The following is a 45,552-nucleotide window of genomic DNA, read 5'->3' as shown; positions in this document are numbered from 1 at the left end:
ACCCGCTGAAACAGCTCCCACAACTCATCCGGCACCAGCCGCTCAACGATCCTCACCACAGCCAGCAGCCTACTCAGCCAAATGAGATGACGTCTAAGCCTCCTGGCGCACCGCCGTGCTTGCCGGGACCACCGAGCTCGCGGATGCGTACCTTCTGGCCGTCCCTGATGCTCGCGGGGATGCGGACCTGGTAGGTCTGCTGCTCCCGGACGATCCGGCCCTCTCCCTTGCAGGTCCCTCACCACACCTCAGGACCAGACCGATGCCACCCGCTCCGACCCCCCAGCCGCCACAGCGGCTCTCCCCTCTGTCGTGGCACGCATGACCCTTAGCGCTACTGGCGCGGCCTGCCCCAATACGGTCTGGCAGCGCTACGCCGGCGTCGACCAGTGGGCTTCCTGGTCCCCCCAGACCAAGGCCGTCCACTGTGAGGGCCGCCGCCTGAGTCCCGGCCTGAGCGGCACGGTGGATCAGTCGCCGGCATCCATGTCGCCTTCGTCGTTGAAGCCGTCGACCCTGACCGCCGCACCTGGACGTGGCGGGTACGCCTGGGACGCATCCAGATCAGACTGCACCACGAGGTCAGGCCACAGGGCCGCGGCACCAACACGAGCCTGACCATGGGCGGCCCGCAGCTCGTCCTGCTCGCCTACGCCCCCTCGCCCGACTCGCTCTGCACCGCCTGGTACAGCCCTGACTCGATGCCGGCCGCTCGGGGCTGTCCGGCTGGCACGTCGACCGGTACGTCCGGCAGGAGCCGTGCGCAGCGGCCCCGCAGACAGGAGGAGCAGGGTTCCACTGCCGGGCCTGCGGGGCCGGTGCATCACTCACGCACCCTGCGATGCGTCCGATACGCCCGATTCCTCCCAACCGTTCGCACAGGAAGGGCTGGTCACGTGAGAGGGGCCCTGCCGTATCCGGCCGAGCCCCTCTCACCTCTCGCGTGGCGTATCGGCTACCAGCGGTACCAGCGGCCCTTGCGGCCGCCACTGTCCGCCGTACGGACGACGAAGCCCAGCAGCCACACGACGAGCACGATCACCGCGATCCACCACAGCGCCTTCAGCGCGAAACCCGCACCGAAGAGGATCAGGGCCAGCAGAAGAACCAGAAGCAGGGGAACCATCGTTATCAACCTCCTGGCCACCAGATGCCCTTACCTCAGGCCGACAAGCCCATAAAACGGGAGTTATTTCCGCGCGGTGCGGGGCATATGCGCGGGCGCCGAGCGCCATGACTGGTTCCCCCAGTTCCACCCCTCACGCACCGCAGTTCCGCCTCGTCAACTGGGGTGCCGGGCCTGTGGTCAGAGTGTGTCGCCGGAATAGCGGATGCGGCAGGCGGTCACCGGGCCCGGTGTGCGCGGCTCGTCGGCGCTGGGGTCGTACAGGGCACGGCCGCCGGGCCACCGCGACAGCTCGGTGGCCAGGGCGACACCACCGTCGACTTCCTTCGCGGTCCAGCCGGCAAGCGCTGTTCGGGAAGGACCCGGAGTCGCCGCGTCCCCGCCGCCCCCGCACGCCGGCCCCGGCACCCACCGAGAACTGTGAGAACAATGCGCGTGCCGGACCCCGCGTCTGCGGCACGATCACAACTCGACGCCGGCGTCGTGCCACCACGCCCGGTGGACACCTCCGGCGCGGCTTCCAGCAACGCACGCCGCATCGACCGGTACTGCCTGTGCTTCCACTAGAGTCGCCGTATGACGGAGGCACCGGCCCAGGACCGCGGCGCGCGGTCCCGTGACGCGATACTCGACACCGCCACCGACCTGATGTCGCGCCACGGCTACGCTGCCACGTCCATCTCGATGATCTCCGCCGCGTGCGGTCTGCCGGTCAGCTCGATCTACTGGCACTTCGGCAGCAAGGAGGGGATCTACGTCGCCGTGCTGGAGCGCGCCAGGACCGCGCTACTGGCGGCTCTGCCCTCGGCCGAGGTGCCGGGCGCCGACGTCGCGCAGCGTCTGGACACCTTTCTCATGGAGGTCGGGGACGCCTTCCAGCGCCAACCGCGTGGTGTGAAGCTGCTGTTGGGGCTGGGCATGGTGCGGCAGGACGCCAGTGCCGCGGCCGTGGCCGAGGTGCGTCACTACCGCGACGCGCTGGTGACCTGGGCCCGGGATTCGGTGAGTTCCGTCTTCGCGCTGCGTGACCGCCCCGAGGCAGCGGACGAGTTGGCGCGCTTCACCCTGAGGATGGCGAGCGGAACCGCCGTGGCCCGTTGGTTCGAGCCGGATACCGTCCTGGAGACCGGACCACTGCGCGTGGCGTTGCTGGCGCTGGCGGCTTGCCACGGCGTTCCGATGCGGGGCGTCCCTGGCGAGGACGCCCCGTCGCCGGGCGTCACCTGATACCTCCGAGGATGCCCCAGCCTTCAGGCCGGGGAGGAATCGGACCCCTGCGGAGCAGGGCAAGGAAAGAGCAATCGCCGTCAGGGCGATTGGTCGTCGCCGTTCACGGTGGTGAGGGCGACCTCGAGCAGATGCAGGATCTCGGAGTTGAGGGAACGCCGGTCGGCGCGGGCCGCTTCAACGAGGCGTGCGTGCAGTTCCGTTGGCAGGCGGAGAGAGATCCGCTTCTCATCGTCCTTGCTAAAATCATGCCATGACGACGCCACGGAAGCAGCAGGAGGATGCCGGGCACGCTCGGTACACCTACCGACTGCGCGTGTCGTCGACCGCCCGCACCGGCCTGCTCGCCGAGTGGGACCGCTGCCGGTGGACCTGGAACGAATGCGTCGCCAAGTCCCGGCAGATACACGCCCACAACCGCGCACACCCGGACGACAAGCTGACGTGCGGCCCGGCCCAGCTCGACAAGATGCTGACCGAAGCCCGCGCCACATTGTCGTGGCTGCGCGACGGTGCTTCGGTGCCGCAGCAACAGGCCATCCGGGACTTCGCCAAGGCGAGGTCCAAGGCGCTGAAGGACATCGAGAAGCGGTTGCCAATCCGGCAGCGCGCGGGCATGCCCAGGGTGAAGAAGAAGCGTGAGACGCTGCCGACGCTGAACTACACCACGCGGGGATTGCGGCTGAAGGACGGACGTCTGCACCTCGCGGGCGGGATCGTGCTCACGGTGGTGTGGTCGCGGGACCTGCCCTGCGCACCGTCCTCGGCGCGCGTGTACCGCGACAGCGTCGGGCACTGGTACGCGTCGTTCGTCGTCGTCGCCACCGAAGCCCAGCCGCTCCCGGCCACGGGCCGTATCCTCGGCGTGGACTGGGGCGTCAAGGAGACCGCGACCACCACGTCCGACGCCCACGACCTCCCCCACTCCCAGCATGGGAAGAACGCCGCACACAAACTCGCCCGCTACCAGCGGATGACGGCCCGCCGTAAGCCCGCACGCGGACAGGCCGCGTCCAGGGGCTACCAGCAGGCGCAGCTGCAGGCCGCGAAGCTGCACAAGAAGGTCGCCCGGCAGCGGCAGGACACCGCCCGCACATGGGCCAAGTCCGTGGTCCGCGACCACGATGCGATCGCCGTCGAGGACTTCCGGCCGAAGTTCCTCGCCAAGTCCACGATGGCGCGCAAGGCGGCGGACGCCGCGATCGGCGCCACCAAGACCGCCCTGATCGAGACGGGTCGCAAGCACGGGCGGGACATCCGCCTCGTCAATCCCGCACATACCACCATGGACTGCGCGTCGTGCGGAGCGAGAACCAAGCACGCACTTCCTCTTTCGGAACGTACCTACACCTGCACCGCGTGCGGAGTCGTATCCCCCAGGGACAAGAACTCCGCCCGCGTGATACTCGCCCGGGCTGGTCTCAACCCGGCTGGTGCCGACGGCGTAAGACCTCCGGGAGCACCGCTCCCGGAGGCAGCCCGAGCCAGCAATCCCCTCCCTTCAGGGAGGGGAGGATGTCAAGGCCAGGGAATGACGACCCGGTACTTGCCGCCCGCAGACTGCTCGGGTGGCTCGTGGGCGCGTTCGACCCTCACCTGGCCCGCGCCGTGAGCGGTGAGCAGGGCGACCATCTCCTTTCGCACCGCCGTCCACAGCCGCTCCCGATCTGCTGCGGCGGCGGACAGGATCCGCACGCGGATGCAAGTGGGCGCCGTCTGGACGATTTGGAACAGGTCGATACCCGGGATGCTTTCCAGGAGGGTCTCGAAGGCCATCGGCACGACGTGCACGCTGCCCCCGTCCCGGCGTGGGAAAGACAGCACCTCGGCCGCGCGGCCGCGTACTCTGATCGCGGGGAGCGGGTCTCCGCACGGGCACGGGTCAGGACGCAGCAGAACGCTGTCGCCGAGGTCGTAGCGCAGGATCGGCTGTGCCCATCGGCACAAGCTGGTCAGGAGCACGGTGAAGGACTCCTGGCCCGGAGGGGTGGGGCGGAGGTCGGAGCCGACGGGCTCCAGGATCAGCCAGTCGCTGTGGACGTGGAGCCATCCCGACGGGCAGCCGTAGGCCAGGGCGAGGCTCTCGTTGCAGCCGTAGGTGTCGACCAGGTGCGACCCGAAGGCAGAGCGGATCCTGCGGTGGTCGTGGTCACTGACGCCCTCGGCCAGCAGTGACACCGCGGCCGGGGCGATACGCAGCCGACCGGCCAGCTGCTCGCCGGCGAGTAGCGCGATCACAGTGGCGTAGCCGGCCAGGAACACCGGGCGGTACTGGTTCAGCTGGTCCACCAGCTCGGGCAGCGGGCTGTGCACCGACAGCACCCGGCTGCCCCGGGCGGGCAGCCGACCGGCCGCGCGGGAGCGGACGATGACGGTGTACGCGGCCAGATGGCCGCCGGTGGCCACGATGTGCGCCGCCCGCATGCGGCGGGCGAGCAACCGGGCCGTCACCACGGGCGTGAGGGTACGCCGGGCGGCCCGCAGCGACAGGGCCCTGACCACCGCCGCCGCGCGGTCGTCGAGCAGGAACAGGCCCCGGTGGCCGGTCGTTCCGGAGGTGGTGGTGACCAGGTATCGGCCCAGGAAGCGCTCGCCGGCCTGCCGGGGATCCGCGACGAAGGCCCGTACGCGTTCGATGGTCACCTCGGGATCGGTGACCCAGTCGTCGAAACGCGCCATCAGGTTCTGCTTGCGCGTGACCGGCAGCAGGGCGGAATCCTCGACGCGTTCGGGTAGCGTCCGGTACAGCTCGCGGTAGTACGGGGAGTGGGTGCGGGCGAAGTCGATCATCGCGGCCAGCCGTTCGCGCTGCCGGTGTGCCAGGACGTCCGGGCCCTGCCGCAGCGTCCGGCGCCCGTCCCGGATCAGGGCGAGTGTCGATGTCATCGCACGGCTCCTCCGGGAACGGAAGCGGGCTGCCAGAACGCGCAGTGGTGGTCGGCAGCGAACCCGGTGGTGGGTCCTACCCGGTCCGGGGCCAGCACCTGGATACGGTCCCCGTCGGCCGTGTAGCGCGGCCAGGGCTCAGTCCCGGGCGCGTTGGGGTCGCCGGTGGCCGCGAAGCGGGCCCAGTAGGCGGTCATCGTGGCGGACAGCCGCCGCTGGGCGGGCGTCAGGGGCGCCACCGAGTCCATGGGGAACAGATAGGCGAGTTCGGAGGCGTGGAAGGCACCCTGCGGCGTGTGCGGTGCCGGGATGAACGGCGGTGCCTGGGCGTCGTGGAACTCGTAGGCGTAGACGGGCGCCCGGCTGCCGTACAGCCGGTTGTCGGCCCGTGCCGGGCAGGCGAACCGCTGATCGGTGCCGATGGCGGAGTAGGCCAGGTTGGCGGACGGATAGGCCCAGACCGGGTAGATGTCCAGGACCGCGGCCGCGCGGTTGCCGTGCTGGAGCCGGACGAGGTCGGCGTACGAGTCGGGGGTCAGAGGGCCGCCGCCGAGCAGATCCACGTACAGCGCGGTGAAGTAGCGGTATTCGTCATGAGTGTTCCCGCTCAGCGTCGGGACCGCGTTCACTCGTCCATCGGCCCACGCCGTGTGCGGAGGGCGGGGCAGGACACCGGGGCCGGTGTTGGGGGCCCACAGGGAGGCGGCCCCTGTCCCGGTGGCGCGGACGAGCTCAGTGGTGGGCAGGGCACGCAGGCAGCCTGCCGCGGTCGTCGGGTCGGTGCAGCCGACCGAGGCCGCGAAGCCGCTTCCCTTTCGCTCGGCCGCGTCGAGCGGGAGGGGTGTCAGACCGCCGTCCGCGGCGCAGGCTCCGCTCTGCTGGATCGCCCGGTGGAACAGGCCTTTCGCGGTCGGCGAGGCGACGTGGAGGCAGGTGTCCGCCGATCCGGCGGACTGGCCACCGAGCGTCACCCGGTGCCGGTCGCCACCGAAGGCACCGATGTTGCGCCGCACCCAGCGCAGGGCGGCCTGTTGGTCCATCAGGCCGTAGTCGCCCGAGGCGTGGTCCGGGCTCTCGGCCGACAGGGCGGGGTGGGCCAGGAACCCCAGTGCCCCGAGGCGGTAGTTGACGGTCACCACGACCACACCCCGCGCGGCCAGGGCGCTGCCGTCGTAGTCGCTGCCCGCGCCGTGGACGTTGCCTCCGCCGTGCAGCCACACCAGGACCGGAAGGGGGCGGTTGCCGGTGCGGGCGGGTGTCCGGACATTGAGGTACAGGCAGTCCTCCACGGTGCTGCCCGTGCGGTGGGACTCGCCGGGCAGGACGGGGCCGCCGTCGGGGAGCAGCGTCAGGGGTGACTGGGGGCAGGGGTGGGCCGGTGCGGTGGCGTTCCGTACGCCTGACCATCGCGGCGCGGGGCGCGGCGGACGCCAGCGCAGCTCACCGGTCGGCGGGGCGGCGAACGGGATCCCCTGGAAGACCCGCCCGCCGTCGTGGACGGCCGCGCCCCGCACCCAGCCGCGGTCGGTAGGCACGACCAGGGAGTCGGGGGCGGAAGCGGCGCGGGCAGTGGGCGCAGGAACGGTCAGTGACAGGAGCAGGGCCGCGACGGCGGCTGTGGCGCGGGCCAAAGTGGGGCGCAGGCTCGGGGCTCTCATCCTTCGCTCCAGATGTCGGGGTTGGGGCATCATGGCGTGTGCTCGTATGCGCCGATGTCACAGGTGGCGCCCTGCGGGCGAGTGACGCCGCGCTGATCGGTGGCCGGGCAGCCCTCGGCCGCGTCCAGGGCGGGACTGCCCGGCAGCAGCGCCACGGTGTCCGTGGGGCCGCCATGGTTCGCCAGCGGTCCGACCAGCGGGTCACGACTGGGCAGATCGCCCGCGGCCGAGAGCCGGCAGCTGCCGTCGCCGTCGATGTTGTGGCCCAGCGACGTGATGGTGGCGAAGGCCTTCTCGCAGTCGGCGGCCGCGCCGTCGACGGTGTTGCCCGCGACGACGGAGTTGCGCAGGGTCATGCGCCCCAGTGGCAGATCGACGATGTCGGGGATGGGCGCGGGCAGGCTGTCCAGGTAGGCCGGCGCAATGTTGATTCCGCCTCCGCCGTCGCTGGAACTGTTCCTCGTGATGGTCGAGTTGAGGATCTGCACGGCTCCCAGGCCGCGGATGTCGATGCCTCCGCCGTAGCCGCCGAGGCTGCCGGGGCGGTCGCCGGGGTTGGTCACGCGGTTGTCGGCGATCGTCGAGTTCGTCACGGTGCCGCTGTCGTCGAATCTGATGCCGCCGGCCTCTCCGGCGGCGTTCTGGCTGACCGTGCTGTCGACGAGATCCAGGTGGGAGTCCGGGATGTTGAAGACGCCGCCGCCGTAGCCGGCGGAGTTACCGGTCACGGCGACCCGACGCAGCGTCAGGTGTCCTGCGTTGGCGATGCCACCGCCACCGGTGTCGGTGAAAGGCAGTTCGCGCTGCTTGGCCCTTCCCCCGGTGATCGTCACATCGGACATGCGGGTGTCCGCCCGCAGGCGGAAGACCCGGTCCAGGTGGTTGGCGTCGATGACGGTGCTCCGAGCGCCGGCGCCCTGGATCGTGGTGGGTGCGTCGACGTTCAGGTCCCCCGTGGTCGGGTCGGGATGGTCGCCGATGATCAGCCGGGGGTCGGGCGGGATCGTGAGCCGGTAATGTCCGGGGGGCAGTGTGACCGTACTGCCCGGCCGGGCGTTGGCGGCCATGACGGCGGCACGCAGGCTGCACGCGCCCGACGCGGTGCGGCACCAGCCGTCCGACGGATCGGCGTCCACCGCGTCGGAGGTGGTGTCCACGACGAACTCCGCTGGGCCGGCGGCCGGGGCCGCGGTGGCGGTAGTGGTGGCGGTGAGTGGCGCCGTGATGGCGAGGACGGTGGCGGCGAGTGTCGCAGGGGTGACTCGGACTCTCATGCGGTGAACTCCTCCTGGCGAGGAATCTGGGCGTACGAGGAATCGGTGGCTGCGGGAACTGGGCATTGGTGGGGGTGCGCGGCTCGTGCGGATAACGGCGCGTGGTTGCGCTGGGAGCGGCGACGCCGACCGACGAGCGGAAGAAGAAGCGGCAGAGCGGGAGAACTAAGGTCCGCGCGTCTGTAGGGAGCGTTCCATTCAGAGCGGTCCGTGTCTACGCGCCGACAGAGAAACGGCCGAAGTGGAGCGCTGCCGTACATCGGGAGAAGACCAGGCCGAACGCCTCCAGGTAGCGGTGCAGCGCCGCCTCGATGGGCGCCGGCACGGCGATGGGGGCGTGGACCAGGGCGTCCCAGTCGCCGCAGCGCCAGTCGAGGGCACCGTCCGGCGCCGCGATGCGCTGGGCGAAGACGCGACAGCCGACCACGGTGACGCGCACGTCGCCGGTCTTGGGGATCCGCGCCTGGAACAGGTGGGCGGTCACCGCCAAGGACTCGTCGAAGGTGTCGCGGACGGCGCGCTGGGCCCAGGTCGCGGCGGTGTTCCCCTCTTCGCCGGCGGCAGGCCGCGGAACGGCTTGTAGATCACGGGCCCGTGCTCGGCGGCGAACTTTTGGGCGTCCTCGACGTCACCGGTGATCAGGATCGGCGGGAGGGGCAGGCCGGGCTGGGCGGCCGTCTGGAGCTGGGCGGGCTTGAAGTCGGCGGCGGTGACCGAGCCGGGGTGGTTGCCGTAGCGGATGCCGTGACCGTGGTTCGCTGCCAAGCGAAGTGATGATCGCCCGCTCACTGGCTACCGCGACGGCGTGGGCACGTCGACGGGTGACAGCGCGGTTGACAGATCGTTGTTCGGTGCGCAGCGTTCCGGCGGCCCCGGGGGGACCGTCAGGCGCAGCCGCGCCGCCAGTTCCAGCCCACGAAGGTGTGACGCAGATCCACCTCGAAGTGGCAGGAGACGGTGCCTACGGCCTTGATCTCGACGTACGAGTGGTGGGTGTTGGCGTACCAGGTCCCGGTCGCGTCGAAGATGCCCCGGTAGGTGAAGTCCGCGTGTGCCTCGCTGCGGTAGACGGAACAGCCAGTGGCGCAGTCGACGCTTTCGGTGGCCGACTTCCGCGACCAGCCCGCGTCCCACGGCTCCCGGTTCCACTGCTGGGTGGCGTCGGTGGCCGCGCTCACGACACCGCCGCCGGTGGTCCAGCGCGACGTCAAGTACAGGCCGGTCATACGGATGTTGCAGCAGTCGTACATTTCGTTCCAACTGGAGAGCCCGTGCCGGCCGCTCTCGGTGTCTTTGATCCCAGCCCCTGCGGCGGTTCCCTCGGCCCGGCCGAGCGGTATCAGCCGCGCCTCACCAGGTCGTGGCCTGCAGTCGGCGCCGATCGAGACCTCCTGCTGTACGGCCATGCCCGCGGGCGGCGCGGGCAGTGAGCCCGTCAGCCGCATATCGCCACAGGAGTGGTTGGCTCGCGCTCCGTCGCCGACGGCGGACGCCGGAACGACCGCGAAGGACAGCACAATGGCGACGAGCGCTGAGCCACAAGCGATCCGGATAGGCAACTGCATTCCCTTTCCTCAGTGTCGACTCGGCCCGATACCCGCGCGGTATCTTGGTTACCGCTCAGCGGATGCCCGTGATCTGCCGGGGCAGTCCAGCGCAGACGCCTCCGCCATCAGCCCCTCTCCCACCGGCCTGGGACGCGGCCTTCGGTGCCTGCGGCCTCTGCTGGCTCCTCCTGTCGTACTGGGAACGTGGTACCACAGCCCGTCCCTCCCCCAACGACACGGAGTTCCATCCCCACCGGCAACCACCAACCATCCACATCCGGTTGAACAGCTGCATCTGAGTCAATCCGCCCAATCCCCGGCGCACCGCAGTCCGTTGAGATGCATAAGGAGCGCCGTCGGCTCGCTTCGACCCGGCCTGACACCACACAGGGGCGGATTCGGAGGATCTCGATGAAGGCGCGGCTGCTCTGGGCTGCCGCTGCGGCGGCCGTCGCTGCCACCGCTGCGCGCGCAGCGGCCAGCTGGATCGAACGCCAGCCCGACCCCGTCCCCTGCCAACGGCTCCGCCGCGAGCCCGAGGGCGAGGAAGCGTTCCTCCCCCGCCCCGACGGGACGGTGCTGCGCACCATTGTCGCGGGTGAAGGCTCACCGGTGGTAGTGGCTCACGGACACCGTGCCTCGCTCCTGGAGTGGAATCTGGTGCAAGCCGCCCTGGTGGCCAGCGGTCACCGTGTCATCGTTTTCGACCAGCGCGGCCACGGAGGGTCGACGCCGGGTGCGGACGGTATCGGCTCCGGCCCTATGGCGCAGGACTACCTGGCGGTCCTGGAGCACTTCGACGCACGCGACGCAGTGTTCGTCGGGCATTCCGTGGGCGGGTTCCTCGCGCTTCGTGCCGTGCTCGACCATCCCGCCGTCGCCCGGCGGCTGCGCGGCCTGGTGCTGTTCGCGACCTGGGCGGGCCGCATCTACGACGGAGCACCGCACAACCGGCTGCAGGTCCCGCTGCTGGAGATGGGCATCCCCCAGCGACTGGCCCGCACCCGCACGGGCGGACTCCTCTTCGGAGCCGCCCAGTGCGGCAAACGCCCCTCTCCCGCGATGATCGAGGTCTTCCTCGAAGTCTTCCTGCAGCAGGCCCAGGCCTCCCTCGTGCCGATCGTGCGAGCGTTCGCCCGCGAGGACCGCTATCCACGCCTGGCCGAGATCGCGCTCCCCACCGTCGTCATGGTCGGCTCGGCCGATCGCAGCACACCGCCCAGCCACGCCCGACGCCTGACCGCCGGCATACCGGGCGCGCGCCTGATGACCGTGCCGGACGCCGCACACATGTTGAACTGGGAGAACCCCCACGCCCTGGTGCAGGCCGTCAGCTCCCTGCACGAGGCTCGTTGACCCCCTGACGCGAAGCGACCTCCACGCCACCATGCGCCACTGTGGCGGGTAGTGCGCGGTCGATTCTCGGCAGGAGGCGGGCCTCCTCGGGCAATTGGCCGGTAGCGCGGTGTGATCCGCCCTCCGATGCCGCTTAGGTAAAGGGGTCGCGTAGCCGTGTCGGGCGAGGGAGGACAGGTGTACGACTACATCATTGTGGGTGCCGGATCAGCGGGGTGCGTGTTGGCGAGCCGGCTCAGCGAGGACGAGACCACGCGCGTTCTGCTCATCGAGGCGGGACCCGTGGACGACGCCCCCGAGATCCACATTCCGGCAGCGTTCAGCAAGCTCTTCCAGACCAAGTACGACTGGAGTTACCTCACCGAGTGCGAACCGGGACTGGACGGCCGCCGTCGCTATCTGCCCCGCGGCCGGATGCTCGGCGGCTGCTCGTCCATGAACGCGATGATCTACATACGTGGCAATCGCCGTGACTACGACGCCTGGGCGGCCGGCGGCGCCGACGGGTGGAGCTGGCAGGATGTCCTGCCCTACTTCCTTCGCACCGAAGACTTCAGGGGCGCCCCGTCGCCCTGGCACTCCACCGGCGGGGCTCTGACGGTCAGCGAGGGCCGTTCCCGGCATCCGCTGGCGGAGGCCTACGTCACGGCAGCACAGGAGGCGGGCCACCACTACACGAGCGACTTCAACGGCCCCGAGCAGGACGGCGTCGGCTATTACCACCTCACCCAGCGCAACGGCCTGCGCTGCAGCACGGCCGACGCCTATCTGCGGCCGGCCCTGTCCCGGCCCAATCTCGAGGTGCTCACCGGTGTCCCGTGCACCCGCGTACTCCTGGACGGCGACCGTGCGACCGGTGTCGAGGTGGAGCGGGACGGCGAACTGCTGTGCCTGCGTGCCGAACGGGAGGTCGTGCTGTCGGCCGGCGCCTACAACTCGCCGCAGCTGCTCATGCTCTCCGGCATCGGCCCGGGCAGCGAACTCGCTTCCTGCGGCATCAGGCCCCGCGTCGACCTCCCCGTGGGGGAAAACCTGCAGGACCATCCGCATGTCGGTCTGTGCTATCTCACCGATACCGAGTCGTTGTTCACCGCCGAGACACCGGAGAACGTCCGCCTGCTGGAGACCGAGGGGCGCGGTCCCCTCACCTCGAACGTCGGCGAGGCCGGCGGGTTTCACCGCACCCGTGAGGGACTGGACGCCCCCGACATCCAGGTGCACGCCACCCCGGTGATGTTCCACGAGGAGGGCATCAGCCCCGTGGCCGACCACGCGTTCATGTTCGGCGCGGTCGTCCTCGCCCCCACGAGCCGGGGCAAGGTCTCCCTGCGGTCGGCCCTGCCCAGCGCCAAACCGCGCGTTCTGCACAACTACCTGACCACCGAGGAGGATCGCGCCACGATGATCCGGGCACTGCGGATGTTGCTCGACATCGCCGCTCAGCCCAGCCTGGCCAAGCACCGGCGTGCCGACTTCCGCGTACCGCGCTCCACGGACGACGCCGGCCTGCTCGACTTCGCCCGGCGCGAGTTGCAGACTCTTTACCACCCGGCGAGCAGTTGCTCCATCGGCCCCGTCGTGGATTCCCGGCTCAGGGTGCACGGCGTGGGCGGCCTGCGGGTGGTGGACGCCTCGGTGATGCCCACCGTGGTGCGGGGCAACACCAACGCCCCGACGATCATGATCGCGGAGAAGGGCGCAGACATGATCCGCGGTCTCTGATCTCCGAGAGCCACAGCACGGCCTGGTCGCACTGGCTGGCCGGACGTAGCCGCCTTTCCGGACCGCTGACCGCTCCTCCTCCCCCAAGTACGGCCGCAGCGACGGACGACCGTCTCTCAGCCGCCGAACGTCCCCTGTCGCGAGGGCGCCGACAACTTTCGCCGTGGCAATGGACGGGACGTATTGGCCTGGGGCGCCACGACCGAGCTGGACGTGCGCCACCTGACCATCCAGCAGTGGCGGTTCCTCAAGCAGGTGGGCCCTGGGCGGCTGTCTCCCCGACGGCCCGGTCGATCCCGCCTTCCGGGGCCGCTCCCCACTGCGCAACAGCGCGGCTGGCGAACTGGCTATCACCACGGGGATGAGGCTGCGCGAGTTCAGCTGCCTGCTCGACATCGAGGTCGGCCGGCCGCACCGGGCGCCTCCCCCGCTGAGGTGATGTTGCAGGCTATTGCCAAGTTCGGCCTGCCGCGGGTGGTGGCCGTCCAGCACGCGACGCTGCGAGAGATCGATCTCGTATCGCCGCACTAAACGGGCCGCGACGGTGTGGTCCTCGGTGAAGGCCCTATACCGGCGCCGGCATGAACTGTTCGTTGTCGACGATGTCGACCTGCGGCAGATAAAGCCGCGGCGCACCCTGCACGGGCGGCACCGGACCTTCCGCGTCGAGGCGATGCCCGCCGAGATCCGCCGGGTCACCGTCATCGAGGGCGACCTCGGCCTGGAGCCGATGGCCCTGTTCGTCGGCCGCGGCGGACGGATGCTGTCCAGGCAGCGCGGGGAACAGATCTTTGACGAGGCCCACCTGCGAAGCCTCCGGATCAGCGACGAGCACGAGGCCGACGTGGTGATGCCGGCCCGGCTGCGGCTCCACGACACGCGCCACACCTTCGCGATTCATATGCGGGTCTGTGAAACGTTCGGTGTAACTGCCGATCATGGAAGATGCACCGATGACCAGCAACAAAGTGAACTGCTCCGGGTCTGATGGAGGCTCTATGCGTGTACTCCAGCAGCCGGCTGGGGCTGGTGCTGAGCGTAGTGGTTGGTCTCGTGCTCGTGGGGCGGGGTGTCTCCGATCGCGGTGTGGAGGCGCTGGTTGTTGAACCAGTCGACCCATTCCGCAGTGGCGAGTTCGACGTCAGCGAGGCCATGCGAGGGCTTGCGGGGCTTGCTCAACTCCGAGAGAGCAGTCCACGCTCATCGTGAGGAAATCCCAGAAACCCGCAGGTCACATCGGCTCAACCGACGTGACCCAACAACCTAGCAACAAGTAATATTCGGTGCGTCCCACTCACCAAACTGAGCAATGCGCAGGTCAGTCTCGAAAGACTGCTCACTTTCAGAGGGGCCGCAACAAGTGCTCTTTTGAGGTATGCCTGTTGGCATCACCACGTGTAGAAGCCCTGTCCGGTCTTGCGGCCGAGGTGCCCGGCCGCGACCTTCTCACGCAGGATGGCGGGCGGCTCGAAGCGTGGTCCGACCTCCTTCGCCAGATGCTCGGCGATGGCGAGCCGGACGTCGAGACCCACTACGTCCGTGGTCCTCAGGGGGCCTATCGGGTGTTTGTAGCCGAGCGTCATGGCGGTGTCGATGTCCGCAGCCGAGGCGACACCGTCCTGGAGCATCCGCATCGCTTCGAGGGCGAGCGCGACACCGAGGCGTGAGGAGGCGAAGCCCGGGGAGTCGGTCACCGTGATGGCCGTCTTGCCCAGGGCCTTCACCCACTCGTTGGCGTCGGTGACGAGGTCCGCTGATGTCTTCGAGCCGACCACGATCTCCACCAACTCGCTGGCGGGAACGGGGTTGAAGAAGTGCAGGCCGATGAACCTCTCCGGCCGCGCCAGCGCGGTCGCGAGATTGTCTATGGAGAGAGAGCTGGTGTTGGTGGCCAGGAACGCCTCGGGGGCAAACTCCTCCACGCGGGTGAGCACTGACGTCTTCAGCTCGACGGACTCGGGGATCGCCTCGACGACGAGCGCACACGAGACGAGCGCCGACGGGTCTGTCGCCACGGTAAGGCGCTCCGCAACCTGCGGGAGCGGCTCGCGGAGCTTCCCGCGTTCGTCCGCCTTGGTGAGGCTGCCGCGAACACGCCCGTCGGCCGCTGCCGCGGCTGCCTCGTCGGCCTCGATCACGGTCACCGAGGTGCCGGCCAGGAGGAAGGCGTGCGCTATGCCTGCTCCCATCCGGCCACCACCGTAGACACCGACACTGCTGGGAAGGCTCATTGGTTCTCCGATCCGAGGGTGACGTTCTCGATGACGACGGCGAGGGCCTGGCCGACGCCGATGCAGATAGCGGCTACACCCCATCGCTGTCGGTCGGCGATGAGGCGGTGGGCGAGGGTGCCGAGGATGCGCCCCCCGGAGGCACCGAGAGGGTGGCCGATCGCGATCGCACCGCCCCAGGTGTTGACGATGCCAGGGTCGATCCTCCAGGCATCGACACAGGCCAGGGACTGGACTGCGAACGCCTCGTTGAGCTCCACGGCCTCGACGTCCGCCCAGTCGATGCCGGCACGGGCGAGCGCGGCGTTGGCAGCCTCCACCGGCGCGAACCCGAAGTCCTGCGGCGTCAGCGCGTGGACACCACGGCCGGCGATCCGGGCCAGCGGTGCGGTGCCGATGACCGAGGCGGCTTCCTCTGAGCCGACCACCAGGGCGGAGGCTCCGTCGTTGAGGGGGGATGCGTTGCCTGCTGTGATCGAGCCGTCGGGGCGGAACGACGGCTTCAGCCCGGCCAGCTTCTCCACCGTCGAGCCCGGCCTGATCCCCTCGTCACGGGCCAGGTCGACGCCGGGTACGGCGACCACCAGGTCGTCGTACCGTCCGGCCGCCCAGGCCGCGTCGGCGAGTTGGTGGGAACGGACGGCGAAGGCGTCCTGGCGTTCCCGGGAGATCTGGAACCGGTCGGCAAGCTGCTCGTTGCACTCGCCGAGCGAAGCTGTCCACTCGGCCGGCATCCTCTCGTTGACCAGCCGCCAGCCGAGCGTGGTGGAAACGGCCGTGACATGGCCCGCAGGGTAGGCACGGGAGGGCTTGGGCAGCACCCACGGTGCGCGGGTCATCGACTCGACGCCGCCGGCCAGCACGACGTGGGCGTCGCCGGTCTCGACGATCCGCGACGCGGTCATCGCGGCATCGAGCGAGGAGCCGCAGAGCCGGTTGACTGTCGATCCGGGCACTGACACCGGCAGACCGGCCAGGAGCACCGCCATGCGGGCGACGTTGCGGTTGTCCTCGCCCGCGCCGTTGGCGTTGCCGAGGACGACGTCGCCGATGAGGGCAGGGTCCAGCTCGGGTACCTTCGCCAGCACGCCGGCGAGCGCCGTGGCGGCGAGGTCGTCGGGACGCACGTCCGCCAGGGCGCCGCCGAAGCGGCCGAAGGGCGTCCGCGCGGCGGCGTACAGGAAGGCGGAGGTCATCGAGGGTCCCTTCGGGCGATGAGCATGGTCTTGATGCCGTGCTGGACGACAACGTCGTGCTGGTTGGTGACGCGCACCTCGAACTCCACGACGCCCCGGTCCGGCTTCGAGGACGACGGCCGCTGGGCGACGACGGCGTATGTGACGTCGATGGTGTCCCCGAAGTGGATGGCGCCGGCGAAGCTCCACTCCCGGATGCCGAGGAAGGCGATCACGGACTCGTCGAGTTCCCCCGTGCGTGCCCACATCAGCCCGTGGGCGAAGGTGAGCCCGAGCAGGCCGTGGGCTACGCGGGTGCCGAACTGCGTCCGCTTGGCGTACTCCTCGCTGGTGTGCAGGGGGAACCGGTCGCCGGTGAGGCCGGCGAAGTCCCCGACGTCGGCCTCCGTGACCGTGCGAGAGGGACTGCTCCAGGAGCGGCCCACCACCAGGTCGTCGAACCAGAGATTCACCTGGCTCCGCCCAGGCCGGTGGTGATGACGACCTTGCCCTTGACCTTGCCGTCCTTGACGTACTGCAGGGCGTCGGCGGCCTTTTCGAGCGGGAAGGTGGTGTCGACGGCGGCGTTCACCTTGCCCTGGACGAACAGGTCGAATATCTCGGCCATGGTGGAGCGCAAGAGTTCGGGGGTGCGGTCGCGGTAGTCGCTGCTCTGGAGGCCGACCATGCTGATGTTCTTGACCAGCAGGTGCCCGGGCTTGATCGGGTTTTGGCCACCGGAGGCGAAGCCGACGACGACGATCCGCCCTTCCCAGGCGGTGGCCCGGACGATCTGGGTGAGGAAGTCGCCGCCGAGCATTTCCAGCACGACGTCGACGCCCTTGCCGTCGGTGGCGGCGAGCAGGTCGTCGCGCAGCGTCTGGGGGGTCGAGGTGAGCACCACGTCGGCGCCCTGGGTGCGGGCCAGCTCGGCTTTCGCGTCGTCCTGGGCCAGGGCGATGACCCGGGCACCCCAGGCCTTGGCCAGTTGCACGCCGGCCGACCCGACTCCGCCCCCGGCCCCGGTGACGAGCACGGTCTCACCGGCTTTGAGCCGGCCGCGCCTGAGCAGCCCGAAGTGCGCCGTTGAGTAGACCAGCCCGGAGGCCGCAGCCTCCTCATAGGTCATCCGGTCCGGGAGTTCCATGACCAGTTCCTCCGGCACCCGGAGTTGCTCGGCATATCCGCCGTACTCGACCAGGGCCAGCACCCGCTGTCCGACGCCGATACGCTCGACACCCTCACCGACGGCGATCACGCGTCCGGCCGCCTCCTTGCCGGGGCTGAACGGTCGCTCGGGCAGGTTCTGGTATGTGCCCTCGACGACGAGGATGTCGGGGAAGTTGATGCTGACCGCGCCGACCTCGATGACGACTTCGCCGGGTCGAGGGGCCAGGTCGTCGATCTCCTCCACCACCAGGCTGGAAGGGGGGCCGAACTCCTTGACGAGCGCAGCGCGCATCGGTGACTCCTTCGACGGTTGAGGGGCCTTAGGCCCAGGGGGATGCGTCGCCGAGCTCGGCGAGCGATGGGTACGGCGTGGTGCCCGGTCCGCGGCGCAGCGCGGAGGAGATCGGGCTCGGGAGGGTGGGGAACGAGTCCGCGCCACCCGGCACCGACACGCGCTCGGGGGCATCGACATCGACGAGGCCGGCGGCGACGGCCTCGTCCCACGTGGCGACGATCACGGTGCACACATCCTCGCCGTCGAGCACCGAGCGCCAGTGGTCCGCGGTTTCGGCGGCGAACCGCTCGCCGAGCGCGTCGATCACGGCCTGTTCCTGCCCGGTGTCGTCGTGGAACTTTGCGTCGAGGCCCACCAGTTCGACCAGCCGATCCCAGAACTTCTGCTCGAGGGCCGCGCAGGCCACATGACGGCCATCGGCCGTGGGATAGATGTGGTAGCGCGGGCTGCCTCCGGTGAGCTGCTCGGCGCCGGGGCGGGGCCAGCCGGCGCCGGCCTGGTGTGTGGCGAAGTAGCCATAGCCGAGCACCTGGAGGTTGTGGGTCATCGGCACCTGGAGGTGCACGCCCTCACCCGTCTGGTCGCGCCGGCGAAGGGCGAGCAGGATGTTGACGACGGCCGGGTAGGTGCCGGCGGCGATGTCGGCCAGCACGGTCATCGGCAAGCCGGGTGAACCGGTGCTGTCGGTCACGACGCCGAGCAGGCCGGACTCGGCAAGGTAGTTGAGGTCGTGGCCGGCACGCCGGGCGTGAGGACCGGTGGGCCCGTAGCCCGTGATCGAGCAGTACACGACACCCGCGTTGACGGCGCGGATGTCGTCGTATCCGAGTCCGAGCCGGTCGGCCACGCCGGGCCGGAACTGCTCCATGACGACGTCCGCCTCCGCCGCGAGCCGGAGCACGCGCTCGCGCTGGGCCGGGTCCTTGAAGTCGACGCCGTACGCGCGCTTGCCTCGGTTGAGCACAGCGTAATTGGCGCTGGCCTCACCGAACTTCGGCTCGTAGGAGCGCATCTCGTCGCCCCGCACAGGACGCTCCAGCTTGACCACGTCGGCGCCGGCATCGGCCAGCATCAGTGTGGCCAGAGGGCCCGGCAGGAGCGTGGAGAGGTCGAGGACCTTGACCCCGGTCAGGGGCAGCGGGGGCTGGCTCACAGTATCTCCCGGAGCTTGAATTTCTGGATCTTGCCGCTCGGGGTCATCGGCAGCTCCGGAAGGCTGATGACACGCTCGGGCAGGTAGTGCTTGGACAATCCTTGGGCGAGCAGGTACTCGGCCAGGGTTTCGACGGTCGGCTGGGGTCGGCCGTCCTTGATGACCAGGACGACGCAGATCCGCTCGCCAAGCCGCTCGTCGGGGATGCCGACGACCGCGGCGTTGACGACGTCGGGGTGGTCGAAGACGAGGGACTCGACGTCGGTGACGGGGATGTTCTCGCCGCCGCGGATGATGATGTCCTTGCTACGGCCGCGCAGCGAGACCCAGCCGTGTTCGTCGAGACTGGCCCGGTCACCGGTCTTGAACCACAGGCCGGGGAGGTAGGAGTCGTCGGTGGCGTCGGGGCGGTCGAAGTAGCCGTAGACGATGCCTGGCCCGCGTATCAGCAGGTTGCCGACCTCGCCGGTCGGCACGTCCTCGCCGTCCGGTCCGACCACCCGGACCTGCGAGCCGGCGAAGACTGAGCCGTCGGTGCGCTGCATCGCGGCGGGCTCGTCAGGGGTGCACGAAATCAGGATGCTGCACTCGGTCATTCCCCAGGCCGGGCAGATGTAGGCGCCGAGGGCCTCCTGGGCCTGCGCGGGCAGGTTGCGGGGCACCGGGGAGCCGGCGATCACGAGGCACTTGAGCGGGCAGTCGGGATCGCCGGCGAGGTCGGTGCGCATCATGTCCTGGAGGAAGGTGGGTGCGCCGAAGAACGTTGTGACGCCCTCCTGACGGATCACCTGCGTGCCCCAGGTCGGATCCCATCGGTCGACGTGCACCGCGGTGCCGGCAAGCAGCACCGTGAAAACAATGCCCCAGATGAACCCGGTGTGGTGGCCGGCCGGCGAGGCGACCAGGTGCACCATCGGGTCGCCGTACACCTTCGGACCGACGTGCTCGGCCTGCTGTCGGGCGGCGTAGATGAGCGTGTTGTGGCTGTGCATCGCGCCCTTCGGCTCTCCGGTGGTGCCGGAGGTGAAGCCGAGGTAGCACAGCCGGCTCGGGTTGGGGTCGGGGAACGTCTGCGTCGGTACGCCGGCGTGGCTGGACCAGAGGGACTCGCCCTCACGGAGGCCGGAGCCGTCGTCGTCGAGCACGATGACGTGCTCGAGAGTGGGGATCTCGGCGCGCAGCCTGCGGGAGAGCTCGAGGTGCTCGGTGCTGCGCCATCGTCGTGGGACGACCATGACCTTGGCCTTGCTGCGGCGCAGGATCGCGGCCGCTTGACGCTCTCCGTAAGTCACCGGGATACCGGCGTAGATCCCGCCGATCTCGTTGATGCCGAAGACCATCTCGGCGTACTCGACCCAGTTGGGCAGCATCAGCACGACGGCATCGCCCTGGCCGACGCCGAGGGAGGCGAACACGCTCGCGGCATGGTGGGCGTTGGCATCGAACTCGGCATAGGTACGACTCACCCGGTCGCCGTACGTACGGTGCCCGACGAGGGCAGCCCGGTCGGGGTGGGTCAGCGCCGCATCCGTCAACAGTGAACGGATCGACCGCTCCTCCCACCAGCCGGCGGCTCGCCACGCCTGGGCGTCGGCGTCCGTGACCGGGGTGCGCTGGCCGTCGAGGAGCTCAGCCAGCGGGGTGTGCGTCTGAGCCATGGTCATCATGCGTCCTTCCGGAGGACCGTGGCGGGCGGGAGGCCCACCAGTGAGCGCGCCGTGGTGACGGCCGCGCTCTGGATGTCGGCGGCGGCGCGAAGCGAGACCGCGTCACGCAGGTACCGCTCGGCCGGGTACTCCGCGAGGTAGCCGTAACCGCCGTGCGACTGCAACGCGGCGGCGGCCACGTCGATCGCGCTGCCGCAGGCCTCATGTGCGGTCGCGAAGGAGCGGACGGGGTCGTCCTCGGTGGCGGCGAGCACGGCGGTGAGGATGACGGCCGCCTTGGATGCCTGAGCGAGCAGCGACTGCCGCACGGTCGGGATGGCGGTCAGTGCGCCGCCGAACTGGTGCCGTCCGGCGGCGTAGGTCGCTGCGGCGTCGGCGGCAGCGCTTGCGATGCCGGCGGCGACCGCGGCGGCACCGAGCCGGAGCCGTGCTTGTGCAGCCGGGATGTCGACGCCCGTCAGCTCCAGGACTGCGGAGCCGCTCGCGTCGACCTCGAGGGAGCGCGTGAGTGCCCCGCCGAGACCGGTCCGGCGCACTGGCCTGGGCTTGAGTGCCGACGGCTCGACCAGCAGCGCGGTGTCCTCGCCCGCGAGCACCAGCAGGTACGGCGTTTCTGCGGCGACGTCGACCCGGTCGACCGAGCCGTGCAGGGTGTCGCCGGACCAGGCCAGCCGCACGTGCGCCGAGCCTGCGTCGGCGACCGCGACGGCCGCGGTGCCGGCGTGCACACGCTTGACCAGGTCGGCGCACCGGTCGTCGCCGGAGAGCAGGTCGGCCGCGGTGTGCGCCTGCGCGGCGGCCCATCCGAGCGCGGGCCAGCTGCGGCCGAGTTGGATGAGTGCCACGGCGGTGGTGGCGCGGTCGGCGCCGCCGCCGCCGTGCGCCTCGGCGGTGCCGAGGGTCCAGACGCCGAGTTCGGCCAGCTCCGCGACCAGTCCCGCGACGGCCTCGGGATTGTCGGCGAGCACGATGTCGTGGTCGGCGGCGAAGTCGTCCAGCATGGCCATCAGGTCACGCTGGTCGCTGCCGAGTGCAGGGCCGCGCCAGCTCATGACCAGAACCTCTCGCTCTTGGGCTCGCGCCGCTCGCCGAACGCCTGGCTGACCTCGTGGGCCTCCTGCGTCTGCAGGTAGAACGCGAGCTGCTGGTCGTGGGCCATCCGGGCTTGGCCGGATACGCCGTTGTGCCGTGCGGAGAAGGCGCCCTTCAGCCCGGCGATGGCCAGGGGGCTGCGGGTGGTGATCTCGCGGGCGACCTCAAGGGCACGGGCCCGGACCTGGTCGGGGGCGACGACTTCGTTGACCAGGCCCATCTGCAGTGCCTGCGCGGCGGAGTACTTGCGGTTGAGGTACCACATCTCCTTGGCCCGCTTGCGGCCGATGGTGTCCTCGAGGTACCAGGAGCCGTAGCCGGCGTCGAAGCTGCCGACCATGGGACCGACCTGCCGGAACACCGCGGTCTCGGAGGCGATGGTCAGGTCGCAGACGGTGTGCAGCACGTTGCCGCCACCGACAGCGAACCCGTTGACTGCGGCGATGATCGGCTTGGGGATGGTGTCGATCGCCTGGTAGACGTCGATGATCGGCAGTACCTGCGACTGGTCGAGGGAGGTGACCGGGTCGTGCTCGCCGCCGATGCAGAAGAACTTCTCCCCGGCGCCGGTCAGCACGGCTGCCCGGAGTTCGCGGTCGATGCGGAACCTCTGGAGCGCGTCGAAGAGCTCGAGGCAGGTCTGGTGGCGGAACTTGTTGCCGGACTCGGGCCGGTCGATGGTGATGGTGAGGACCGGGCCCTCGGCGCTGACCAGGATGTCGTCGTAGGTCGGTGTGTTCATCGGGCGTCCTTCTCTCCGGTGCGGAGTCCTCGGCCGTTCTTGGCGCCGAGATAGCCGGCGGCGACCATCTGGCGCAGAAGCGGAGGTGGGGCATAGCGGGCGTCGAGGGTCGCGGTGTACGCGCTCTCGGTGGCGTGGAGGTGGACGTCGAGGCCGATCATGTCGAGCATCTCCAGTGGCCCGGACTTGTAGCCGAGACCGAGCTTCAGGGCGAGGTCGATGTCCTCGGCGGTGGCCAGCCCGTCGTCGTACTCCTGGATCACGTCGTTGAGGTAGGGCAGGAGCAGCGCGTTGACCAGGAACCCGGGCCGATCCTTGACGACGACCGGCTCCTTTCCGTCGAGACTGTCGACGAGGACGACCAGCCGGTCCACCAGGTCCTCGTCGCTCTGCAGTGCGCGGACCACCTCGACGGTGCGCATCAGCGGCGCGGGGTTGAAGAAGTGCAGGCCGGCGACCCGGGACGGGTTCGGCAGCGCGGCCGCCAGGTCGGTCACCGAGAGCGCGGAGGTGTTGGTCAGGATCGGGGTCCGCTCCCCCACGACCGCGGCCACCTCGGCCAGGACTGCCTTCTTGACGTCGGCGTTCTCGGTCACCGACTCGATCACCGCGTCGACGCCCACGAGGTCGGCCACGTCGGTGGTGCCACTGATCCGGGCCAGGACCGCGGTCTTGTCCTCCTGGGTCATCTTCCCGCGGGCGATGCCGCCGTCGAGGAACTCCGCGATGGAAGCGGTGCCCGCCTCGATCCGGTCCTGGTCGGTCTCGAGGACGACGATGTCACGGCCGGAGGCGGCGAGCACCTGGGCGATGCCGGCGCCCATGGTGCCGCAGCCGAGCACCGCAATCTTCTGGAAGTCGTTCATCGTCTGCCTTCCTCAGGACCCGAACAGCCGGGTGTCGTCGTACTCGTAGAAACCGCGTCCGGTCTTGCGGCCGAGGTCGCCTGCGGCGACCATCCGCTCGACCATCGGCGGCGGGAAGAAACGCGGGTCGCGCAACTGCTCGTAGAGCCGGGTCGCCACCTGCTGGTGGATGTCGAGGCCGACGATGTCGAGCAGCCGGAACGGTCCCATCGGGTGGCCCAGGGCGCCGAGCACGGCGGCGTCGATGGACTCCCGTGTGCCAAGTCCTGCCTCGAGGGCCTGGATGCAGGAGTTCTCCCACGGGATCAGAAACCGGTTGACGATGAAGCCGGGCCGGTCCTTGGTGACCACGCTGCTCTTGCCCAGGGAGGCGAGGAACTCGACGGTGGCCTTGTGCGCCCAGTCGGCGGTGTGCCTGCCGTCGGCGACCTCGACCAACTTCATCAGCGGCGCTGGGTTGCAGTAGTGGGTGCCAACGACCCGCTCGGGCAGCCGGGATCCGGACGCGATGCCGGTGACCGACAGCGTGGAGGTGTTGGTGTGGAAGAGCGTGGACTGCGAGACGATCTCGTCGAGCATGCCGAAGGTCTCCTTCTTCAGCTGGAGATCCTCGAAGACCGCCTCGACGACGACGTCGCACGGCGCGAGGTCGGTCAGGTCGGTGCTGCCCACCAGGGCGTCCTTGGCGGCCTGCCCAGCCGTCGCGTCGAGTTTGCCCAGCCGCACGCTCTTGTCGAAGAAGCCGTGCACGGTGTCGATGCCGCGCGTCAGGCTGGCCTCGTTGACGTCGTAAAGGATGGTCCGGTGCCCGGCTCGCGCCATCACGGTGGCGATACCCGAGCCCATGGTGCCGGCGCCGAGGACGGCGACGGTCTTGCTCGCGTTGCTCACGAGTTCTCCTGCTCGTTCAGTAGCTGGTTCATCGGACGCTCTGGCCACCGTCGATGACGATGACCTCGCCGGTCATGAAGTCCGAGGCGCTGCCGGCCAGGAGCAGCAGCCACGGCTTGAGCTCGTCCGGTTCGCCCATGCGGCGGGCCGGGATGGCGCGGACGACCTTGGTCAGGGTCTCGGCGTCCTCACGCAGCTCGGCGTTGAGCGGGGTGGCGAAGTACCCGGGGGCGATCGCGTTGACCTGGACGCCGGCCTTCGCCCACTCCATGGCCATCGAGCGGGTGAAGCCGATGACGCCGGCTTTGGAGGCGGAGTACGCGGCGTGGTTGGCGACGCCTTGCAGTGCGAAGTTCGAGGCGATGTTGATGACCTTGCCCGCGCCCTGCGCCACCAGGTGCCGGCCGGCTGCCCGGGTGGCGAGGTAAGTGCCGCGCAGGTTGGTCGCCAGCACCCGGTCCCACTCGTCGGCGGGCTGGTCGAGCAGCGGCGTGGTGGCGACGATGCCGGAGTTGTTGACGAGGATGTCGATCCGGCCGAAGGTCTCGACGGTGGCCTCGACCATGCTCTCGACCGACGCCTCGTCCGTGATATCGGTCGGACAGGCCAGCGCCTGCCCGCCGGCCGTCTTGACCTCGTCGACGAAGGAGTCGAGCTCGGTCGTGGTGCGGGCCGCCACGGTGACGGCGGCTCCGGCCTCGGCCAGCGCCTGGGCCATCGACCGGCCCAGCCCACGTCCGGCGCCGGTCACCATCGCGACCTTGCCACGCAGATCCGTCATGCCAGCTCTCCTATCGCGCGGGTGATCTCGCGACCGATGAGCAGCCGCTGGATCTCGTTGGTGCCGTCGTAGATCTGGGTGACCTTGGCATCGCGCAGGCACCGCTCGACGCCGAGGACCGCGAGGTCGCCGTACGGGCCGAGGATTCGGGTCGCTTCTACGGCCGCGGTGAAGCCCAGGTCGGTGCACGTCTGCTTCATCATCCCGACGAGGCCGGTCGGGATGTCGCTGGTGGCGTCGGCCTGGCGGGCGACCGCGTGCAGGAGCAGCCGCCCCTGCAGGATGCGGCCGCGCAGGTCGGCGAGCGCGAAGGTGTGCTCGTCGGGAAGCCGGGTGCCGTGCAGTCTGGTCAGCGTGGCAAGGGTGCGCGCGTACGCCGCCCGCGCCAGACCGACCCCCTGGGCGGCGGCGCTGATGCGCGTCTTGACCACGGAGTTCATGACCACACGCCAGCCCCCGCCCTCCTTGCCGAGGACGTGGTCGGCGGGGATGCGCACATCGTCGAAGAACAGCTCCGCAGTGCTCGAGCCGTGCATGCCCATCTTCTCGAAAGGCTGCCCATGGCCCACGCCGTCCCAGCCGCCGTCGACGACGAAGGCGGTGACCCCACGGCGTCCCAGGCTCTTGTCGACGGTCGCGAAACAGATGATCACCCCGGCCTTGTCGCCTGTGGTGATGAAGGTCTTCGACCCGTTGAGCAGGTAGCCGTCACCGGTCGGCTGGGCGGTGGTCTGCAGGCTTGCGACGTCGCTGCCGGCATTGGGCTCGGTGATGGCGATCGAGCCGTAGAGCGAGCCATCGAGCAGACGGGGGATGTACCGCTGTGCCAGTTCGTCGCTGCCGGCGATCAGGAGGGGGTATGCCGCGTGCGTCTGGGTCATGAAGACCAGCGACGTCGCCGCGCAGCCGGCCGTCACCTCCTCCATCGCCACCGCGTAGGCGACGTTGGTGTCGCCGGTGCCGCCGAGGTGCTCGGGAAAGACGAGGCCCATCAGGCCTGCCTGTGCCAAGGCCTGCACGCTCTCGTGGGCGAAGGCATGGGTTGCGTCGAGCTCGGCGGCCCGCGGGGCGACCTCCCGGGCCACCGCGTCTCGGGTGATCGTGCGGACCTCACGCTCCCGTTCCGTCAGTGCGGAGTCAGCCGCCGGCTCGTCGAGCAGGTCGTGCAGGGCCAGGTAGGCCTTGGGGTCGGTGTCGAGGTCGAGTGGTTCGACACTCATGCGGTCTCCTCCGGGGCGGTTGCGGGGTCAGCGAAGACGGCGGGCCGGCGTTCCAGGAAGGCGTTGATGCCTTCGTCGGACTCGGCGCCGCCGATGGCGAGCGCCGCCAGGCCGGTCTCGAGCTGAAGGCCGGTGTCGAGCAAGGCGCCGCGGCCCGCCTCGAGGGCGGTGAGGATCGAACGGACCGCGAGGGGCCCCTGGGCCGCGATCTTCTCGGCCATCGCAACGGCGGTCGCCAGGAGGTCCTCTGGCGCGACCGGTGGCACCGGGGTCAGCCCGAGCTGGTAGGCGCGGTCGGCGTTGAGCCGGGCTCCGGTGAGCATCAGGTGGGCCGCGGTCTGCGCGCCGACGGCGCGGGGCAGCCGCTGGGTGCCGCCGTATCCCGGGATCAGGCCGAGGCCCGACTCCGGCAGACCGAGCGAGGCACGGGTCGAGAGCACAGAGAAGGTCGAAGCGAGCACCAGCTCGAACCCACCGCCGAGGGCGACGCCATTGACCGCGGCGATGACCGGCACAGCGGCGCGCTCGATGTCGCGCATCACCCGCTGGCCCGAGCGCATGGTCTCGTGCGCCCGGTCGGTGGTCATTCCGGCCAGTTCCTTGAGATCGGCACCCGCGCTGAACGCCTTGTCACCGGTGCCCGTGACGACGACCGCGCGGACCGCCGGGTCCGCCTCCGCCTCGAGCACGGCCTGACGCAGTTCGGCCAGTACACCGGCGTTGAGCGCGTTGAACGCCTCGGGCCGGTTGATGGTCAGGGTGGTGACCGGGCCGACGCACTCGATGACGAGTGCCTCCGGGGCAGTCACGACGCCACCGCCTCGGTGCCGAGGCCGACCGCACCGGCGACGGCCAGGTCGTCGATCTGCTCGTCGGTGTAGCCGACCTCGAGCAGCACCGACCTTGTGTCCGCTCCGAGCCCGGGGAAGCGCTCGTTGCGCGGTGCACCCTGCGAGGCCAGGCGGAACGGACTGCGGATGCTCACCAAGTCGCCTTGAAATCCTGGCACCGGGAGCAGGGAGTCGCGCGCGACCACCTGCGGGTCCTTCACGACTTCGGAGAGGGTCTGGACCAAGGAGGCCGGCACCTCGACCTCGCCGAGGACACGGAGCCATTCCGCGGCCCGCCTCGTCGAGAGCCGGTCGGCAACCAGCGCGGTGATGTGGGATCGATGCTCGCGGCGACCGGCGTTGTCGGCCAGGGCCGGGTCGGCGCTGAGTTCGGGCAGCCCGACGGCCGTGCAGAACCGCTGCCACATCGCGTCGTTGCCGATGGCCACGACGATGGTGCGGTCGGCAGTCTCGAAGGGTTGGTAGACGGCCAGCACCGAGTCGGTCCCGCCGCTGGGGGCAGGCTCTGGCTCACCGGCGCAGAATGCGGCGATCCGCGGGGCCATCAGCGCGAGGTCGGTGTCGAGCAGGGAGACGTCGATGATCTCCCCCACGCCGCTGCTGGTCTGGCGCACCAGCGCGGCGTTGATCGCGATCGCGGCAGCCATACCGGTCACCACGTCGGACAGCGCGGTGGATACCCGCTGCGGACTACGGCCCTTCTCCCCGGTGACCGACATGAGGCCCGATCGCGCCTGAGCGACCAGGTCGTACCCGGGCAGGTCGCTGTCGGGCCCGTCGAGACCGAATCCGGACATCGCGCAGTAGACCAGCCGCGGATTGCGTGCCCGCAGCGTCTCGCCGTCGATGCCCATCCGGGTGAGCTTGGCGGGGTTCATGTTCTGCAGGAACACATCGGCGGTGTCGAGCAACCGCCGCAGCGCCTCGCGCCCTTCCTGCACACGGAGGTCGAGCACCACGGACTGCTTGTTGCGGTTGGCCGAGGCGAACCAGGCAGAGGTCCCGGCGACGAAAGGCGGTCCCCAGCTCCGCGCGTCGTCACCACGCCCCGGGCGTTCCACCTTCATGACCGTGGCCCCGAGGTCGGCGAGATACATGGCTGCTGTCGGTCCGGCATATGACGTCGTCATATCGATCACTTTCACACCGGCCAGCGGGCCGGCCGTGGCCGGGGTCGGAGTCATCGGGTTCACTTCTCCGTAACGTCGAACATGTACCGGAAGATTAATAGTGGACTTTTAGGTGCCGCGGGCCGCCCGCGTGCCAGCGCCAGGCGACCCGCGGCCGTTCTCAGAGGGCGGCCGGGAGGTGATCCGCGGTGCCGTCGGTCCTCGAGGGGACCTCCCCGTCGGCCGGCTTCGCCGACCAGGTGATCTCGTCGTCCCGGGACTCCCTGGCCACCATGACGGCGACAAGGCTGATGGCCGCACCACAGGCGATGTACACCGCCAACGGCCATGCGCCGCCGAAGCGGTCCATCAGCGCCGCACTGATGAACGGCACGGGCGCACTGAACAGCAGTCCACCCAGCGTGTAGGAGATGCCTGCGCCGCTGTAGCGCAGCTGGGTGGGGAACAGTTCGGGCAGGAAGCTCGACTGCGGGGCGTAGGTCAGCGTGTGACAGATCGGCAGCGCAAGCATCATGGCCAGCACAATGGCGGCAGGGTTATGCGTGTCGATCAGCCAGAAGAAGGGGAAGGCCATGAGGATCGTGGCGACACAGCCGACCATGAGGACCGGGCGGCGGCCGTAACGATCGCAGAAGCGTGCCGCGAACGGGATGGTGCCCATCTGCACCAGCGACGCCAGGCAGACCGCCCCGAGCATCGCGTTCTTGCTCACGCCGTCCTCAGCCCCGTAGGTGAGGGCGAACACGGTGACCATGTAGAAGGGAATGTTCGCGGCCGCGACGGTCAGGGCGCCGATGACCACGCGGCCGCCGCTCTTGCGGAAGACCGTGGCGGCCGGGAAGCGCTCCTCCTGACCCTTCTCCTTGACCGCCTTGAACGCCGGGGAGTCATCGATCTTGAGTCGGATGTAGAGGCCGAGTGCCACCAGCACCGCGCTCACCAGGAACGGGATCCGCCAGCCCCACGACTCGAGCTGGTTCTGGGGGAGCTGCCGCACCAGGAAGAACATGCCGGTGGCGATCACCAGCCCGAACGGCACGCCGATCTGCGGCCAACTGGCGTAGAAGGCCCGCTTTCGCTTGGGTGCGTGCTCGACGGCCATGAGAACCGCTCCACCCCACTCACCACCGAGCGCGAGCCCCTGAACCAGCCGGCAGACCACGAGGAGAACCGGCGCCAGAATGCCGACCTGGGAGTACGTCGGCAGGAGGCCGACTGCGATGGTGCCGATGCCCATCATCATCAAGCTGGTGACCAGCATCTGCTTGCGGCTCACCCGGTCACCGAAGTGCCCGAAGATCAGGGCGCCGAGGGGCCGTGCGGCGAACGCGACGCCGAAGGTCGCGAAGGCGGCGAGGGTACCGATCAGCGGGTCGAGGTCGGGGAAGAAGAGCTTCCCGAAGATCAGCGCCGAAGCGGTGCCGAAGATGAAGAAGTCGAAGAACTCGATCGTCGTGCCGATGAGGCTGGCACCAGCGACCCGCGCAATGGAGACGTGCGAGCTCTCGGTCGTAGTGACCACGGTGTCCTCCAGAACGAGGAGTAGTCCGCGCTGCTGGCGACACCGGATGGTGTAGCGCGGGTCACAGCAGGTGTGACGAGAGGCACGCTAGTGACAATAGACAGGGCGCGCAAGGTCCAACATTTAAATATCCGTACAGGTGCGCGCCCTTCAGGAGCAGACTGTCACCGAGTCCGATGGGCTGTGATGTGGCGCCTCAGGTAGGTGAGGTGCTTGACCACCGCCGCCTCCCCTGCGTCCGGATCCTGCCGCTGGACGGCCTGGACGATGCGCTGATGCTGCTTGACGGTCTCGCGGCCGACCTCGGGCGAGAGGTCCAGGTAGTGCACCGGCTCGGTGGCGTGGTGAAGAGCGGCGACGAAGCTGGCCAGCACGCGATTGCCGGAGGCCCGCGCGATCAAAGTGTGGAACTGGCGGTCGAGCTCCGGGATCTCGGGATCGTCCACCGATGCGGTCTTCTGCCGCTCAACGATGGCGGTCAACTGCTGGACGTGCTCGTCGGTCCGGTTGACTGCCGCGAGGCGTACGGAAGGCACCTCGAGCTGCTGCCGGACCTCGGCCACCTCGTCGAACTCGATGCTGCCCAGGGCGAGGAGGTTGTCGACCGACTCCATCATGACGTCGCCCAGGGAGTGGTAGTCGATCGACTGCACGAAGTTGCCGCCCCTGGCCCCGGGCACCTTTGTGATCAGATGTTGTGACGACAGCACCCGCAGGGCCTCGCGCAAGGTCGTCCGGCTGACGTTGAATTGGCGCGCCAGTTCCGCCTCCGGAGGCAGCATTTCGCCGGACTTGAGCTCGCCGGACAAGATGGCGGCCCTGATGGTCTCCTCGACCTGCTCCCGTGGTCGCAACACCGTCCGACCGATCACTTTGCGAGGCGCGTCGCCGTTCGCTTTCATGGCCATCTTGCTGTCCCGCTTCTCTCATTGCCGGTCACGCGCAGTTGCCGACGCGCTACGTGCAGGGGCTAGTGGATGCCTGATTTTATGCGCAAGGGCTGGCTAACGTCTGACGTTTGCATCTAGACATAATGTAGGCCTCCGCAGCCTGCTGCAGGGGGACACTCCCTCCCCGACGAAGACGGTGCCTTGGCGGGCAAACTCCCCACCGAACACGCATTTTGAACAGCCCAGTGGGGGTGTGGGCTCGACTGCGGCGACGTCAGCGTCACGGCCTGACCCCCGGCCTCCTCACGGTGATCCCGCACATCCAGCACATGACGGCGTCCTTGGACGGGGCCGGGCCTGTTCCGGCTATGGCGGCCGCTGTGCAGGCGGCGGCCGCCACGGTGCAGGTGTACGGGGACCGGCGGCAACGCGCTGCCAGGACGGCGAAGCACGACGACTGCTTTTGCGTGCCCGACCGCGGCGTGGGCTCCATGCCCGGTGCTCGTGCGATCCCCGTCCAGGTCAGCGCCGGGCAAAGCGCCTGCACGTCCCTCCGCGTCGTCGCCCTTGTGGACGGTGTCGCTAGCCTCGCGCTTTCTCGAGGTGGAGTGTCCGAGGCTTGATCAAATAGGCGGAGAGTGCTCCTGACCTGCAACGATCGGACTTTTCTAGGGTCCTGTCGGCTGCGCGGAAAGAAGCACTCTCCAGGTGAAGAAGCGTGTCGGGTCGTACCCGTGTGTCCGCATCGAGGGCGGCGGCCGGGCGGTGGTCTCGCAGGCCGGGGGGCGTGCTGCTGGTCGAGACCGTCCGCAAGGCCGGCCTGGAGACCGCGATATCAGCGGCGCTGACGCCGTGGCGGAAGGCCCGGGCGGTACATGATCCGGGCAGGATCCTGTTGGACGTGGCCCTGGCCATCGCGCTGGGCGGGAACCGCCTCGTGGATGTCGGCATGCTGCGGGCCGAGCGGCCGTGTTCGGGCCGGTAGCCTCCGACCCCACGGTCTCCCGCCTCCATCCTGAAGTTCTCGGCTGCTGAACTGCCCGAGCTGGGCGGTGTCCTGAAGCCGGCCGATCCTCTTCCGCAGGCGCACATCAACGACACCGTCCCGCAGCAGCAGCCGGAGAGCCCGGCTCCCTGACGGATCAGGTACCGCCAGCCGTCAGACGAACCTCACGACCAGATCACGGTGCGGTCCCATGAGTAGATCCCGTGTATACCTCATGCATATTCTGTGCAGCCCGACTTATCGTGCACGACGTAGTTGCCGGTCAGGGCTCCAAGGAGGCTGTCGTGGAGAACCCGTCGCCACTTCCCCCGAACGTTCCCCCGCGCCCGTCCGAGCCCCCTGCGACGCAGACCACGGCTAACGCGACGGACTCGCCGGACGGTTGGCGAGACGAGCACGAGAATGACCCGGAGTACCAGCGCGTCCTGGCCAGAGTGGAAAGGCCTTGGTGGAAGCGGCCGATCGCCCTCTGGGGAGGCGTCGCCGCCGTTGCCGTGGGTTCGTTCTTCCTGGGCGGCGCGGTCCTCGGCTCCGATGGAGGCTCGGGTGCATCCTCCCCGGACCCCTGGGTGCAGGAGCAGTTGGACGATCAGTCGCAGGACAATCAGCAGCAGAACAACCAGCCTGCGGGGATATCGGGCGCGCAGAAGAGTCAGATCCTGAGCAAGTACTGCAATCAGCAGGCTGGCGGTCCGTACGACGTATCGGAAGCCGCGTACCTGGAGTGCCTGCAGAGCTACGAGGTGACGGACCAAGGCATGGTCATGCCGAAGTAGCCCAGGGCTCCTGGATCAGGCGACATGGACGAGCACGCGCTCGGCCTTCACCCTCGTGGCCTTCTCGGCCCGGGCGACGGAGAAGTGCCGGAAGAGCTTCTGGCCCCGGTGATCGAGGCCCTCGACCTTCAGGTGCCCTCGGCGGACCCACGAGTAGACCGTCACGATACTGACGCCCGTCAGCTCGGCGGCCTCGCGGACCGTCAGCCAGAGTTCGTCCTCCACCGAAGCCCTCCCGAACATGCGAAAGGCCCCGGTCCGCCAGTGACGTCGGGGCCCGCATGAGGACGTACGTGTCCTGCTGATCGCGATCATGCGGTCAAGTTGCTTCAAGTTGCAAGCACTCGGCTGACGTGCGCCATGACGGGTCCGGGTAGGGCTCCCAGATCCGCCTGGGGAAGAGCTGACGGCGGAGGGCTGCTCCCCTGACTGTCCGGATGTCCGTGCAGATCGTGATGTACCTCGGCGGCCAGCCATCAGGATCTCCGACCCACTCGGCCCGGACGTACATCTCGGCATAGCAGCGATCCGACAAGCAGCGTGCTTGCTCGTCGTGAAATTTGTGCGCCTGCTCCTCCAAGGACTGGTTCATTCGTTGAAGCTCCGCATGCCACTCCCGGCCCGCCGTGCTCCGCTCGTCTCCCACGCCCTTCTGAAGTGCGCCTGGATCGCGTAGCTCAGGCGTATGCACTCGTTGGCCGCTGCCTCGGAGAGACGCGGCAGGTGTGTCCGGGGGCGTGCTGATCTTGTTCCGGACGACCTGTGGGATCGGGGGGCCCACGTCGGCCCTTCACCCGTCGACCGCGCCCGCCCCGGCTCCAAGCACCACCTGATCGTCAACCGACACGAAGCCCCATTCGCCGTGACGCTCACTTGCGGCAACCGACACGACGTCACCCAGCTCCTACCCCTGTTCGACGAGGTCCCGCCGAATCGGGGAGCTCGGGGACGCCCTCGCCGCACACCCCTGTGCCTGTACGCCGACCGAGGCTACGACTTCGACAAGTACCGCCGCCTGCTGTGTGAATCGTGGCATCAAACCCGTGATCGCCCGACGGGGCATTGCCCTGGCCGCCTCGGCAGCGGTCACCGGTGCCGGCACGCTCGTCGCTGTACGCCGACGCCGGGCCGAGAGGTCGCACTGGCCACCTCCGACGCGAGCGGAGTTCTCGGACCCGGCACGACACTCCTCAGCCCGAGGGCCGAGACCAGTGTCCGCGCCCGGGTGCTGAGTGCCCCCGCCTCACGGGTGGCCGGCAGCACCGCCGAGGGTTGGTCCCGTAGGTGCGAAGGCGGCGCGATCCGGTGCCGTGCGCTCGCCGCGAAGCCGTCGATGGCCTCTGCGGATACGCATGGCTGACGCATCTGGCGAGGACCCGTTCGCGAGCTGGCCGAAGCTCACGAACGGGTGGGCGCGGACGGTTACGCCTTGGGGGGCTTCACGGCGATGTCGAGGTAGAAGGCGTCAATGCTGCGTACCGCCGCTTCGAACTCGTCGAGGTTGACGGGCTTGGTGACGTAGGCGTTGGCGTGGTGGTGATAGGCGCCGGTGACGTCGTCAGGAGCGGCCGAGGTGGTCAGGACCACGACGGGGATGGTGCGCAGCTCGGGGTCCTCCTTCACCACCGCGAGGAACTCCCGCCCGTTCATCCGCGGCATGTTGAGGTCGAGCACGATGAGGTCGGGACGCTCGTTGGCCTGGTCGCGCAGGAATTCCAGGGCGTCGATGCCGTCGGAGACCTGGGTGATGTTGCGGGTTCCGCGTTCGGTGAGGGCGTCCTGAATGAGCAGGGCGTCGGCGGCGTCGTCCTCGACCAACAGCACGTTGTAGGGATGGGTTGCGGCGGCGGCAGCCATGGTTCACGAGCTCCGGGGTCGGGGGGTGGGATGGGGTGTGCTGCTGGTGATCAGGCCGGGCCAGCGGCGCCGGGCTCCTTGCCGGCTCATGTTCATGGCCTGACCGATCTCCGGGTAGCCGGCGCCGTGCGCGGCTGCGGCGTGGGCTGCCTGGTCCTCCAGGTGCCGGACGCATTCCTTGACGCTGGCCAGGACCCGCAGGCGCGCCAGTGCGCCCTGGCGGGCCTCACCGGCGGTTCGGGCGGGGTCTGCCGAGAGGTCGCCGCTGTGCTGCGCCATGCAGCGGGTGAGTTCGTCGACCACCTGTGCCACCAGCGCGGTCGTCTCGCCGCCTGATGGAGCCGCGGTGGAAGAAGATCTAGGCATGACAGCAGCCTAGGGCTTTGATCTCCCCCAGGACAACGTCCGTTGTCATGGCACGGGTACAGTGTGCGTGTCGCGTGTGGATGTCGTGGCGCGAGTCGTTGCTTGAGGGAGAGATTCGAACCGCCATGAGCAGAAGGCCGTCGCCCGCCGAGGGTGCCATGTCCGCCTGGACCACCCGCCGCTGGCTGCGGGTCGGCGTCTCGGTCACCCTCTCCGTGCTGACCGTCCTGGGGGCGCTGGGCATTTGGGCAATGTGGCGCACTTCACAGCTGACCAACGAGATAATCGATCGCCGCACTCCCGCCCTGATCGCCTCGATCAGGCTGGAGGAAGCCCTGGTCAACCAGGAGACCGGTATCCGCGGCTACGGACTGTCCGGAAGCGAGGACTTCCTGGCCCCCTACCGACAGGGCGTGGCGGACGAGCGCTCTGCCCTCAGGAAGCTCAAGCCCCTGCTGAAGGGCGATGCCGGGGGCCTCAAGGATCTGGCCGACGTGCAGGCGCTGGCCGGTACCTGGCATGAGCGCATAGCCCGCCCCGTGTCGACAGCGGCTCCGAGCGACGTGGTCGACGCGGCCGAGAAGCGCACGACGGAGGGCAAGGCCACCTTCGACCGCCTGCGCACCGCCATGACGCGCCAGCAGGCCCACCTCCAGGACCGGCGCACCGAGGTCAGCCGCGAGCTGCGGGCGGCCATGACCGTACGGAACTGGATGTTCACCGGCATCGCCGTCGTCATCGTCCTGGTCACGGTGCTCATCTTCGAGGGCCTGCGCCGCGGCATCACCGCTCCGCTCACCCGGCTCGGCTCGTCGGCCCGTGACGTCGCACAGGGACGCTTCGACCGCTCCCTGGACGGCGCGGGTCCGGCCGACCTGCGCCGGCTGGCGGCCGACGTGGACCTGATGCGCCGGCGCCTGGTCGCGGAACTCCAGTCCAGCGAAGAGTCCCGCAGGCTGCTGGACGAACAGGCGGCGGACCTCAAGCGATCGAACACGGAGCTGGAGCAGTTCGCCTACGTCGCCTCCCACGACCTGCAGGAACCGCTGCGCAAGGTGTCCAGTTTCACCCAGCTCCTGCAACGGCGCTACGGGGGCCAGCTGGACGAACGAGCCGACCAGTACATCGACTTCGCCGTCGACGGCGCCAACCGCATGCAGATCCTCATCAACGATCTGCTGGCGTTCTCCCGCGTCGGCCGTGTACACAACGACCACCGCACCGTGGACCTGCAGAGCGTGCTCGACAGCGCCCTGGGCAACCTCAGCGTGGCCATCGAGGAGAGCGGCACCGAGATCACCAGCGACCCGCTGCCCACCATCGCCGGGGACACCACCCAGCTCACCATGCTCTGGCAGAACCTGCTCTCGAACGCCATCAAGTTCCGCAGTCCCGAACGGACACCGCGCATCCACATCAGCGCCGCCGTCGTCGACGACGTATGGCAGTTCGCGGTCAGTGACAACGGCATCGGGATCGCACCGGAGTTCCAGCAGAAGGTCTTCATCCTCTTTCAGCGACTGCACACCAAGGACGCCTACCCCGGCACCGGCATCGGCCTGGCCATGTGCAAGAAGATCGTGGAGTTCCACGACGGGACGATCACCATCGACCCGGACCACCAGCCGGGGACACGCGTCGTCTTCACCCTCCCCGTCGCGACGAAAGGTCCTACGGTGCCGGAGGGGGAGACACAGCCGTGAGTGACCACAGAGCGGGCGGTGCCGAGCAGTACACCATCGTGCTGGTGGAGGACGACGACGGGGACGCCCTTCTCGTCGAGGAACTCCTCTACGACACCGACCTGCCGCACAACCTGATCCGCTGCCGCTCGGCCGCCGAGGCCCGGGCGACGCTCGCCACCACGCCGGTCGACTGCGTTCTGCTGGACCTGCACCTGCCCGACGCCTCCGGCGTGGAGACCGTCCAGGCGCTCCAGCCGGAGACCCACGCCGCCGCCATCATCGTGCTGACCGGCCTGGCCGAGCCCCGGGCAGGGGTCGAAGCCCTCGCCGCGGGCGCCCAGGACTACCTCGTCAAGGGCAAGGTCGAACCGGACCTGATGCAACGCGCGGTGCGCTACGCCGTCCAGCGAAAGCACGTCGAGCAGGCCAGCGCCGCCCTCCAGATCGGGCAGCTCCGCGCCGAGGAGAACGCGCGTCTGGAGCGCGGACTGCTGCCCGAGCCCCTTCTCACCTCCGCCACCGTCAGCGCCGCCAGCCGCTACTACCCGGGCCGGGCACAGGCACTGCTCGGAGGCGACTTCCTGGACGTCGTCCAGACCGACGACGGCCAGGTCCACGCCATCATCGGCGACGTCAGCGGCCACGGCCCGGACGCCGCGGCCCTCGGAGTGTGCCTGCGCATCGCCTGGCGTGCGCTGACCCTGGGCGGCCATCGCGACCAGCAACTGCTTCATCTGCTGGAACGCATACATGTCGCCGAGCGCACCGGCCACGACCTTTTCGCCACCTGCACCATCATCACCCTGGACCCCACCGCGGCGACGTGCACCCTGCACCTGGCCGGCCACCACGAACCGCTGCTGCTGACCAGCGTCGGCACCCGCGAGGTGACCGCCGCCCACGGAGTCGCCCTCGGCGTCGCACCCGGCCTGGGGAAATGGCCGTCGACCACCTTCTCCCTCCCTCCGCGCGGAGCTCTGCTCGCCTACACGGACGGCCTTGTCGAAGGCTTCGCCGGGACCACCGGCACCCGGCTCGGAGTCGACGGCCTGCTCGGCATCCTCGACACGCTCCGCACCGCGGACCCCGGCGCCCACCTCGACGCGCTCATCGTCGAGACCCGCGCCCTCAACGCCAACCGGCACACGGACGATCTCGCCATCCTCCGCCTGGACTGGGATCTCGCATAGGGCCGACCCGGCGGTCACTCCCCCGTTAGCGGCAGGGGGTCGTAGGCAGCGGCCTCGCGCACCGCTCTGATCAGGCTCTGCTGCAGGTCAGGTGGGCATCAGGGCAAGCCTGAACCCCACATTCACGCGCCAAATGAGATGACCTTTTAGGCCAGGAGTATCTCAACAATAATCGCCGCCGCCAACACGACATAAACGGTGCACGCAGCATAATTCAGCACAGCCGTCGCTTTTGTTGAGCCGATGAGTCGTGAATGAAAAAATCCCGACACCACTCCAATGCACCCGTAAAGAATTATCTCCATCAGGACGTTGATTGCACCGAGAACGGTCATCTGCAGTTCGGGATTCCCTGCACTCCCTATGAACTGCGGGAGCACCGCGAGGTAAAAGAGAATTATTTTGGGATTCGTCAGGCTGACTACCACTCCTCGCAGATACCACCTACCCGTCGCGATATCGCCGTGTCCGTTGATCGCATGACGCGCACTCAGCATTGTCACGTACGCCAACCACAGTAGATACGCCGCACCCAGTATTCTCACCACATCAAGCACCGATGGGTGCGATCGAGCGATCTCCCCCATTCCGGCAACGACGGCGGCGGCATAGAAACTCATACCTGTACCTATACCGAGGATCGCTCTCAGCGCGGACAGGCGACCACCTTCAAGGCCCACTGCGAGCATGTAGGCCATATCAGGCCCGGGCGGAGCGAGAAAGAGCAGGATCACCGCAACATAGCTCGGCAGTACCGCTAAATCCAGCATGATCAACTACCTCCGGCCTTGGCGTGGCATGCCCAGGAGTCCCTCGACGCCGGCAGCGATCGACCCGCGCCGAGTCGCCCGAGTCGGTGGCCGGACACCTGCTGCTGACCTTGAAGGATCCCAGGGGATCCCCGAGTCGACACAGAACCACCTATGGCGGTTCTAACATGTTTGCGCTTCAGGCGGCAACCCGCTAAGGTGGTTCCGTGGTTACTGTCTATTTCCCCGAGTTTCGCTTGGGTAAAATACTAGCGACCAGCTTCACGGGAACCGTGTCAGAGCGTTACGGTGAGACGCTAGAGCGAATCCCTGTGCCCTCTCGGCTCGCAGACTGGTTGGCGGTCAATGGACTTGCGGTCGACTCCTGCACCCAGTCCCAGCTCGACCGGGCTCGAGAGCTGAGGGAATCAATTCATACAGCCGCCACGGCCGTCGCAAACCAGAACCCGCTTCCCTCTTCAGCTGTCCACATCATCAATGACTGCAGTACTCAGGGTCTGGCCTCGGCGATCTTGACCTCCGAGGGTGGCCGAAAATGGCGGCTGAGCTCTACTTCCGTAGAAGATGCGCTCAGCGTGATCGCCGCCGATGCGATCGGTCTACTTGCGGGAGAGCGAGACGGGAAGATTTCCTTGTGCGCATCGCCCACGTGCCGAGCCGCTTTCCTGGACACCAGTCGGGGCGGCACACGGAAATGGTGCGACATGAATACGTGTGGAAATCGCGAGAAGAAGGCACGCTTCCTCGTCAACAAGCGCAATAGCTCAGGCCTTGCCAGCTGACCACTTCCATGCGTTCACCGGCATCGCCCCCTGTCCCCTCGTCCGCTGGCGCAGGCTTGCCAGACGAGACGACCTCCAGGCCCCGACGGACAGGCGTCCACGGGCTTTCGGTGATGGCCCACGCACTTCCCGGATGTGTCATATAGGGGGAAGGTCGCCCGAAACCACGTCACCCCGTCCTGGCTGGTCGACACGGCGACACGCAGCCGACCTGTCGGGGAGCGCCGGGCAGTGCACCGTCACAGCGGGGAACCACGGTAGAAAGCTTCGTCAGCTCTGACGGCGCCGCCCACTGCGGGTTGGTGGACGTCCAGGGAGGCGACGCTGCGGCCGGTTCCCCGCTGCTTGGCGGCAGCGGTGTTGACGGTGGTGCCCATGAAAAACTGGCCGTGAGGCTCAGCACTCTTGACGTCGTCTGTGCCAGGAAGCTCTTCTTCGCCACCTTGCACGTGCCTACGCAGGAGGACTCCCGGACGCCTTGGTGCCCGGGTATCACGGCCTATCCGGCCTCTATCCGGTGATGGCCACCGGGGCGTCCCAGGCGTTGCGGTCGACGGTGATGGTGTGGCCGCCGCGGGTCTCCTTGCTGTTGACCATGTACTGGTGGGCGCGGCTGTGGTCGGTGTAGAGCTTGGGATCCCAGGGCCAGTCGGCGGTGGTGGTGTTCTTGCTGTTCCACAGCGCGTACCAGAGGTTGCCGGGCAGGTCGGTCCGGTCGGTGGCCGTGGCGATGGCCTTGGCGCTGGAGCTGCTGAAGCCGTAGAGCCCGGCGCGGTATGTCTTGGCCCGCAGGGTCTTGGTGAAGGAGCGCACGTACGTCAGGGTGGCGTCGTTGCACGCTTTGTTCGTGATGTCGTACGACTCCATGTTGAGGTAGATGGGGCTGCCGGGCTTCATGCCGAGCGCGGATGCCTTAGCGACGGCGTCCTCGGCGTTGCTCTTGCCGAGGGCGGCTGCTGTGGTGGCGGTGAACCTCTCCGGGTTTCCGCTGGTCTGGCAGGGCGGCTGGGCGCCGACGTAGAGCGGGATGAGCTTCCATCCGGCGGCGCTGACCGACTTCACCCAGGACGCGGTGAGGTTGGGCTGGGCGCAACCGCGGTTCTTACCGCCGATGTAAACCGCGGCGGCCCCGTAGAAGCCGGTCTTCCACGCCTTCATCGCAGCGAGGGAGGGCGCCGTGCAGGTGTCGAAGGCCCGGCCCGTGTACGTCTTCTGCGTCGGCCAGCTCGTGGCGGCCATGGAGGTCTGCGCCGCGATCCCGGCGCCGGCGACCACGACGACGCCTGTCGTGGCCCACGCGATGTGACGGCCTCTCCTGGACAGCCTGTGCTTGGTCATTCCCACCCCATTCGGATCGCGGCCCCGGCCGCATACGTGCGCCGGCGGAAGGCTTGCGAACGCGGCGACACACCGTGGGGTGAGGCTGCAGCGCTCGGCGCGTTCTGTTGCGGCGCGGTTGAGCTCCGGCAGTCGGAGCGCTCCCGCACTCTATCCAAGCCCCCGCTGCTTGGTGGTGGAGGGCGACAATGCTGGGTTCCAGGGTCTCCGCACAGATGACGGCGACCTTCGAGACCGTGGTGACGACCGGTTGTTGACGCGGGCGCGACCGTCGCAGTCGGAGTGGCGGTCAACAGCGGGCGTTCATTCGATCGGTTCCTCGGCCCCCTGGCTGAAGCCCGCGGCTCTCAGGGCCCGGTCGCGGCCGGAACCGCCGTCTGGTCCAGCGGCCCGGGGGCCATCCGGACGCTGAGCACCATGGTGAGGCCGCCGCCGGGCGTGTCCTGGGGGTTGAGGAACATCCATGTCAGATCGTGCGCTAAGCGCTCGCGGCCTCGATTGGCGCTTTGACCTGGGCTGATCGTACGGCGCAGCCTTCGCGGGTCGATGTTGTCGATCTTCGGAGGACCTGGTGGCAGTCGAGTTCCTGTCTGATCAACAGGCAGCCCAGTACGCGGCGTTCAACGGAGCACCGTCATGTGCGGAGCTGGAGCGGTACTTTTTCCTGGATGACTCGGATCTGGAGAAAGTGCAGGCCAAACGGCGTTCGCACAACCGGCTCGGGTTCGCGGTCCAGCTGACGAGCGTGCGCTATCTGGGCCGGTTCATGCCGCACCCGCGGCATGAACCAGCGGAGGTCGCCGAGTACCCGGCCGAGCAGTTGGGGATTGCGGATGCGTCGTGTCTCAAGGAGTACGGCGAGCGGGACGGGACGGCCCGTACACACGCCGGTGAGACTCAGGAGGCCGTCCAACCCGCTCGCGCAGGCGTGGGGCGGCGGCCTGGTCGCCTCTGTGGACGGCATGCGGTTCGTCGTCCCCGTCCCGTCGGTGTACGCCCGCCCCGACCCGAAGTGCGGCCGCCGCACCGGGTAGGTGCGGCGGCCGTGGGTGGGATCGGCTCGTGGTCCGAGTCAGCCAGCCCGGAGCAGGGAGTGCAGCGCGGTGGTGTCGATGATGTGGGCCCGTGAAGGGAAGACCCGGTGGAGCAGGACGTTGTGGACTTCGGTGTCCGGGTCGGCGACGCCGTCGGACAGTACGTAGAGCTGGTAGTCGCGGTCGGCCGCGTCGATGACGGTGGACAGGACGACTCCGCTGGTACTGATGCCGGAGACGACCAGAGTGGTGATGCCGCGCTCGCGTAGCTGCTGGTCGAGGTCGGTGGTGGACATGCCGCCGTAGCGGATCTTGCGCACGACGATGTCGCCGTCCTGGGGAGCCAGGCGCACGTGGATGGTGGTGGCAGAGTCCTCGTGGTGCATGGCGCGGTGTCGGGCCAGAGGGGCGAAGGACTTGTTGGAGGCCGGGATCGCGTCCCAGTCTGCCTCGGTGAAGCCGATGCGTACGTAGGCGATGGTGCCGCCGTTTGCGCGAACGTCAGCAATGGCCCCTTCCACGCGACCGAGCAGGGCGTTGCGGTCCTCGCCTTCGGGCACAAAGGCCAGGATCGCGGGCTGGTAGTCCATGACGAGAAGCGCGGTGTGCGCGGGGTCAAGTACGGGCGCAGTGCTCACGCGAGTGGTCTCCTTGCTGGTGGTGTGCCTGGTCGACGCGCACCGGCGGACCGGCCGCAGCATGTGGGCTTCGGCGGCCAGTTACGGTGCCTCATGAGTGGCTGCGAGACAGTTCCGGCTCGTGCTGTGACGTGTGGTCCCGTCGGGGAAGCAGGAGCGGGGTGGTCAGGATGAGCAGTCCCGCGACCGTGAGAGCGGTGCGTGGGCTGGTGACGTTGGCGAGCAGTCCGGCGAGTGCGGTGAGGACGGCGATGGATGCCTGTTGGCCGATCGACCACGCCGTCAGGGTGCGGGCGACGAGATGCTTGGGGGTGTGTTCGAGCCGGTAGGTGGCGAGCACGGGGCTGTACAGGCTCATGTTGATGATGATTGCCAGCTCGACGGCCATCACGGTGACGAGACCGACGACGCCGGGACGGACAAAGGCCAGGCCGATCAGCCAGATGGCACGCAGGGTGCCGACGGTCCGGAAGACCTGGTGCCGGCCGAAGCGGGCCACGACACGACGGGCCAGCCGGGAGCCGACGAGTCCGCCGAGGCATGGAGCGGCGAAAGCGAGGGCGTACTGCCAGGGCGGGAACCCGAGTTGACGAAGGAGGAGCACGGCCAGTAGCGGCTCGGTGGCCATGATCAGACCGCCGACGAGCATGTTGTTCAGGTAGAGCGACCGCAGACCGGGGTGGCCCATGATGTGCCGCCAGCCGTCGAGCAGTGCGCCCGCCCGGACCGGGCTCTTTTCGGTTGTTCGCGGTGCTTCTTCCTGGCCGCGGATCGCGGTGATGCCCAGCGCGGAGAGCAGGTAGCTGAGCGCGTCGGCCACCACGGTGGTGACCGGCCCGAACAGGCCGATCGCCGCCCCGCCCAGCGGTGGCCCCACCGCGATGGAGCTCCAGTTCGTGGACTCGAACCGTGCGTTGGCGACGAGCAGGTCATCCGGCCGTACGAGGGCCTTGAGGTAGGCGCCACTGGCTGCGTTGAAGGCGATCTTGGCTGCGGCGATCACAGCCGAGACCACGAGCAGCTGGACGAAGCTGAGCCGTCCGAAGGCGTAGGCGACCGGGATCGTCGCCATGGCCGCAAACCGGGCCAAGTCCATCATGATCATGACCGGGCGCTTGCGCCGGAACTCCACCCACGGCGCGAGCGGCACCGCGATCAGCGCTCCCACCGCAGGCCCCACTGCGGACAGTGCGGACACCTCGGCTGGTCCGGCATGCAGCACCAGCACGGCGATCAGCGGCAACGCCCCGAACCCCAGCCCGGCCCCGTAGGCACTCACCGCATACGACGCCCACAGCCAGCCGAACTGCCGGCCCAACCGTCTCCTGCCCACCATGCTCAGCGCACTCCCCTTAGGTCCCATCCGAACAAACCGACGTTGACCGATGAGAGATAAACGGGCAGGACAACCGCAGGTCAAACAACTGACCTGCCAGCAATCCACAACCACCAGTTGTTCACTAAGGTGGGTCGACGTGGACCTCGAAGCAGTACGTACCTTCGTCGCCGTCGCGGAAGCGTGCCAGTTCCAGAAAGCCGCCGCCGACCTGTCGATCACCCAGCAGGCCGTGTCCAAACGCATCGCCGCGCTGGAGCGCACTCTCGGCGTGCGGTTGTTCACACGTGCCCCACGCGGCGCTGAGCTCACCATCGACGGGCAGGCGTTCCTGCCCCACGCACGCGAGCTGCTGCGCGTCGCCGAGCGTGCAGGCGCGTCCGTGCGCCCGGGCCGCCGTCCGCTGCGTGTTGACGTGCTCGCCTCGCGCAGCGCGCAGTCGGGCCTGATGCGTGGCTTCCATCGCGTATACCCCGACATCGAGCTCGACGTGATGATGCTGTTCGACATCGATACGGCCGTCACCGCCATTCGTTCCGGTGCGATCGACGCGTCCTTCCGCGCCGTCGCCGCGCCCGGCCGGCCCCTGCCGGAGGACATTGCCTCCGTCCGGGTGCTCGACGAGCCGCTCCAGCTCCTCACCGGCCCCGCCCACGCGCTGGCGGGCGCCCGGTCGGTGACCGTCGCCCGGCTCACCGGGCACCGGATCTGGATGCCCGGCATCGCCCCCGGTACCGAGTGGGGCGCCTACTACGACGACCTCGTGGCCGAGTTCGGCCTCACCATCGAGGTGACGGGCCCCAACTTCGGCTCCGACGCGCTCCTCGACACCATCGCCGACACCCCGGCCCTGGCCACTTTGATGGGCGAACACACCCGCCTCATCTGGCCCGCCGACCACGGCCTGCGCCGTATCCCGGTGACCGACCCGACGCCCGTCTATCCGCACTCGCTCCTCTGGCACCGCGACAACCCCCACCCCGCGCTGGCCACCCTCCGCACCCACCTCGCCACCACAGCGGCCGGCCACGACGCCACCGGGACCTGGACACCGAGCTGGGCGATTCCTCGCTGAACGCCCCCGCCCGCGCGGGCCAGCCCTGCCCGGCGCAGGCGGTCAACGGCGGGCGTCGCCGGGGGCGAGCAGGCTGGTCAGCTCGGCGATCGCCTCCGGGGAGGGCTTGAAGTAGCGGCGGACGTTCTCCGGCGTCTTGTGCCGGGACTTCGCCACCAGCATCAACAGCGAGGCACCCTGCTCGCCGAGGTGGGTCAGGGCGGAGTGGCGGTACTCGTGCAGGTCCCAGCCTGTACCCGGCCCGCGCAGGGCGGTGTGCTCGTCGAGCACGGCGCGGGCCTGCCCGTACGACAGCCTGGCCAGCCCGGTGTCCGGGCATACGTCGCGGGGGCTGACGACCTTGCCCGGCCCCGGGCGGCGATGGGTGACGAACACCGGCCCGCGGGTTCGTCCCTTGAGCAGCCGGGGCAGGAGCCGGGCGGTGCCGGCATCCCAGTACACGGGCTCCAGCACGTAGTCCTCGCGCGACTGGCCCCGGCGGCGGGCCTTGGTCCGGGCTCCCTTGGCCTTGACCAGGCAACGGCGCCCCGAGAGGTCCAGTTCCTCGATGTTGACGCCCAGGATCTCCTCGGACCGCCCGGAGGTCTCGTAGAGCATCCGCCACAGAGTCTTCTCCCGCAGGTGCACCTCGCGCCGCGCGATGGGCCGGTCGGCCGCCATCTTCGAGCGGGCCGGGGTCTCAGAGTCCGGCACCGCAAACCGCTTTGCCCAGGCCGGGACCATCGGTCCCTCGTAACCGCGCTCACGGCACCAGCCGAGCCAAGACAGCACCCCCGCCCGGCGGGAGTTCCACGTGTTGACCGCCGCTGTGCCCCGAAGCAGTTCCAGGGCCTCACCGATCTCGTCGTCCGCGACCGCCGCCAGCGGCCGGGCCTCGCCGAGCCGTTCAGTGGTTTTACCCACCCCGATTCCGTACTTCCGGACCGTGTTCGGGTTGCCGAGCGAGTCGAGGAACACGTCCGCCGCCGCACGGACGGTCAACGCCTTCCCTGGCCAGCAGCTGTACGACGGTGGGCACCGCTTCCCTCTTGCCGCAGACAACAGGGCCGCTTCGCGTACGGCCTGTAGACCGTCACCGCAGGTGACGAATCAAGCTACCGCAGATATTGGGTGTTATCCGTGGGAAGACTTTAGAGGCCATCTCATTTGGTGAGCCTGCGGTAGCAGATGAGGGTGCAGGCGATGCTGGTGAAGGCGAGGAAGTGCTCGGCTTTGCGCTCGTAGCGA

At 68.9% G+C, this 45,552-nt stretch carries 43 protein-coding genes and 5 pseudogenes; 14 read left to right on the top strand and 34 right to left on the bottom strand.

Going from position 1 to position 45,552, the window contains the following annotated elements; all coding sequences use genetic code 11:
- Positions 1-73 precede the first annotated feature (73 nt).
- Together ACFRAC_RS33235 and ACFRAC_RS33230 are read right to left on the bottom strand one after the other, a co-directional pair.
- Positions 74-214: a DnaJ C-terminal domain-containing protein gene (locus tag ACFRAC_RS33235; protein WP_382937587.1), complete on the bottom strand. Its 141-nt coding sequence runs from the start codon at positions 212-214 to the stop codon at positions 74-76.
- A 741-nt stretch (positions 215-955) separates the two neighbouring features.
- Entirely contained in the window at positions 956-1,126 is a 171-nt protein-coding gene (locus tag ACFRAC_RS33230; RefSeq protein WP_011113206.1) for a DUF5670 family protein, read from the bottom strand.
- A gap of 576 nt (positions 1,127-1,702) precedes the next feature.
- On the opposite strand from ACFRAC_RS33230, the gene ACFRAC_RS33225 reads away from it, so the two are divergent.
- Positions 1,703-2,353: a TetR/AcrR family transcriptional regulator gene (locus ACFRAC_RS33225; protein ID WP_382937582.1), complete on the top strand. Its 651-nt coding sequence runs from the start codon at positions 1,703-1,705 to the stop codon at positions 2,351-2,353.
- Between the two features lie 80 nt (positions 2,354-2,433).
- Here ACFRAC_RS33225 and ACFRAC_RS33220 read toward each other — a convergent pair whose 3' ends face one another.
- Positions 2,434-2,619 carry an Arc family DNA-binding protein gene (locus ACFRAC_RS33220; protein ID WP_382937576.1) on the bottom strand — a complete coding sequence of 62 codons (186 nt, stop codon included), beginning with the start codon at positions 2,617-2,619 and terminating at the stop codon, positions 2,434-2,436.
- Here ACFRAC_RS33220 and ACFRAC_RS33215 point away from each other — a divergent pair.
- A complete protein-coding gene (locus ACFRAC_RS33215) occupies positions 2,607-3,965 on the top strand; it encodes an RNA-guided endonuclease InsQ/TnpB family protein (RefSeq protein WP_382937571.1) in 1,359 nt (452 codons plus the stop codon). The genes ACFRAC_RS33220 and ACFRAC_RS33215 overlap by 13 nt on opposite strands.
- Here the strand turns inward: ACFRAC_RS33215 and ACFRAC_RS33210 are convergent.
- From ACFRAC_RS33210 to ACFRAC_RS33185, 6 genes are all read right to left on the bottom strand, one after another.
- Positions 3,872-5,239 (bottom strand): phenylacetate--CoA ligase family protein, encoded by a 1,368-nt coding sequence (locus ACFRAC_RS33210; protein WP_382937569.1) that lies wholly within the window; start codon positions 5,237-5,239, stop codon positions 3,872-3,874. The two genes, ACFRAC_RS33215 and ACFRAC_RS33210, sit on opposite strands and share 94 nt — an antisense overlap.
- Positions 5,236-6,897 (bottom strand): carboxylesterase/lipase family protein, encoded by a 1,662-nt coding sequence (locus ACFRAC_RS33205; protein ID WP_382937567.1) that lies wholly within the window; start codon positions 6,895-6,897, stop codon positions 5,236-5,238. The genes ACFRAC_RS33210 and ACFRAC_RS33205 overlap by 4 nt, the downstream gene beginning before the upstream one ends.
- A 29-nt stretch (positions 6,898-6,926) precedes the next feature.
- Positions 6,927-8,171 carry a choice-of-anchor Q domain-containing protein gene (locus ACFRAC_RS33200; protein ID WP_382937563.1) on the bottom strand — a complete coding sequence of 415 codons (1,245 nt, stop codon included), beginning with the start codon at positions 8,169-8,171 and terminating at the stop codon, positions 6,927-6,929.
- A gap of 214 nt (positions 8,172-8,385) precedes the next feature.
- Positions 8,386-8,655 (bottom strand): hypothetical protein, encoded by a 270-nt coding sequence (locus ACFRAC_RS33195; protein WP_382937560.1) that lies wholly within the window; start codon positions 8,653-8,655, stop codon positions 8,386-8,388.
- Entirely contained in the window at positions 8,652-8,936 is a 285-nt protein-coding gene (locus tag ACFRAC_RS33190) for a hypothetical protein (protein WP_382937558.1), read from the bottom strand. Before ACFRAC_RS33190 ends, ACFRAC_RS33195 begins: the two co-directional genes overlap by 4 nt.
- Positions 8,937-9,055: 119 nt before the next feature.
- On the bottom strand, positions 9,056-9,736 hold the full coding sequence (locus ACFRAC_RS33185) for a hypothetical protein (RefSeq protein WP_382937556.1): 681 nt from the start codon (positions 9,734-9,736) through the stop codon (positions 9,056-9,058).
- A gap of 393 nt (positions 9,737-10,129) precedes the next feature.
- Between ACFRAC_RS33185 and ACFRAC_RS33180 the strand changes: the two genes are divergently transcribed.
- From ACFRAC_RS33180 to ACFRAC_RS33170, 3 genes are all read left to right on the top strand, one after another.
- A complete protein-coding gene (locus tag ACFRAC_RS33180; protein WP_382937551.1) occupies positions 10,130-11,074 on the top strand; it encodes an alpha/beta fold hydrolase in 945 nt (314 codons plus the stop codon).
- Between the two features lie 177 nt (positions 11,075-11,251).
- Positions 11,252-12,796 carry a GMC family oxidoreductase gene (locus ACFRAC_RS33175; RefSeq protein ID WP_382937547.1) on the top strand — a complete coding sequence of 515 codons (1,545 nt, stop codon included), beginning with the start codon at positions 11,252-11,254 and terminating at the stop codon, positions 12,794-12,796.
- Positions 12,797-13,352: 556 nt separating this feature from the next.
- A complete protein-coding gene (locus ACFRAC_RS33170) occupies positions 13,353-13,784 on the top strand; it encodes a hypothetical protein (protein ID WP_382937542.1) in 432 nt (143 codons plus the stop codon).
- Between the two features lie 8 nt (positions 13,785-13,792).
- On the opposite strand, the pseudogene ACFRAC_RS33165 reads toward ACFRAC_RS33170, so the two are convergent.
- From ACFRAC_RS33165 to ACFRAC_RS33085, 17 genes and pseudogenes are all read right to left on the bottom strand, one after another.
- Positions 13,793-13,981: pseudogene (locus ACFRAC_RS33165) on the bottom strand (integrase core domain-containing protein); the annotation flags it as partial.
- Positions 13,982-14,184: 203 nt separating this feature from the next.
- On the bottom strand, positions 14,185-15,027 hold the full coding sequence (locus tag ACFRAC_RS33160; protein WP_382937540.1) for a 3-hydroxyacyl-CoA dehydrogenase family protein: 843 nt from the start codon (positions 15,025-15,027) through the stop codon (positions 14,185-14,187).
- Entirely contained in the window at positions 15,024-16,223 is a 1,200-nt protein-coding gene (locus ACFRAC_RS33155; RefSeq protein WP_382937536.1) for a thiolase family protein, read from the bottom strand. The genes ACFRAC_RS33160 and ACFRAC_RS33155 overlap by 4 nt, the downstream gene beginning before the upstream one ends.
- Positions 16,220-16,675: a MaoC/PaaZ C-terminal domain-containing protein gene (locus ACFRAC_RS33150; protein ID WP_382937532.1), complete on the bottom strand. Its 456-nt coding sequence runs from the start codon at positions 16,673-16,675 to the stop codon at positions 16,220-16,222. Before ACFRAC_RS33150 ends, ACFRAC_RS33155 begins: the two co-directional genes overlap by 4 nt.
- Complete coding sequence (locus ACFRAC_RS33145) at positions 16,672-17,664, bottom strand: NADPH:quinone oxidoreductase family protein (RefSeq protein ID WP_382937527.1); 993 nt, start codon at positions 17,662-17,664, stop codon at positions 16,672-16,674. Before ACFRAC_RS33145 ends, ACFRAC_RS33150 begins: the two co-directional genes overlap by 4 nt.
- A gap of 28 nt (positions 17,665-17,692) precedes the next feature.
- On the bottom strand, positions 17,693-18,820 hold the full coding sequence (locus ACFRAC_RS33140; protein WP_382937523.1) for a CaiB/BaiF CoA transferase family protein: 1,128 nt from the start codon (positions 18,818-18,820) through the stop codon (positions 17,693-17,695).
- Positions 18,817-20,478, bottom strand: coding sequence for an AMP-binding protein (locus ACFRAC_RS33135; RefSeq protein WP_382937520.1), 1,662 nt, complete (start codon positions 20,476-20,478; stop codon positions 18,817-18,819). The genes ACFRAC_RS33140 and ACFRAC_RS33135 overlap by 4 nt, the downstream gene beginning before the upstream one ends.
- A 5-nt stretch (positions 20,479-20,483) precedes the next feature.
- Positions 20,484-21,539 carry an acyl-CoA dehydrogenase family protein gene (locus ACFRAC_RS33130; protein ID WP_382937515.1) on the bottom strand — a complete coding sequence of 352 codons (1,056 nt, stop codon included), beginning with the start codon at positions 21,537-21,539 and terminating at the stop codon, positions 20,484-20,486.
- Positions 21,536-22,321 (bottom strand): enoyl-CoA hydratase-related protein, encoded by a 786-nt coding sequence (locus tag ACFRAC_RS33125; RefSeq protein WP_382937512.1) that lies wholly within the window; start codon positions 22,319-22,321, stop codon positions 21,536-21,538. The genes ACFRAC_RS33130 and ACFRAC_RS33125 overlap by 4 nt, the downstream gene beginning before the upstream one ends.
- Positions 22,318-23,187, bottom strand: coding sequence for a 3-hydroxyacyl-CoA dehydrogenase family protein (locus ACFRAC_RS33120; RefSeq protein ID WP_382937508.1), 870 nt, complete (start codon positions 23,185-23,187; stop codon positions 22,318-22,320). The genes ACFRAC_RS33125 and ACFRAC_RS33120 overlap by 4 nt, the downstream gene beginning before the upstream one ends.
- Positions 23,188-23,199: 12 nt before the next feature.
- Positions 23,200-24,078 (bottom strand): 3-hydroxyacyl-CoA dehydrogenase family protein, encoded by an 879-nt coding sequence (locus tag ACFRAC_RS33115; RefSeq protein WP_382937506.1) that lies wholly within the window; start codon positions 24,076-24,078, stop codon positions 23,200-23,202.
- A gap of 28 nt (positions 24,079-24,106) precedes the next feature.
- Positions 24,107-24,859, bottom strand: a complete 753-nt coding sequence (locus tag ACFRAC_RS33110) for an SDR family NAD(P)-dependent oxidoreductase (RefSeq protein WP_382937500.1) — start codon at positions 24,857-24,859, stop codon at positions 24,107-24,109.
- Positions 24,856-26,079 carry an acyl-CoA dehydrogenase family protein gene (locus ACFRAC_RS33105; protein WP_382937494.1) on the bottom strand — a complete coding sequence of 408 codons (1,224 nt, stop codon included), beginning with the start codon at positions 26,077-26,079 and terminating at the stop codon, positions 24,856-24,858. Before ACFRAC_RS33105 ends, ACFRAC_RS33110 begins: the two co-directional genes overlap by 4 nt.
- A complete protein-coding gene (locus ACFRAC_RS33100) occupies positions 26,076-26,888 on the bottom strand; it encodes an enoyl-CoA hydratase/isomerase family protein (RefSeq protein ID WP_382937492.1) in 813 nt (270 codons plus the stop codon). The genes ACFRAC_RS33105 and ACFRAC_RS33100 overlap by 4 nt, the downstream gene beginning before the upstream one ends.
- Positions 26,885-28,114 carry a CaiB/BaiF CoA transferase family protein gene (locus ACFRAC_RS33095; RefSeq protein ID WP_382937489.1) on the bottom strand — a complete coding sequence of 410 codons (1,230 nt, stop codon included), beginning with the start codon at positions 28,112-28,114 and terminating at the stop codon, positions 26,885-26,887. Before ACFRAC_RS33095 ends, ACFRAC_RS33100 begins: the two co-directional genes overlap by 4 nt.
- A gap of 106 nt (positions 28,115-28,220) precedes the next feature.
- On the bottom strand, positions 28,221-29,582 hold the full coding sequence (locus ACFRAC_RS33090) for an MFS transporter (RefSeq protein ID WP_382937485.1): 1,362 nt from the start codon (positions 29,580-29,582) through the stop codon (positions 28,221-28,223).
- 164 nt (positions 29,583-29,746) lie between these two features.
- Positions 29,747-30,484: a FadR/GntR family transcriptional regulator gene (locus ACFRAC_RS33085; protein WP_382937482.1), complete on the bottom strand. Its 738-nt coding sequence runs from the start codon at positions 30,482-30,484 to the stop codon at positions 29,747-29,749.
- Positions 30,485-31,180: 696 nt separating this feature from the next.
- Here ACFRAC_RS33085 and ACFRAC_RS33080 point away from each other — a divergent pair.
- Both ACFRAC_RS33080 and ACFRAC_RS33075 read left to right on the top strand, forming a co-directional pair.
- Positions 31,181-31,483 (top strand): annotated as a pseudogene (locus ACFRAC_RS33080) (transposase); the annotation flags it as partial.
- Between the two features lie 279 nt (positions 31,484-31,762).
- Positions 31,763-32,254, top strand: coding sequence for a hypothetical protein (locus ACFRAC_RS33075; RefSeq protein ID WP_382937479.1), 492 nt, complete (start codon positions 31,763-31,765; stop codon positions 32,252-32,254).
- 15 nt (positions 32,255-32,269) lie between these two features.
- Here ACFRAC_RS33075 and ACFRAC_RS33070 read toward each other — a convergent pair whose 3' ends face one another.
- Complete coding sequence (locus tag ACFRAC_RS33070) at positions 32,270-32,479, bottom strand: helix-turn-helix domain-containing protein (RefSeq protein WP_382937476.1); 210 nt, start codon at positions 32,477-32,479, stop codon at positions 32,270-32,272.
- 547 nt (positions 32,480-33,026) lie between these two features.
- Between ACFRAC_RS33070 and ACFRAC_RS33065 the strand changes: the two are divergent.
- Positions 33,027-33,321: pseudogene (locus ACFRAC_RS33065) on the top strand (transposase); the annotation flags it as partial.
- Positions 33,322-33,676: 355 nt separating this feature from the next.
- On the opposite strand, the gene ACFRAC_RS33060 reads toward ACFRAC_RS33065, so the two are convergent.
- Together ACFRAC_RS33060 and ACFRAC_RS33055 are read right to left on the bottom strand one after the other, a co-directional pair.
- Complete coding sequence (locus ACFRAC_RS33060) at positions 33,677-34,111, bottom strand: response regulator (protein WP_382937474.1); 435 nt, start codon at positions 34,109-34,111, stop codon at positions 33,677-33,679.
- Positions 34,112-34,114: 3 nt separating this feature from the next.
- A complete protein-coding gene (locus tag ACFRAC_RS33055) occupies positions 34,115-34,477 on the bottom strand; it encodes a hypothetical protein (protein ID WP_382937472.1) in 363 nt (120 codons plus the stop codon).
- Positions 34,478-34,602: 125 nt separating this feature from the next.
- Between ACFRAC_RS33055 and ACFRAC_RS33050 the strand changes: the two genes are divergently transcribed.
- Both ACFRAC_RS33050 and ACFRAC_RS33045 read left to right on the top strand, forming a co-directional pair.
- Complete coding sequence (locus ACFRAC_RS33050) at positions 34,603-36,180, top strand: ATP-binding protein (RefSeq protein WP_382937469.1); 1,578 nt, start codon at positions 34,603-34,605, stop codon at positions 36,178-36,180.
- Complete coding sequence (locus ACFRAC_RS33045; RefSeq protein ID WP_382937463.1) at positions 36,177-37,352, top strand: PP2C family protein-serine/threonine phosphatase; 1,176 nt, start codon at positions 36,177-36,179, stop codon at positions 37,350-37,352. The genes ACFRAC_RS33050 and ACFRAC_RS33045 overlap by 4 nt, the downstream gene beginning before the upstream one ends.
- Before the next feature lie 146 nt (positions 37,353-37,498).
- Here the strand turns inward: ACFRAC_RS33045 and ACFRAC_RS33040 are convergent, their stop codons facing one another.
- Positions 37,499-38,122 carry a LysE family translocator gene (locus tag ACFRAC_RS33040; RefSeq protein WP_382937460.1) on the bottom strand — a complete coding sequence of 208 codons (624 nt, stop codon included), beginning with the start codon at positions 38,120-38,122 and terminating at the stop codon, positions 37,499-37,501.
- A 206-nt stretch (positions 38,123-38,328) separates the two neighbouring features.
- On the opposite strand from ACFRAC_RS33040, the gene ACFRAC_RS33035 reads away from it, so the two are divergent.
- Entirely contained in the window at positions 38,329-38,904 is a 576-nt protein-coding gene (locus tag ACFRAC_RS33035; protein ID WP_382937457.1) for a CGNR zinc finger domain-containing protein, read from the top strand.
- A gap of 510 nt (positions 38,905-39,414) precedes the next feature.
- On the opposite strand, the gene ACFRAC_RS33030 is transcribed toward ACFRAC_RS33035, so the two are convergent.
- Positions 39,415-40,242 carry a glycoside hydrolase domain-containing protein gene (locus ACFRAC_RS33030; RefSeq protein ID WP_382937452.1) on the bottom strand — a complete coding sequence of 276 codons (828 nt, stop codon included), beginning with the start codon at positions 40,240-40,242 and terminating at the stop codon, positions 39,415-39,417.
- Positions 40,243-40,813: 571 nt separating this feature from the next.
- Between ACFRAC_RS33030 and ACFRAC_RS33025 the strand changes: the two are divergent.
- Both ACFRAC_RS33025 and ACFRAC_RS33020 read left to right on the top strand, forming a co-directional pair.
- Positions 40,814-41,149, top strand: a pseudogene (locus ACFRAC_RS33025) (DUF4158 domain-containing protein); the annotation flags it as partial.
- Positions 41,076-41,276 (top strand): Tn3 family transposase, encoded by a 201-nt coding sequence (locus ACFRAC_RS33020; protein ID WP_382937447.1) that lies wholly within the window; start codon positions 41,076-41,078, stop codon positions 41,274-41,276. The pseudogene ACFRAC_RS33025 and the gene ACFRAC_RS33020, both read left to right, overlap by 74 nt.
- A 38-nt stretch (positions 41,277-41,314) precedes the next feature.
- Here the strand turns inward: ACFRAC_RS33020 and ACFRAC_RS33015 are convergent, their stop codons facing one another.
- Both ACFRAC_RS33015 and ACFRAC_RS33010 read right to left on the bottom strand, forming a co-directional pair.
- On the bottom strand, positions 41,315-41,914 hold the full coding sequence (locus tag ACFRAC_RS33015) for a cysteine hydrolase family protein (protein WP_382937444.1): 600 nt from the start codon (positions 41,912-41,914) through the stop codon (positions 41,315-41,317).
- A 91-nt stretch (positions 41,915-42,005) separates the two neighbouring features.
- Positions 42,006-43,250 (bottom strand): MFS transporter, encoded by a 1,245-nt coding sequence (locus ACFRAC_RS33010; protein ID WP_382937440.1) that lies wholly within the window; start codon positions 43,248-43,250, stop codon positions 42,006-42,008.
- A 139-nt stretch (positions 43,251-43,389) separates the two neighbouring features.
- Between ACFRAC_RS33010 and ACFRAC_RS33005 the strand changes: the two genes are divergently transcribed.
- Positions 43,390-44,325, top strand: a complete 936-nt coding sequence (locus ACFRAC_RS33005) for a LysR family transcriptional regulator (RefSeq protein WP_382937435.1) — start codon at positions 43,390-43,392, stop codon at positions 44,323-44,325.
- 42 nt (positions 44,326-44,367) lie between these two features.
- On the opposite strand, the pseudogene ACFRAC_RS33000 reads toward ACFRAC_RS33005, so the two are convergent.
- A pseudogene (locus ACFRAC_RS33000) lies at positions 44,368-45,343 on the bottom strand (tyrosine-type recombinase/integrase).
- Positions 45,344-45,552: the final 209 nt, after the last annotated feature.

The sequence above is a fragment of the Streptomyces sp. NPDC056628 genome (assembly GCF_042792555.1).
Taxonomy (GTDB): domain Bacteria; phylum Actinomycetota; class Actinomycetes; order Streptomycetales; family Streptomycetaceae; genus Streptomyces.
This window is presented reverse-complemented; position numbering and strand designations above follow the sequence as displayed.

What these genes read in the sequence shown, in the direction of transcription:
- ACFRAC_RS33230 (WP_011113206.1), bottom strand. Translation starts at nt 1,126, where the DNA reads ATGGTTCCCCTGCTTCTGGTTCTTCTGCTGGCCCTGATCCTCTTCGGT.
- ACFRAC_RS33225 (WP_382937582.1), top strand. Translation starts at nt 1,703, where the DNA reads ATGACGGAGGCACCGGCCCAGGACCGCGGCGCGCGGTCCCGTGACGCG.
- ACFRAC_RS33215 (WP_382937571.1), top strand. Translation starts at nt 2,607, where the DNA reads ATGACGACGCCACGGAAGCAGCAGGAGGATGCCGGGCACGCTCGGTAC.
- ACFRAC_RS33210 (WP_382937569.1), bottom strand. Translation starts at nt 5,239, where the DNA reads ATGACATCGACACTCGCCCTGATCCGGGACGGGCGCCGGACGCTGCGG.
- ACFRAC_RS33205 (WP_382937567.1), bottom strand. Translation starts at nt 6,897, where the DNA reads ATGAGAGCCCCGAGCCTGCGCCCCACTTTGGCCCGCGCCACAGCCGCC.
- ACFRAC_RS33200 (WP_382937563.1), bottom strand. Translation starts at nt 8,171, where the DNA reads ATGAGAGTCCGAGTCACCCCTGCGACACTCGCCGCCACCGTCCTCGCC.
- ACFRAC_RS33185 (WP_382937556.1), bottom strand. Translation starts at nt 9,736, where the DNA reads ATGCAGTTGCCTATCCGGATCGCTTGTGGCTCAGCGCTCGTCGCCATT.
- ACFRAC_RS33180 (WP_382937551.1), top strand. Translation starts at nt 10,130, where the DNA reads ATGAAGGCGCGGCTGCTCTGGGCTGCCGCTGCGGCGGCCGTCGCTGCC.
- ACFRAC_RS33160 (WP_382937540.1), bottom strand. Translation starts at nt 15,027, where the DNA reads ATGAGCCTTCCCAGCAGTGTCGGTGTCTACGGTGGTGGCCGGATGGGA.
- ACFRAC_RS33155 (WP_382937536.1), bottom strand. Translation starts at nt 16,223, where the DNA reads ATGACCTCCGCCTTCCTGTACGCCGCCGCGCGGACGCCCTTCGGCCGC.
- ACFRAC_RS33145 (WP_382937527.1), bottom strand. Translation starts at nt 17,664, where the DNA reads ATGCGCGCTGCGCTCGTCAAGGAGTTCGGCCCCCCTTCCAGCCTGGTG.
- ACFRAC_RS33135 (WP_382937520.1), bottom strand. Translation starts at nt 20,478, where the DNA reads ATGGCTCAGACGCACACCCCGCTGGCTGAGCTCCTCGACGGCCAGCGC.
- ACFRAC_RS33130 (WP_382937515.1), bottom strand. Translation starts at nt 21,539, where the DNA reads ATGAGCTGGCGCGGCCCTGCACTCGGCAGCGACCAGCGTGACCTGATG.
- ACFRAC_RS33125 (WP_382937512.1), bottom strand. Translation starts at nt 22,321, where the DNA reads ATGAACACACCGACCTACGACGACATCCTGGTCAGCGCCGAGGGCCCG.
- ACFRAC_RS33120 (WP_382937508.1), bottom strand. Translation starts at nt 23,187, where the DNA reads ATGAACGACTTCCAGAAGATTGCGGTGCTCGGCTGCGGCACCATGGGC.
- ACFRAC_RS33110 (WP_382937500.1), bottom strand. Translation starts at nt 24,859, where the DNA reads ATGACGGATCTGCGTGGCAAGGTCGCGATGGTGACCGGCGCCGGACGT.
- ACFRAC_RS33105 (WP_382937494.1), bottom strand. Translation starts at nt 26,079, where the DNA reads ATGAGTGTCGAACCACTCGACCTCGACACCGACCCCAAGGCCTACCTG.
- ACFRAC_RS33095 (WP_382937489.1), bottom strand. Translation starts at nt 28,114, where the DNA reads ATGACTCCGACCCCGGCCACGGCCGGCCCGCTGGCCGGTGTGAAAGTG.
- ACFRAC_RS33085 (WP_382937482.1), bottom strand. Translation starts at nt 30,484, where the DNA reads ATGAAAGCGAACGGCGACGCGCCTCGCAAAGTGATCGGTCGGACGGTG.
- ACFRAC_RS33060 (WP_382937474.1), bottom strand. Translation starts at nt 34,111, where the DNA reads ATGGCTGCCGCCGCCGCAACCCATCCCTACAACGTGCTGTTGGTCGAG.
- ACFRAC_RS33055 (WP_382937472.1), bottom strand. Translation starts at nt 34,477, where the DNA reads ATGCCTAGATCTTCTTCCACCGCGGCTCCATCAGGCGGCGAGACGACC.
- ACFRAC_RS33050 (WP_382937469.1), top strand. Translation starts at nt 34,603, where the DNA reads ATGAGCAGAAGGCCGTCGCCCGCCGAGGGTGCCATGTCCGCCTGGACC.
- ACFRAC_RS33040 (WP_382937460.1), bottom strand. Translation starts at nt 38,122, where the DNA reads ATGCTGGATTTAGCGGTACTGCCGAGCTATGTTGCGGTGATCCTGCTC.
- ACFRAC_RS33030 (WP_382937452.1), bottom strand. Translation starts at nt 40,242, where the DNA reads ATGACCAAGCACAGGCTGTCCAGGAGAGGCCGTCACATCGCGTGGGCC.
- ACFRAC_RS33020 (WP_382937447.1), top strand. Translation starts at nt 41,076, where the DNA reads ATGCGTCGTGTCTCAAGGAGTACGGCGAGCGGGACGGGACGGCCCGTA.
- ACFRAC_RS33010 (WP_382937440.1), bottom strand. Translation starts at nt 43,250, where the DNA reads ATGGTGGGCAGGAGACGGTTGGGCCGGCAGTTCGGCTGGCTGTGGGCG.